Below are 57,671 nucleotides of genomic sequence, written 5' to 3'. Positions count from 1 at the left end.
AATCTTCTTGATTGGTTGTCTTTATTTCTAGCGTGTATGGTATGATAATGTTACGACTAGGATCTCTCTTAATTAAGGCGGTCTTATTATGAAACTTACAGAGCAATTCATTTATAAGATGGTTAGAATGATATATATTGCACTTGTTTTGGCTCTATTGATTGAAAAGGCTTTTTAATATTAGCATAACCCGTTTTTAACCTTTTACTTTTGATGAGATTCAAATGCTTGGGATAGTAAAAATAAATAAGAAGAGTACTAGTCGTGTATCCCTTGCTCCCTGAAGGGAACACGGCTAATATACAAATATAATGAAATGAGTTTCAGAAAAAACACCCTTTATTTACGGATATTGGGTGTTTTTTTTATTTACAAAATCCCCCAACACATATATACTGATTAGGTCTTAAGTAATGCTTTTGTATTGAAAATGGGAGGGGTGATAGAATGAAAATCTTGAAAAAACTAACGGTAACTGCATTGGCTGTGGTCATGTGTTTTGGATTTATCAGCGCTGCTTCTGCTCGTACATATGTACATGGCTATACTAAGAAGAACGGTACTCATGTTGCTCCACATTACCGCTCAGATCGAGATCATAGTTTCAGTAATAACTGGAGCACAAAGGGCAATCGAAACCCGATAACGGGGAAGTATGGGACAAAAACACATCGCTAAAAGATATTGAATGATCGCGTTAATACCCTACTAAATGCTAAGTGGGGTATTGTTTTTATATTTAGGGGGATGTAATTTGAAGAACATGAAAAGCTTAATAGTAACCATAATACTGGCCATTAGTATTGGATGGGCTGTTACACACGGGATGTTTATTCCGCAAGACCACAAGGCTCCTGTGGTGTCTAAGCAATCGAAAACAGTGACAACGGGCGAGACAGTGCAATTGGAATTCCCGTCAGCCAAGTATCCTGAAACAGCCCAGCACATCAAAGAGGCCATTGCAGCAGGAAAGTCACCTGTATGCACCATAAACCGTGAGGGAGCAGACCATAATCGCGAATTGTCATTAAAAGGTGTACCCACCAAAAAGGGCAAAGATCGTGATGAGTGGCCTATGGCGATGTGCTCCGAAGGTGGAGAGGGTGCAGACATTAAGTACATAAGTCCAAAGGATAATCGTGGAGCTGGATCGTGGGTAGGTCACAAATTGGATGAATATAAAGATGGAACGAAGGTTGAATTTATCGTTAAGTAGTAAAATCCCCGATAACCTTTATTGGTTGGCCGGGGATTTTTGTCATTAAACAACATTATTTTTACATGTTCTAGTTCGAAAGACTATGTCTAAGAACGAAGAATAGTTTGAAATTTATTTATGTCATTACTAAATATTAGAATTTTAAAGGAATTCATAATGGGACTTCCTTACTGTTTATTTAAATTTACGGTTTTCCTCTTACTTCGACATTCATTTTTATATATTATTTTGTTGTAAATACAAAATATTGGAGGTATGTATAAGTGAAATGGAAATTAGCTAAAACTATCTTGAGTTCAATGGCAACTGCTTTATTATTCTCTGTTATAACTCCTTTCGCGGCGTTTGCAGAAACATCTTCAGTAAATGCTACATACGGAACAGCACCAACAATATAAGCTAATACTGTAACTCCGCCTGTTCCTACTGTACAGCCTGATGGGGAAGTTAGTACCCAAGGTGTGAAAGTTAAGGCTCTAGAAATTGCTATTAAAGCATTAAGATATGTTATCGATAACCCTGTGTCGAGATGGACTCTGGAAAAATTCTTTGATACAGAGACAGTGGCAGCTGTTATTAAATATAACAGTAAGGTTTTTGGTGTTCTTGAAAGTTACTTAGGAGCAGTAGAATTGACTACTGCTGAAATAGCAGCAGGCGCAAGGTCTGCAATCGTCCAAGAATTGAGAGGAGTCGTTAGTAAAGGAATCGCTGAAGGAGTAGGGATGGTTGTTGAATGGTTGATTTATTATGGTAGCAAAGTAATACTTTAATGACTTGGAAAATGAGAGGTGCATCATGGATAACCCGGATATAACTCGGCTTGAGAAGCGTATAAACATTTTGCTTGAATGGAAATCTGTATTGTTGCGTTTAGCAGAAGATGAATTATCACCATATGATAGGTGGTGTGCTGAAAAAGAGCTTAGTCGGGAAGATCAGCATTTTATAACGAATCTTTGTATGTTATTTAACATCCGTTTGCATCCTGATCAAAGTAACCCTGACGTTCAAAAAGTCACTAAGAACTTTGAAGAACATTTCAAAGTTGGTGATTTTGAGTTGAGTTACGAAATGTTTGAAAAATTTATAAAAGATTATCAACTTAGAGAGAATCCAATTCATGAGTGGGATGCTCGAGAAGTGCTTGAAAAGCTGGCCGAGAGCAATAGGAGTGTTGAATTGAAGGAACAGCTATTGGGTTAGCTATGGATTCTAAACGGAATAGGTAAAGCGGCCCTGCCAATTTAGATTAGCGGGGCCTTGTTTATGCAGGAGAAATCACAATAATCACCGAATACCTTCCTGAGGTGATCAGCATGAACCATACATATAAAGTGTTAAAGTCGGATATCGAACTATTTGCTGCTGCATTAAGCCAGGTAAAGGTATACGTTGTTCAGTCGTTGGGCGAGGATTTTATATCGGTTGTAGACTATGGTGGCACTATAGAAAAGTTTTCGCCTGATTCGGTTAAGATTGCTGGAGCTTATTACATACGGAATCAATTTGAATTTAGAGTAGATGTGAAAGAGGACTCTAACGGTATATAGCCGATAGAGTCCTTCTCTGTTTTATGTGAGTCGGATGTATATGAATCCACTTAGTAATTGCTGCACATTAATTAGAATTGTCTCGCGCTTACCTGGAGATCCATACTAGAACCGTCCATGTTATAAATGTATAACTTATATGAATTTGTTTTTTTGGTGTAAACCTGAATGTTCTTTTGTTTCCCGGGTTTGAGTGAGGATTCTATAGGGTCTTTTCCGTCTTTACCAAACTCAATATATATTGTTGCACTTCCATTATTTTTGACGTACACATTGGCGTCCTTTCCATTTTCAGGGTCCATGGAGAAAGTATTCTCAAATGCTCCTTTTCCGGTATGATGTATAGGATTAATCAATTGAAAATCAAAAGGAGTGATAACATTGTCATTTTGAGGCGTTTTTGTTTCAATCATTTTTATGCTGTCAGTTTGATTAGCCGAAATCGAATCTTGTGAAAATGCAGCGGGACTTAGAAGTAGAAGTAACGATGCGACGACACCAAAAACCATCATTTTTTTTAAAAACAAATCCTTTCTTACTATTATTTAACTGCAAATATAATTATAATTAAATCATATATTATGTACATAGTCAGCAAGTACTATTAAATGTGGTTGTTATGTGAATTAAGGGGGGGGATTAAATCCCCGCTAACCTTAATTGGTCGGCGGGGAGTTTTTTTGTCATTGCTCATATGGGATTTACACCAAAAGATTTAGTGTGAAATATAAAAGCCCTCCATTAAAGGAAGGATCTTGTTAAACGATGAGTATGGAAATCATAAATCAATGTGATTTGCTTCGTCTTTTCAAAAAATTTATAAAAAGCATAACAAGCAGTATACAGAAAAATATTGCAAAAGCAATCACGATCCACCACTGAGGGTCAATTATATACAACACGACTCCGATAAGCAGGACTGTTGTTGTTATTGCAATTCTCACTTTCAACATTGTACTTTTACTTATCCGAGGCTCCAATTTTCGTATTGTAATTTGAATTATTATAGCAAGTACAACGAAAAATATTGAAGTGAATGAATTATAGATAACACCAGCTCCATTTAGTCATTATGCCTATCACATGCTCCAGCGGGGGCTGTTAAAGATGGGAATTAAGAGTTGCTTGTGATGGAGTATCCTGTCCATATCAAGTTTATCGTAATTCCCTTTCCCCTATCTTGGATTTTTAGGGATTGTGCAAGAAGTCCTGCTTCTGCCACTGCACCTATTACTGTGCCAACAACACCCGATCAAACAACTGTTATTACGGAATAGACTAATACGGATACAGTTTCAAAGTAAACACTAAATGCTCTACTGGCTTAGCTAGTAAGAGAGGAGCGTACAAAGGTACAATTGTGGGAGAGGTTCCGCAATAGATTTAGTGATTGGTATCAGATAAAGAAATCCGGAGAGAGAATCTTCTTTTCCGGCTCTTTGGCATTGCGACAATCAGAACAATTACTTGTTCAGCAGCATGAAGTTACCGATGAAACCCTCTTCTTGTTATAAAGATGGGGGGTTGAATTTTCGATGTGAAATCATAATAATATATGCCGCGTCCTTCTTCCTGATTTTTCTGAGAAGTGCTACCTAAATAATAAACTCCCTGACTCTCGAACATAGTCACTAGATGTTCCACGAACTTTAATTTTATTATCGTATTCTCCGTATGTATAAGTCCCAGTTGATTTCCTTTTGATCAGGCAAGATAATATCTTTGATAAAACCTTCGCCGTCATAAATTACTTTTAAACCAGGCTGAGGGTCAGGATTATCAATATGATATACCGGCAGTGATTTGGTTGCTTCTTCGATCTCTTTATCCTGCTGTTTTTCTTTTTCTAGCTCAGCTTGTTGTTCAGCAGTCAGTGGAGCAATAGCAGCTTTAGATTTTTGGTGTTCAGGTACCGGAGTTCCTTTTTCCAATACAACCATGTTATTGTTCTCATCGTATTGAATGATGGTACCCGCTAACATACGGTCAGGGATTTTATCTCCTTTTTCGGCATTTGAGGTAGTTGGATAGACGATCCCCAAAGAAATGAATAGCGTTGCAGCCAGAAAAGCTTGCGGTAGAAATTTTACTTTCAAACAAAACGCCTCCTTGAAATATTTGTAAATCCATAAATAGCATAAACGGGTCTATTGATATCGTCAACCTTTTTATGGAATATATGAATATATTTAATAGATTAGTAGGTGGGTATAGGCTTAAAAGGCCAAAAAGAAGGTTATTGACAACTGTTAAATTATGGACAACAATAGAATGCAATAATATAAAAGTTTTGGAATTTCTGTATGAAGGGTGGATATGACATGAAGCATACACCTACGATTCGAGCAGAATTAGATAGATACCTACAACAAGAAGGTTTAAGCATGACGGAGTTTGGACATATAGCAGGCATGAATAGGGGAGCGGTAAGCGCCATTGTGTCAGGGAATAAGTCTATGTCTATTAACCAGCTTGACCTAATTACTGGGGCTATGGGCTTACCAGAAGGTCACTTTTATGATCTGTTTATAGAAAACTTTATCATCGACCATCCCCCGAATATGAGGCGAATCGAGCCGTTTTTGTTTCGCTGTGCGGAGTTGGGCAAGTTGGATGCAATCCGTCGAGTAGTGGGAGCCATCATGGATAATCTACTGTATTCGCCTAAGCTATTTGAAATTGCAGAAGGATTGTTGGCGCAGGGAAAAAATGCGGCTGCATTCTTACTCTATGAGGGAGTAGCTGAAACGGAGAGATATCAACATTCTGAACGTTTGGCAGTCTGCCAATATCGCATATTCACGATTCAGATTGGAGACGATCAAAGCCGTAACATAGGGACAGCAGCGGTGTTTGAAGCTTTTGTGGAACGCCTTGATGAACTAGACCAGCTAGACGCATTGAAGGACTTGGCTAATGTGTATCGTTCATTGCGTAAGTGGGACAAGGTAGAAGAAATGGCAAGGAAAATGAGAGATAAAGCGGAAATCCAATATACTTTGAAATATCAACAGAACGGCCGAGAACATACTGAATCTACTAATGAGCTAAGCCGTCCCTTATTTGTGTACATCGCTTATGCACATTTGTTGTGTGCCAATGCATGTGAAGAGCTGGGTGATTATAAGCAGGCATTGCATTATACATATGCCTACTCCAATTTAGAATGGGTTAGAGAGACCGACGGGGATACCCAACACTGGATCGGTTTGTTTAAACACTGGTCACAAGCTAATATACTTGCATATAGGCTTTTATCTGGTGATATAAGTGTGCTTCATGAATATCTAAACTATATTGATGAATCGTCAGATGCAATTCAAGAAGATAGGGTCACTCAACTACTTAACATTATGATAGCGGCTAACCGTTATAAGCTGGATTTAAATGATATACTTGAACGATTTGAAACTGAGATTGCCTCTTTTTCTCAGCGACCATCATCAGATGATATGTATACCCAGCAAGTGATACCAGACTACTCGGCACTGTGTGGATATGAATTGGCTTATTATTATTTAAGTCATGGGATATACGATGATGGCTTTAATCATTTGTTTAGTGCAATGGTAAAAGCGCATATACTAAATAATGAGACATATTTTATAAATTGTATGGGGTTGTTTGTGCGTTTCAAAGCCCATGCGGTTCCTGAAACCAAAACAGAGTTTTACAATCTCATTGAAAAGGTGTGGTTAAACAATGTTGAAAAAAGTGGTAATGTTGATCGTTGCGAGTAGTTTTTTGTTTACCTTAACTGTACCTATTTATCTGTACAGCCATAATGAGGGATTTCAAATCTTTGCAACACATGGAGGCGCTTAAACGTAAGTAAAGCAAATCTCCGCTAACCTTAATTGGTTGGCGGAGATTTTTTTACTTGTAGGAATTACCACACCGTTCACCGAATGAATTATCGAGGTGATCAGCATGAACCAACATATTTTGTTTACAAAATCATCCGGATAATTATGCTGATAACAACACATACGGAAACACTGTTGTTTAATCCGAAAGCATTGGTAACACCCGACAGCTAAGCTAGTCGGTTGTTTTGTGCATTTCTACAATTAAATTCAATAAATAAAGTTCAAAAATATGTTAAAATTTCAAGTGTAAAAAAGAGCATAATTGTATAATAATTCAAGTTGTATTATTATTGTAAATATTGGTTGGCCAACCATACTTGTTAAAAATAAAACATAGAGGTGCTAACTTGAAGAGAATAGCTAAGTATTTTGCCGCAATTTTATCCGTTATTTTATTATTTAATATTTTTGGTTTGACTGCAACTTCAGCTGAAGAAATCACTCATCAGTCTGAAGAAGTTACTGAGGAATATGACAGACAATTGGATAAAGTGTATGAAGAATACAAGGAAAATCAGTCTGGCATTCAATCTGAATTTGATCAAAATCACATTACTCCGTTTGCAGCTCAACCAGCATCAATTGGTCATATAATTAAGTTTACAATACAACAACTTTTCAAAAGAGGTAGTTCTGTTGCTGTTCAAACCACTACAAGAAATGTTATAACAAACTTAACTAAACATGCCATTGAAGAAGCTATTAAAGATGGAATTACTACTCTTATGATTGACAATCTGCTTGAAGGCAAAGCATCCGGTATGCGAGCAGTTGAAAAATATGTTGATATTCAAACAGGAGCTCGTGTTGTCTATGATCCTAATAATAAAATAATAGCCATTTTGGATAATAGCGCGAATGATGTAATCACAATTTATAGCGATAACGGTAAGGACACTATTAATTATCGAGTAAATGTGAAAAAACGTTGGTTTAAGTCTATGTGGAATTTTAAATAAAGAGGAGAGAACAATGGCTATTCTTAAAGACAAAAATGAAGAAGGGACATGTGTTGAATTTACATTCAAATATCATATCCCGGGTGAACGTGAAGGGTGTCAGCTCAATTTTAAATACTTCAAATCGGATAAAAAGATATATGATTTGGATTTTGGGTGGACAAATATCACTGTTAAGAATTATATTGAAGCCACTTCGCAATTCCCCGTAAAAAGTTTAAATGGATCGTATTCATCATTCGAGAAAGATCTTTATGAGTTAAACTGGGAAGAGGTTGACTCGGGCACCCTATACAAGCTGAATTTTTACGGTTCTCAACAAGATTTCTGTCTTTTTGCTACTAAAGAAGCAATAAGACAGTTCGGTGTCGATTTGCAGGCGGATTGGGATCAGGCTCCATTACATTAAACTTAAAATTAAGGCTCGCTAGGTAACTGGCGAGTCTATTTTTGTCGTTGGAGGAATTACCACATTATTCATCGAATAAATGACCGAGGTGATCAGCATGAACCATACATATAAAGTGTTAAAGTTGGATATCGAACTATTTGCAGCTGCATTAAACCAGGTAAGAGTATATGTAGTCCAGCCGTTGGGTGAGGATTTGATAGATATTGTGGATTATGGTGGAGTAGTAGAGAAGATTACACCGGAAGCTATCAAGATTAATGGATCTTATTTCTTTCGTAAGTAGTTTGAATTTAGAGTAGATGTGAAAAAGGACTCCGCTGGTATGTAACCAGTATGGAGTCCTATGTTGTTTATTATTTAGTTGAATACTCGCTTACTTCAAATGTGAGTATCTTGTTGAAGATTACGTAGTCTTTACGGTTACTGTATGGACCTTTGTTGTTGTTGTGCTTATCAATGGCATAAGATGCTGTACCAGATCCAGATTGTTTACCTTCATACCAAGTGATGAAAGGGTTTACTTCTTTCATGCTCAGGTCGAATTCCTTCTCCAACCCTGTATCCAGTGTCACAACCAAAATTGCGCGGTCACCTGTTGGTTGTGTTGGTTCGGTTGGATCAGTAGGATTAGACGGATCAGGATTAGGGCTCGGTGTTGGATCTACAGGATCAGGAGTTTGAGTTGCAGGGTCGTAACCCCACATTTCCATTTCATGAACGGACAGATTGACATCCTTGCCAGTAGCTCCGTTATTTTTAGCAATATTTATTTTGTAGGTTTTAAATTGGTCTTTATTATTAAGTGAGAACTCATTAGCTCCAGAAGTAAAAATATAATTAGATTTATCATCGAGAACGGTCCATGTTACTCCGTCGTTGGATCCCTCAAAAGTCCAGGTATTAGGCATATCTTTACCAGCATCTGGTGGATTGCTAGTGGAGTAGCCTCCATAATAAAGAACATATTTAGTGACAATTTGCGGAGTTGAAAACTCATAAGCGAGCCACCCATTCTTAGGGGACGTTCCCCAGGCAGTATAATTTCCAGCCGTGCTATAGTTCGGCTTTCCATCAAATGCTTTATATCCTTCGAGACCGCTGTATGCGGCACTATAGGTGACTTTACCTGAAGGGCTAGTATTTGACGTCATTTTAGATATTAGACTGGTTGCTTCTGGGGTCGCGGCATGCGTTACTTGTGCAAACCAAGGAAGTAAGAATAGAGAAAGTAGAATCGGTAATAGTCTTTTCATGGATATTCCCCTTTTTGTTTTATTTGCTCAGTAATCATACAAACAATAAAAAGGAATATATAAACAATTATGTCTATATATTTAAAATAAAGTTTAATAGCGAATTTTAATTTTCACTCTCTCAAGTTCTCCATAACTAGAAGGTCTTTTTTGTTTTGCAACAAGTTATGCGATACTTCGACATGACTCTCCAATTAGTATAGAGAAGATTTAAATACTATGGAGGTGTCGTATGGTAAAAGGATTTGTAAGAGGATTAATTGTATTTTTACTAGCTGCTATTTTCTCGGTACAAGGCGTCTATGCTGAACCGACAGCAATCAGTCAACAAGCAGCAGCTGAGTATACGTTGGAGTTCCCAAGCTCACGCTATCCTGAAACCGGAGCACATATCAAAGATGCTATAGCAGTTGGACATTCAGCGGTATGTACAATTGATAGGGATGGAGCTGAGGAAAACAGGAAAGAGTCTCTAAAGGGTTATCCGACTAAAAAAGGATATGACCGCGATGAATGGCCAATGGCAATGTGTGCTGAAGGTGGCGCAGGCGCTGATATTCGATACATAACCCCTAGTGATAACCGGGGAGCAGGATCATGGGTAAGTCATCAGTTAGATAAGTATACTGATGGTACAAAGGTAAGATTCATAGTGAAATAAAGATATGGGACTCTACTAGCCAAGCGCCAGTAGAGTCTTTTTCATACCCAATAAAAAATAAATATGCAAATATTTAGATTATATTTATAGATCAGCAAGTTTATGTTTAGACAATGTAAGAGTGTTAATTTATCTTTATGGATATAGAAGATATTCATGGGGGGCTAATAATCATGTCAAAGAAATTCTTGGCTACGGTTTTATCTTTTTTTCTAATTAGTATCATGTTACTACCGTCAGCTACACATGCAGCAACATTGAACAAAACAGTTGAGGGAATGCTTGGGTTTTCACCACCATATGGAACCATTGCAAAAGCTAGTAGCAGTTACCTTGATTACATTGCTGAAAAATCAATTGATGGGAGCATTCAAACGTATTGGAACGCCGGGACATACAAAGGAAATATAGAATTAAAATTTCCTAGTGCTATAGAATTAAATTTCGTCCATATTACTACTGCTGCACAGCCAGTAAGAGAAGTTTCATACACTATCTACGGGCTAGAAGGTGAAAAGTGGGTTAAAATAAGCGATCAAGTGACTCATTCTCTAAAAGCTACATATACAACACCACCCCCTATTAAGGTGAAGCAGGGTGCATATGATGGTATAAGAATTGAGGCAGACGGTGGTTCATCTTGGTTAGCATTTAACGAGATCACTTTGGGAACGTTTGAAACCATAGATCTTACAGGTCAGCCACAGAATGGATCTGCTAAGTTGAACTGGAATACAATTAAAGAAGCTACGAACTACAAAATTAATTATGGAACCCAGCCCAATAAATATTCTGATTCAATCTCTGTAGAAAAAGATACAAAAGGTAACCTTGTCATTCCAAATTTGACGAACGGGACGACTTACTACTTTCAAGTAGTAGCTATTTTTAATGGAGTCGAGACTGTTATTTCTAATGAAGTAGCTGTTACACCAAATGAGCCTCAAACAACTGAGCCGACAACTCCGGGTAATCCTTCTACGGGAGAGCCAAGCAAACCAAGCGAGCCTGGTACAACAAAACCTGATGAACCATCGACTGGTGGGGCTACTAATCCTCAATCACCATCAGGTAACCGTGCAATTCTGGTAGTTACCATGACTACTGGCTTGGAGAAGGAATTTGACCTAAGCATGAAAGAGGTCAATGACTTTATCGCTTGGTATGAGGGCAAGCAGGCTGGTTCTGGATCGGCTTCATATGCAATCAACAAGCACGATAACAACAAAGGCCCATTCAGCAGCCGTAAGAATTACATGTTGTATGATCGTATCTTAACGTTTGAAGTAAGTGAATACTCTAAATAAGTAAAAAGCTCTGCTAACCTAATTGGTCGGCAGAGCTTTTATCGTTTCTAACAGGTCTGTGTTAGCTAGCATATATTTCGTTTTAGCTTCTTCATATAATTTGCTGAGGTTACGAAACTCTATTGTCGTCCTTTACCATGTTGAAAATATGTTTACTATTTAATATTTTTCCTATATATTAATATTTGGAAATTAGTTTTTCACATATATTTCCTACAAAACTAGATTGAATTAACAGAGGAGATTATTTCAATGAGCATTTCATTAAGAATAGAACGCAATTCCGGTGGTGAACCAATCGAGTTTGTAAAAGGCGAGATCATTGGCTTTACTTATAAGAATAATAGTTCTATAAATCTTTCAGCTAAGTCTCCAAACTTGACTCATTCGCTACATATTCGAAGTAAAATTCCGCTTCATTCGCTTCCTTCTGTTGTAGACAATGCGGATAGTTCCAACATGCTGTATACATGGGCAAACACAGAATATAAACCTGATAGTGAGGATTACTATCGCAAATGTAATATCCAAATCGTTAGAAATGAAAACACAATCCGAGATATTACGTTTACACACGCTTATGTAGTTAAGTATCAAGAACAGATTGATACCAGTAAAGAGATCCTTGAGTTTGAACTTGTTCTAAAACAAAAAGAAGATCAATTGGGAAAAATTCAATACACTCCTCAGGTAGAACCTAAGGAAACAAGAGAAAAGGATCAGTCTGATGTCTCGCAAAAAGTGCTGGAAGGCGCATATAGTAAGAATATGTTAGTGTATGCAGGAAATAATACTTTTCCGTTTGAAAATCCGATGGTAGAACTAGAAAAGACTTGGGTGCGAGGCGTAGAGAAGGTAAAAGATTCGACAGACACTGTAATACATTATCCTGATCGTAAAGCATTTATATTAGTAGCTGTTCCTATAGCTCGAAAGAAGTACGGGGACATCACAGCCAATTTACTTAAACATTCACTTGAGTACAAACCAGGAAATTTAAACTTTAACGAATGGTCATATGAGGCGCAGCAAGTTAAAAAATCTAAAGAGCACATCGCAATAGTTAATGATGAAGTCAAAAAAGCTAATGCTAAAAAAGTTAAAAGTTTTTCTTATAATGGATCTGAGCAATTAGAAAGTGATAGAGATTTATATAATGCTTTTCACAAAATGAAGTACAAAATAGATGGAACATATGTAAACGGGCAATGGAAAATTACTACAACGTATTCTGATGTCTATAATTTTGAGTATAATTTTAAGCAAATGTTTACTGGGAACAACAAACTTGGTTGGGCTGCAGCAAACCTAACAAATTTAATGGAATCATGGGGAACACTAAATGAGTATACGTCTTATGTAACAGTAACTGATACAAGAAAAGCTTGGAAGTGAGGTGTGAATTGCAGATGAAGCGTAGATATATCTTTATTTTGATCTTGATCTCTCTACTAGTTATAACTACTACTCTAATTTTCCTGGTGAATTCCGGGGATAATACGAAGTATAAATACCCATCAGGCAAAGATACCGTAGAATATTTTGGTGACGGGACTTTTCAAATTTTGAGAGGGGGGCCGCAAGACCCTTTAATACTTTATAATCATCTTGCTGATCCACTAGAAAAAGCTGTTGATAATATTGTGTCATATAAGATAAAAAAAAATATCGTCTATGTGGTTGGGGAAAATGGCTTCATTAAATTAGATTCAAGTACCAACAAGTACGAGCAAAAGAAACGGATTACCGACTTTACTTCCAAAGATAGAGAGATATTTAATAAATTAATGGAAAAATAGAAGGCAAGTCTCCGGACCTACCTAGGGCTTGTTTGTGGTATAATCTGGATTGTGCGACAAAACGGCTATAAAGGGCGGTCGGCTAATCTCCCGGAAGGGAGGTGATGCCATGGAAGTTAAAGACGCGCTAATGTTGATGATTCAATTCGCAACGTTGGTGATCCTGATACTTTCTTTCCATAAAAGGAAATAGACCGCTCTGGTGAGGAACCGGTCTATTTCTGGATCAAACCTCAATTGCTGACCGCTCTTATAGCGGTAAGTCGTACAGGGGAGCGGTGGTAGCCGTTCCCCTTTTCTATTCTTATGTTATCATATTCATTTTATACAGGCAATGGAATTACCTCTGTTGACAATAGTCATAATGGTTATAGAAATATTAAAACCCCGGATTGCTCCGGGGTTGTTTTTTATCTGATCGTATATTCGTAAACTTTATCCTGAATCTTTATCTCTGCTTTTAATGGTTTATCACTTTTAGCCACCTCATTGGGTATCTCTGAAAGATAGTACAGTGTTCCCATTTTAAGTGGGTCTACGCTGGTTATGTTGGTGTAAGTAAAGTCTTCACCACCACGTTCCTCAATAGTGCTGAATGTATCATAATCATATTTGTTATCGAATTTCAGGTTTACTTCCGCTATTTTATCCGCTTTAATCCCTTCTGCCCCAAGATTTTTGGCTTTAATGATTAGAGCAAAGAAGGTGGAGTCTGTTTCTTTGGATTCGTATAGTGTGTGGAAGTCTCCCGGTTTAGAGGGTTCGATTTTTTTCGAAATCTTATTTCCCATTACTGTTATATCAGCGAAATCTTGTATTGTAAGTGTCTCGCCCTTTTTAATGGGTGTAACCGTATCTTCTTGCTTTTGTTCCACCGGTGCTGCTGGTGCGGCAGTATTCGTTGGCGTAGTAGCTGGTTTGGTGTCATTTGTTGTGGCAGTTTGTTTAGGCGAGCAAGCTGCAAGCGTTAGAAACGCGGCAGCCACCAATATGCCTGTTACAATTTTCATATTATCCCCCTGATTTTGTATTTTCGTATAGTCTATCAGACCTAGGAATATTTTTCTAGGACAAAAGTTTTGGATTCGGCATACAAAAAGCCTTGTCTAGAACATATGTTCGGAATATAATTTCTACATTACACATCAGGAGGCTGTATACATGGGAAAGAAACTTGAGGGCAATGGATTATGGGAAAGCAGTCGGATAATCATCCCTGAACATAAGGAAGCATACCTAAAGCTTATGAAAGATCGCCAACGGCGTGGTAAGCCTGAACTTGATGATCAAGAAATGCAGCTAATTGAGCAGGTGCTCATAGTCTCTTACAACACACGTCAACCTATATCGATAGTGGTTTTTAGTCCGTTCGATGACGAAGAACTCACAGGTGTAATCACGTCTATAAATACTGCTCGCAGGGAAGTAAAACTGTTTCGTGGCGAGGATGATTTTAGTTGGATCAAGTTGGAGGATATCATTTTAGCAAGTATCTAGCAGATAACTCTAGAGAATAGTAAAATATCCGTGCGATTTTTGTAATAAAAGTATATATATTGGAAAATATTCATGGTATATTTATCCTAGAACTAAATACCTAGGGGGATATCATGAGAAGTAATGGAAAGGGAATAATCATAGGAATTATCTTTGCAGTAATTGTAGCTGTTGCGATTATTAAGTATTTAGGATTGCTTATTATAGCAGGAGGGCTTGGCTACTGGGGGTATAAAAAATATCAGAATGCTAAGAGAGCAAATCAAAAAAGTAAACTAGCCATAGTTTTATTTTCACTTGCCGGAATTTTCTTTCTAGCATTCATCGGCAATCTGTCTAATGTTAAGCAGCAGGATTTAGCGAATAAAGCACCAGCTGTCCCAGCTAAAGTAGAACAAACTTCTGTGGTACCTACTACAACTAAATCTGAGCAAACTTCAAACATTGTTTCTACCTCAGCATCTAACGAAAAGGCGGATTCTGAACAACCAAAACGTATTCCTATAACTTTAATAGCGGGAACGGATGGAGATACATTTAAAGCATCAGTTCAAGGGAAAGAGGAAAAGATTCGACTACTCCTAGTGGATACACCTGAAAGTGTAAAACAGGGTACACCGGTTCAACCGTTTGCAAAAGAAGCTTCTGCTTTTACTCTAAAGCAATTAAAGCAAGGTAACCTTTCCCTAGAGCTTGATGTTTCAGAACGAGATAAGTATGGTCGTCTACTTGGTTATGTATGGGTTGGAGATAAGATGTTGAATGAAATGTTAATCGAGAAAGGTTATGCTCGGGTGGCCTACATAAATCCTCCAAACGTTAAATATGTCGATCAATTCAAGGAGATTCAAGCTACTGCTCAAAAGAGTGGAACAGGCATCTGGAGTATTGAAAACTATGCGCAAGAAGATGGATTCAATCAGAAGGCAGTTCAAAAGGCAACTGCAAAGACTGAATCTAAAAGTAATGACTCAAGTGTAAAAGAATCTAAGCCTAAAGTAGTTACTCCTAAAAAGGAAGTCGTCCAAACTTATTCTGAACCAAGAGAATCATCAAGAAATGTATACTATAAAAACTGCTCTGCGGTTCGTGCTGCTGGTGCCGATCCAATTTATGAAGGTGAGCCAGGTTACAGTAGAAAGCTGGATCGTGATGGTGACGGTGTGGGATGTGAAAGATAAGAATTTTAGTTAATGGAGAGTGTTATATGTCAAGAATACAACAAGCTATAAACTTTGTTATCCGCGAAGTGGAGGCGCCTGCTCTAGATCATCCTGAACTTGAAAAAGAGTTTAAAAACAAAGTTATACGTTCTAGAACTGTCGTTCGAAATATGAAACGAGTGGGCGATCTTAAAAGATATCTTCAACGTTTTGAAATTGTACAACCTTCAAATTCACCAGGGACAGCGCTATACGAACGGTTTAAAAACCTTGGCTTAGAAACGTACGAAGATTTATATCCTCGTTTTTGTGAAGAGTTTAAGGATGAACTAGATGATGTTACCGTTCTTAACGATTTCGTGATCGGGGCTGACTATACTTCATGGGATATATCCATACTTGCTCGTACTTATGATCCACAGTCAGGTATTTATCTTATTGGTAATAATGATAGATTACAGGCTATCTTCATAAAATCAACTTTCTCAGATGGAAAGTATCCGAATGAATGGATTGTAGAGAATGAAAAGATAAAATATTATTTCTATAGCTTAAGAGGCAATTTCGATCCAAATTACAAATATAATGCTTCAATAATTAACTCCGCTCAAAACAAGACACCCATATACTTGTTTACCAAAGATGGAACTGTTCTTAATTTGAATGGCTTATATGAGTTTGAATCACACCATTACAACTCTGAAGATGGTTCAAGATGGTTTATCCTGAATAAGTTGAATTCCTTAAATATGCAGAGTTCGGTAACTACAAAAGAATATTTACATGAAGTTGATAAGCAAGTTAGGAAAGCCAAAAGATCCACTGATCAGGATCGTAAAGCTAGGTTAAATAATGCTCCTAAAAAACCCGAAAGTGTACCTGTTATCACAACAGCATATAAAAGAAATCCGGATGTAATTGTTGAAGTTTTAAAGCGAGCTAACGGTATTTGTGAAATATGCTACCAACCTGCGCCATTTCTTAGAGCGAGTGATTTATCTCCATATTTAGAAGTACATCATAAAGTCCCATTGGCAGACGGAGGAGACGATACAGTCGAGAATGCAGTTGCTGTATGCCCCAACTGTCATAGAGAAGAACACTTTGGTGTAAAAGCAAGAATTGTTACTGCTGCTCTTATAGTAGATAGAGGAAAGATACTCATCGCTAAGCGAGGAAAAGGTATGAAGCTTGAGGGGAAATGGGAGTTCCCTGGCGGAAAGCTTGAAGCTGGAGAAAGCTTTGAAGAGTGTTTAAAAAGAGAAATTTATGAAGAGCTAGGAATGCAAATTGATGTTCTTCATCATTATGATGACAGCATCTATAAATACTCTGATGGTGTGATTAGACTAATGGCGTACTGGGCCAAGTGGAATAGCGGCGAAATTAAGGTAAAGGAACATAGTGAGGTTAAATGGATCAATTTTGCCGATTTGAGTTTGTATGAATTTTCTCCAGCTGATGTTCCCTTTATAAACTCATTGCAAAAGATACATCTATTATTCTAAAGATACAATTTCATTCCAGGCTTATCCCCCAAGAGTCCACATCGACGGGGAGGTTTGGCACCTAGATGTCGGCTCATCGCATCCTGGGGCTGAAGTAGGTCCCTCTGCCAGGAACACCGCTGGGTAGCTATGTACGGAAGGGATAAGCGCTGAAAGCATCTAAGCGTGAAGCCCCCTCAAGATGAGATTTCCCAGTATGTAAGACCCCTTGAAGATGACGAGGTAGATAGGTTGGGGGTGGAAGTTCAGTAATGCATGGACTGACCAATACTAATCGGTCGAGGGCTTTTCCTAAGAAAAGGCGCACATGAAGTTTCGGATCCAGTTTTCAGGGTGTAATTCTCTTGAAGATAGAATTTCCAAAGCAGATTCATGTTTGGTGGCGATAGCGGTGGGGTTCCATAAGTACCCACCCCGAACACGATCGTTAAGCCCTCCAGCGCCGATGATACTTGGACCGTAGGGACCTGGGAGAGTAGGACGTTGCCAAGCGCAAGAAAAGAGCACAGCCTTCTGGTAGTGCTCTTTCTGTTGTGATTGATACATGCAAATTTTCGGAGAGAAAATCATTGGGACCGTTTTAACTTATAATTCATACATAATGAAGTACACATCAGAAGATTATGAGACAAGGTAAATTTGTGTTATTAATTGCGTGAATATCTATAAAAAAAAGTACGTGCTTTGTCTTAAAAAAGTATGGTAAGGGGAGTATTAATATTCTATGAATCCAGACAAATTGTATTATGACCTATACGATGAATAGTGAAAAAGAGGATTAGTTGTTTTCACAAGTAAACAAATATCTGAATGGATAGAATTGTACCGCGTGGGAAGTAGATATGTAACCATAGTTAATAGAGATTATTTTGGATTAAATCCTGAATTGGTGGCAGATTTTAAGATACATAATAATTTTTCTGAACAAAGGATTCACTTGGAAACTATACCTCCGGAAAATTCAAAAAAAGATCTTCAATTAGATTCCACGTACGGCAAGGCAGAAACCATAACGCAGATAGAATGCAAATGTGGTGAAAGCTACATTATAAGATCTGCATACAAGAAATTAAAATGGTCCTGTAAGAGATGCAATAGTATTGTTTTCTTAGATCAAAAAAAGGGATTGGTTGAAACTGAAGAGGGAAAGGCATGGTATATGACTAATCAGTACTTTGTTTACCGAAATGCCCCAGGAAGGTGACGACTTCTTTATACTGTTGTTTGTAGTATACCGTTCATACAAAAAACATTGCTAAGAATGGCAATGTCATTCTGTAAAATAACAGGTGTAATCTTCAAAAAACTGGTATAATAGATAAAGACAAAGTAACCGGTGGGAATGACATGGCGAAACCCGAAAGGGGGTGACGCTATGTCATCTCTTGAATTGGCTCTGAAACTTTTAGACGGTATGTTGAAGTTGGTCGGTGTTTTTACTGGCTTGAATACTTTGCATAACGCCTGGAAACAATCGCGTCAAGACAAGAAAAACCACCGGGAATAGGTTGGACGCCTAGCTATCCGGTGGTTTTTCGTCTTCTGATTGAAAACACGCCGTGGTCGCCCACCGGCCTTTGTTAAAGTCACGATGTCTCACCATCGTGGCTTTTTTAATATACGTTCTTTATGTATTCATTATACCACATAAGACCGTTCTGAAAACAGGTTAACAGTATTTTAATGACCCATTATACAATAATATTGTGAAAATTGGTTTGCAGTGGATTGAAATTGTCTACTCTTATAATAAAGGGGGAGTGCCGGAATGTGTGGAAGATTTACGCTTGCAGCTGATAAAAATGATGTAATGGACACTTTTTCGGTAGAGGACATGCACTATGAGCACACACCCAGATACAACATTGCACCATCCCAGACCATTGCTGTAATAAATAATAACAATGGGCGTAGAGTACTTGATGGTTATCGATGGGGACTCGTGCCGCGATGGGCAAAGGACATGAAAATTGGTTTTAGTATGATCAATGCACGAGCTGAAACATTGGATACCAAGCCCGCCTTCCGCAATTTATTGGCCAAGAATCGAGTAGTCATTCCAGCGGATGGATTCTATGAATGGTTGAAAGAGGATGATGGAAAGCAGCCTTATCGTTTTGTACTCAAAGAGCAGGGGGTTTTTGGCTTTGCTGGTCTATATGACGAATGGAAGGATTCGAAAGGAGACATACTTCGCAGCTGCACAATTATCACAACACAACCCAATGAATTGGTACAGTATGTTCATGATCGCATGCCAGTGATTTTGGATAAAGAGGCGGTAGATGAATGGCTGGACCCTGGAATATCAAAAACAGAACATGTATTAGAAATGCTTCGGCCATACCCTGCTGGATTAATGAACTCTTATCCGGTTTCTAAAGCTGTAGGTAATGTTCGATCTACAGATGCAGGTTTGATTGAAGAAGTCCCTATTAACTCTAAGTGAACAGGTTGATACATCATTAGTATGGTAAAATGACACTCCAATTATTGAATTGGAGTTTAATTATATTGTATAATTTTTTTATTACAAGGAAATTTGATTATCTTTTTCGCTCAATATAACGTTGCGATAAAGAGAAGGCCCTGCTTAGCTGTGGCATCTGAATTGAACGTTTTGGAGACTTTTATTTGTGTTCCCACTGAACACTCATAGAGTCTCCTTTTTTGCGTTCACATAAGCAGAGTTGGGCACTTAAAGCCCGTACAATTTGTAGGGTTCAATAGAAGGGGTGATTTGTACGAGGAAATGTCATAGAGTCCACGGGAGTAGAAGAATTAAAGCAATTGCTAACCAATTGTGGAAACAAGTCCGCATGTGAGGAGTGCAATAACATGATTGACAAAAGACAATATGTAATTCATCTAAACGAATCCATCCAGCAATCTATTATTAAGCAGATCCGAAGTAAACTTCATAAAGAGGGATTTTCATAAGCTGAAAATAATGAGGCTGTCGAGAATGATCTTTGTAGCAAATTGAAAGACATTGAATACGTGTTAGGAGGAGATTTTTAATGGAACAATATTATACTCTATTATCTAACCTGCTAAAGCCTATGGAGGACATTTCTAACGCAATTGATCTGGATGATACAAACGAGTTCAAATGACATTTTTGCAGATTTAGATCTATTTAAAATGTCGCTGGATGAACAAATAAATGATTTCAAAGGTAAGCTTGAAAAGTATCAAAGATGTACAATCCAACCCAAAAACGCAAAATCAACCTATTTTTCATTGTATAAAGTAGGGAACAAAACGTTTCAAGGATTTACGCTTGGTGAGCATTGGGACGGATGGAAAACCCCTACTTCACCAAACAGTAAGCTTTAAAAGTTATAACCAAGTATCTGATTTCTTCGAATCTCCTGGAGGTTATTGCTCTGAAAAAGACGCATTTATATTCTCAGAGGATATGGAAGAATACACTGCAACCTATATCTATATTAACGGAGAGCAGACAAAGGTATACCCCATTGGGGGAGGGACATGGGCCTGGCAGGAAGAACCCGAAAAATACTATATGAATATTAACCCTTGTTCAGACGAGTACGCTTATATTTACGCATCAAATGGAAGGGATATGTTAATGGATGAACTGGCGAATCATTGTCCATGGTTTCCCATTACGTATGATCATGCGGAGATCACAAAAGAAGATTATTATAATATTATGAAATTACATGAAAGTGGTTTGGGTAGTTTAGACGCTTATGTTGATACAGTATTAAATAGAGTTTCAAAAGAGGCGTAATTATTTGAATAATAGTTAAATCATAATTGTTAAGCACTGATTAGAAAGTAGAACTTTTTTGCTATATTTTTTATGAGTTACCAGCAGCATAATCCATAACAAAAAACACGGCATACAAATGTCGTGTTTTTTGCATTAAATATTTATAAAAAAGCGAGTCCCTCAACATATTATTTAATAGAGAACCTAAGAGCTCATTGGGCAAAATCTTCTTTAAAACAAAGAGAGTACGCTGAGATGCTTGACTTGTCCAACCAAGGATATCTTCGCTAAAAAGAAGTTGAAATAAATGAGTTATGAGTTTTTTTACATAACCTAATAATTTGTTTTTATGCAGATCAGATTCATAAATAAATGCCTAAATGCGTCTATATGACCGCCAAGATGCTTGAGTTATTAGATTTACGAGTACATGAGTCTGTGAGTCTGTTTATCCGTTTAGATCGTTCTATTGTTTCATTCTCGTCTTTAAGCCATAATCCGTCTTTGAAATAAACGACATCTCCTTCTTTTACCCCCTGTTACACTGCTAATTGGGAACATCTTGTGTCTTTCCTTTGATCTCCCAATGACCGCTATACCATTCCTTAAACCGATCGTTTATCCCTTTCATTTTTTAAAACCAAATTTATTAAGGCATAAATGAGGTTTTACATTGCTTGTGTATGCCGTCTTTGTCAACGACTAATCGATATCCACCATAAAACCTTTTGATGCACGAGATTGGTTGGCCGCTGCCGTCCGTCACGGAGGAAGTGTAAGTCACCTTGTCGTTAGAGACAGGCTTTGGGTTATCAATATCTGCTTCGGCTGTCATCTCTTGTACCCCCAGAAGAAATGGGAGAGGGGGGCGCTGCAGCGGGAGTAGCGGCTCCCGTGGGGATTTCTGGAATCACTTTTCCAGTTGACCAAGGATGCATTTTGAATTTTACAGTTTCAACGTTCGAAAGGCCGATGATGCTGACGTCAATATCAGTTCTGAATACATTAAACCCAAATGTCTTCAAACGATCCAGGACAGTTCTGACGGGTGTCAATGGTTATTATTCTTCCAGACCCTGTTGTATAAACGCGTTGGAGGGAGGTAAGGTCTTGAGGAACTCGGTCGGAATTGATTAACTGGAGTCATGGGACGCCAAATAAACCAAAAATAAGGATAATATATTCTCTTTTTTGCTGTGTAAATAAGTCAAGAAGGATTTTTAATTCAATGCTATTGCGATGAAAACAATAGAAAAATAATTAATAGGTTAATCATTTTAAATTAGCAGGTCGGGTTCATGTTCTGATCGTGAGGTACTAGACGCTTTTTTAATAAGTGTTGCATAAATGAATTTATTTTTTTATTTGACATTATATTGAATACATTTACACAAGATGGTATGTTTTTTTTACATTGATAATGATGAGGATAATAAGGAAGAAGTAGCAACTTAAGAAATGACAAAAATTAATAGTTTCCAATTTCCGGGATACCATATTTAACCTAATTATGGACATTACAAGATGTTAGAGAGGATGTAATAAGGCTATCACACGAACGATTTGGACTAAACACGGAATGAATCTTTAAAAATGTCACAATTGAAGTTGAAATCCTCCCATAAAGTGAGCGATTTTTAAATTGTGAAAAGACGAACTATCCTCCGTCTCCTGACGCATTCGAGCTGGGCAGATAGGTTAGAACGCAGCTAGAGGTCGAAGAAGTTGAACTTCTCCTGAACGGCCAAATCATCGAAAAAATATCGAATGCTGTAGTTGGCGCGAACTCGTTATCCTTGCGGTTACTCACTAGTACATACAGAGGAGTAGTAATTGTAGGACATTAGAACTTCGGTCTAATCCGCAATTTACTTTTGCCATGTACAAAATAATTGAAAGGGGAAGCAGGATGATCGAAAATGTGAAGAATCAACGTCGTTTAGCACAAAAGGAGGAGAGGATTTGGTATATCGAGCGCACGTACCCGAACGGGTTAAAGTTGTCCCTTGTGGCGGTATCTCACCTGTCCGGCACTGTGAACTTGGAGTCGTTCGAACAAGCACTAAACTAGGTGTAGGTCCAACATGAAGCACTCCGTACACGCGTTACTTGGGACAGCGATTCTGATTATCGGCCCCGTATCTCTATGTCGTCAATAAACTGCGCCGTGCGCTTGTTTTTATCGATATATCTGCGGGTAAAGACCCATACAAGCGGTATGATCACTAGTTTGGAAGCGTTTGCTTTGGAGTTCATGCCTTAGCGTGAAGCTGATTTGTGGAACTGCATGCTGCTGAGACTTGAAGACGAGGTTCACTGGGTAATTTTACGTATGCACCATATCATTTCCGATAGGCAGTCAATGCTGCTGTTTCTAAATGACTTGGCGATAATTACGCCCGCATCTTGCTTGATGTTCTGAGTGGGCGGATGCGGAACAGAACCATCAGAAGTCCAAACGGTTTGCCAAAGATCGACAATATTGGCTTGATCAATTCCGTGACTAGCAGCCTGCGGACATCCTGAAGCTAGGTATCCCGCAGGGTGCCTACAGCCCACGGGCATCGCTGCCGATGGATGAAGATCTGCGCCATCTATGCTAATCGTTCCACCCGCAGGGACAAAGAAATGATCGGCATGTTCGTCAGCGCTGTACCCGCCCGTATTCGGATTGATCCCGAGACGGGGCTTCTTGCCTTCCTGAAACGGGTAGCTTTCGAGCAGTTTCGGCATCAACGGTATCCTTACAATCAGCTTGTTCAAGATCTCCGCGCCGTAAGCTCCACCAAAGACACGTATCGACTGTTCGACATCTCGATCCAATACCGAACGTTGGCAGCGATCCCGCTCGGCGAACATGCGCGGCTGGATAACCTGCAGTCGTTGTGCGCGGCGCCGCTGCAAAAGTGCCTTTGTACTGCGTGATCGGGGGCGATGACTGGTTCACGGCGGAATACTTGTCGCAACACGGCAACTGGAAGCTGTCCGCCGATCAGGTCGAACTGTGCGTCATTCCAGGCGCAGGGCATTATTTTAATGAAACGCATGCCGAAGCGCTGGCGCCGTTTTTAAGCCACGGTCGTTCCGAATGTCAAGCTGAGGTCACCTAACAGAGCGCTTAAACGAGGGGAGAGGGGACGCTCGCGCCTCTGTATGCCCAATCTGCTCGCACCTGAGTAATGCTGCCTGAACTGCACAACAGTGAAATTTTTATTCGACATTTTGTGGTTTACTTCTTAAATAAATAGACCTAGATTCTATAATCTTCAATTTGTTTGTATGTCTAACCTCTTTCAAGGCGCTGATTTAGTTCTGGTAGAAAAAGTAATGCTAGACGGTTTTCTTCTTATAGTTCATTTCGATTTTTTACGCTCTTGAGTGATATTAAGAAAATTCACGTTTATCCATATCTAAGAGTGGGACTCTCTCAGCTATTCCTACCGGCGTTGGGATTACGTTGTCTTTATCTTAGGATATTCTTTATCTTTAGTGTCAAATAAATTTTTCAGAAATCCGATGAATTCTATCGCAAATTGTTCAGTTACAATCCTGCGCTGGGGTATTCAATGTCGTCGGTTACTTCGATCCCATTGCTAACCATAATTTTTATAAAACATGTTCTTTCCAAGCTGGATAACGCAACCCTTCAATTGCAAAACAGTTTTAGATATGTGATCAAATCAGATAGTAAAAAAAGAATGCACCAAGAAGCAAGCAACTACGCATAGAATTTTTAAGCCGTCTGAGTAAGAAGAAATGGCTCATGTCCATTTTTGAAATCCTGAATGATTCGAAAGAAGAAGAGTCATGAAGCTAATTGCTCGGCTTTTATCCACGAGTGAGCTGAAAGAACAGTGCACGCATATCCAACTCCTTACCAAAGGCAGTCATTATTGGGACTACTTTTTACCAATATCAATTTTTCTGAGGAGAGAGACGTATGACTCAAAACAATATTCAATTGTTTGCATTAAGCCAGCCACAGCAACGAATTTGGTACACAGAGCTTGTGTATCCTAGTCGCAACACGTCCACAATTATTGCCACTGTTAAAATCAAGGGAACGGTTCGCATAGATGCATTGCAGCAGGCAATGAACCGGGTGATTGCACAAAATGATTCTTTTCGTATTAAAATCACGGTTCGGGACGGCATTCCCTATCAATATGTGGAGCCGTTTGCTGCTCAAAGCATAGAAGCCCTTCAGTTTACCCAGGAGGAGGCTGAGCTATGGGTGAGCCATCATAACGCACAGCCGTTCCCCTTACTGGATTCGCAGCTATATCGATTTGTTATTTTGCAGCTGGGCGAAGAAGATACCTGGTTTAGCTTTAAGATGCATCATATTATTTCTGACGGCTTTACCATGGAAAAGGCAATTAATGAAATTACGGGAAATTATATGAATATTGTTCATGGTACAGGTTCAGATACGCCGCCCCCGGCGAACTCATATCTCGATTTTATTCAGACGGAACAAAGCTATGAGCAATCAGAACGCTATCATAAGGATAAGAAGTACTGGACGGAGAAATTTACCGATTTGCCGGAGGTTACAGGTTTAAAATCATACAACCCGCTCACGGTGAGCACGGCTGCACGACGGGAGATTTATACACTGGAGCACGAATTATATCGGGGTGTCACGGCTTTTTGCGAGGCGCATAACATCAGTATTTTTACATTTTTCCTGGCTGCTCTGTATATTTATTTACATAAAACGACAGGTGAACAAGATTTAACTGTAGGTACATTATATGCCAACCGTACGTTAAAGAAGGAAAAAAATACGATGGGGATGTTCGTCAGCACCGTGGCTACGCGCCTGCGGGTTGAGCCGGAATCCGAGCTGCTCACCTTCTTGCAAGGTGTGGGCAGGGAGCAGGCGTCCATTTTGAGGCATCAGCGTTATCCATACAACAAAGTTATTCAGGATTTGCGTGAACATCAAAGCAGTACGGACATTCGGCGCTTGTTTGGCGTTACCATTCAGTACCGTACGCTGAGCTTCTCCTGTTTTGATGAAGCCGTTCAGCAGGTGGATGCCGATTTCTGCGGAGATACGGTGAACGACTTTGATATTGCCATGATAGACATGCTGGATGACGATAAGCTTATACTACAACTGGATTATCGGATCGAGCTGTTCAGCGAGCAGGAGATTGCCCGGATTATTCAGCAATTCCTGAATGTGGCAGATCATATGGTGAAAGGACCACAGAAGCGGATTCAGGAGTTGTCACTGATGAGTGACGAAGAGCGAGCGCAAATTGTGGATGTATTTAATGCGACAGCAGTGCCCTATCCCCAAGATGTGGGGATTCATGAGTTATTCGAGGAACAGGTAGAACGTATACCGGATCAGACAGCAGTTATGTTTGGAAATCAGAGACTGACTTATCGGGAGCTGAATGAACGGGCCAACTCATTGGCACGAATGCTTCAATTACATGGAGTAGGACCTGACAAGCTGGTCGGCTTGATGGTGCAGCGCTCAGTTGAAATGGTCGTCGGTCTCTTGGCCGTTCTAAAAGCAGGCGGTGCTTATGTACCGATCGATCCCGAATTTCCGTCAACTCGTATTAAATACATGCTGGAAGACAGCGATGTCACAGTGCTTCTGACCAGTCGTGATTTGGCAGAAGAGCACCAATGCAACGCCAATACCCTGTTTTTAGAGGATGCAGAATTGTATCTGGGAGAAAGTGGAAACCTGGGGGCGATTGCCCGCCCAGAGCATTTGGCTTATGTCATCTATACATCAGGAACGACTGGAAAACCGAAAGGCGTTATGGTTGAGCATCATTCAGTCCTGAATCGGATTTTGTGGATGCATAACCGCTACGGCTTGAGCGCGGAGGATACGATCCTGCAAAAGACCACCTTCACCTTCGACGTGTCTGTGTGGGAGCTGTTCTGGTGGTCGATGGTCGGTTCGAAGGTAAGCTTGCTGTCGGTCGGCGGGGAAAAGAATCCAGAGGAGATCGTCGATACGATTGCCCTCGACGGAGTCACCACGATGCACTTCGTGCCAGCCATGCTGCATGCGTTCCTGGAGTATGTGGAGCAGCAGCCACGGGAAGTGATGCAGGCGAAGCTGGGCACGTTGCGCCACGTATTTGCCAGCGGAGAAGCGTTGCCGCCGCAACATGTGGCGCGGTTCCAACGGCTCGTGTCGAGCTTGGGTGGAGCGAAGCTGATCAACCTGTATGGTCCGACGGAAGCGACGGTGGACGTAACGTACTTTGATTGCGAGCCAGGAGAGGACTATGCGGTTATCCCGATCGGGAAACCGATTCAGAACATCCGTCTGTACATCGTGAAGGAAGGCACGGAGCAATTGCAGCCGATCGGGGTTATAGGCGAGCTGTGCATCGGCGGTGTAGGCGTAGCCCGTGGATATCTGAACCGTCCGGAATTAACGGCGGAGAAATTCGTCGCCGATCCATTTGCCGGTGGCGAATCAGGCTATGAGCGGATGTACCGTACAGGAGATTTGGCGAGATGGATGCCGGACGGGAAAATCGAATATTTGGGCCGGATTGACCATCAAGTGAAAATCCGGGGCTACCGGATCGAACTGGACGAGGTCGAATCGCATCTACTAAAAGTGGAGTCTGTACGAGAAGCCGTAGTCATGGCACATGCGGGTGAAACGGGGCAAAAACAAATGGTGGCGTATTATGTCGCCGGGCAAGAGCTCGGAGCTAGCGAACTGAGAAGTGAGCTAGGCCGGGAGCTGCCAAGCTATATGGTGCCGTCGTATTTTATACAGCTGGAGCAGATGCCGCTGAGTCCAAACGGCAAAATCGACCGCAAGGCATTGCCGGCACCGGAAGGCAGCTTGCAAAGCGGGGCCGACTATGCCGAGCCGCGCACCGCGCCGGAACGGGCTATGGTAGCGGTCTGGCAGGCCGTACTTGGCGTACAGACGGTCGGTATTCTGGACAATTTCTTTGACCTAGGGGGCGATTCGATTAAAGCGATTCAAATCGCATCCCGTGTTTTCCAGACTGGCTACAAGCTGGACATGAAGGATTTGTTCCGGTATCCAACAATCGCTGGGCTGGCACCGCATATGCACGAAGTCAGCCGCGTAGCAGATCAAGGAGAAGTGAGCGGGGAAACGGCGCTGCTTCCGATCCAGCACTGGTTCTTTGCTCAGGAGCGCGAGCGTCCGCAGCACTTTAACCAGGCGGTTATGCTCTATCGCGCCACAGGCTTTGATGAAACGGTGGTTCGCCAGGCAATGGGTCACATCGTGAAGCATCACGATGCGCTGCGTACAGTTTTCCATCCGGGTGCCTCCGGTTACTCGGCTTGGACACGCCGTGTAGAGGAAGGCGCGTTGTATACGCTGGAAACTGTGGACTACCGTGAACGGGCGACCTATGCGGAGGCGCTGGAAGCGAAAGCAACGGAGATCCAAAGCAGCATCGACCTGTCCGCAGGACCATTGGTCAAGCTCGGATTGTTCCGCACAACCGTGGGCGATCATCTGCTGATAGCCATTCACCATTTGGTAATGGACGGGGTGTCGTGGCGGATTCTGTTTGAGGATTTCGCTACAGGCTACGAGCAAGCGATGAAGGGTGAGCCCGTACGTTTGCCTTATAAAACGGATTCCTTCCAAACGTGGGCGCGCGAGTTGACGGCTTACACTCATCGTTCTGCGGCTGCATCGGATGCGTCCTATTGGGAGCAGGTAGAGCAGGCCAAAGCCACGATTGCTCCGCTGCCTAAGGATTTTGTCTATGAAGGCTCCTTGAATGCCGACAGTGAAGTGCTGATGGTGGAGTGGAGCGAGGATGAAACCCGGCAGTTATTGAAGCAGGCCCATCGCGCCTACAACACCGAGGTCAATGATTTGCTGCTGACTGCGCTGGGGCTGGCGCTGCATAACTGGACAGGTGCAGGACAGGTTCTGGTGAACCTGGAGGGCCATGGACGGGAAGCCATTCTGCCAGAGGTGGATATCACGCGTACGATCGGCTGGTTTACGAGCTTGTATCCGGTACAGCTAGAGACAGGCAAGGGCATGACCCTGGCACAGCGGATTAAAGAAACGAAGGAAGGTCTGCGCCGGATTCCGCACAAAGGGTTGACGTATGGAACGTGGCGCTACTTGTCCCATGCGTCTGCATCGGATGAAGCGCGCATGATTGCAGCAGAACCGGAAGTCAGCTTTAACTATTTAGGTCAGATCGATCAAGATCTGCAATACAGCGGAATCACGTTGTCACCCTACGGTGTAGGGGAGACAGATGATGCACATTCACCGCTACAGTACACGCTGGATTTGAACGCGATAATCTCGAAAGGCACGCTGCGCTTGACCATTGCTTACAGCCGTAAGCAGTATCGTAAAGAAACGCTGGAACGCGTGGCGGGACTGCTTCAATCCGCTTTGCAAGAGGTGATTGCGCATTGTGTCGCTCAGGAACAGCCGGAGCTGACCCCGAGTGATGTGTCCTTCAAAGGCCTGACAATTGGGGAGCTGGAGCAAATAGCGGAGCTGGCTGCCCTTACCGGTGAGATGGAAAATGTATACGCACTGACCCCGATGCAGAAGGGCATGCTCTTTTACAATCTGATGGATTCACAATCAGGAGCGTATTTTGAGCAGGCATCGTTTGCTCTGCAAGGACACTTTAACATCGCTGCATTTGCGGAAAGTTTGGATATATTAGTGCAGCGGCATACGGCACTGCGCACGAATTTCTACAGTGGCTGGAAAGATGAACCGCTTCAGGTCGTGTACCGGAATAAGCGCAGCGAGCTGTATGTAGAGGATTTACGGGATATGAAGGAAGTGAAGCAATACGATTACATCCTCGAATTTACGCGCAAAGACAAGCAGAGAGGCTTTGATCTGGCGCAGGATGGTTTGATGCGTGTCGCTGTTTTTTGCACAGGTGAGGATTCGTACCGTTTTGTATGGAGCTTCCATCATATCGTGATGGATGGCTGGTGCTTGTCGCTGATGACAGGCGAAGTGTTTGCGAGCTATTTTGCGATACTGGCTCATAAGCAGCCGCAGCTGGCACCTGTAACGCCGTACAGTCAATATATCGAATGGCTGGAGCAGCAGGATCGTCAGGCTGCAGCAGGTTACTGGAGCAAGGTTCTGGAAGGATATGAGGAGCAGTCCCGCTTGCCACAGGCAAAAATTCAATGCAAGACGGGATATCAAGCAGAGCGTCTGGACTTTGGCCTGGGTGCGGAGTTAACGGCTGACATCCAGCGAGTAGCCAAGCGTTATCAGGTGACCATCAATACGTTGATGCAGACCGTCTGGGGCATTTTGCTGCAAAAATATAATGGCACGGATGATGTGGTATTTGGCTGCGTCGTATCTGGGCGTCCGGCAGAAATTCCGAATGTAGAGCACATCATCGGCCTGTTTATCAATACGATCCCAGTACGCATCAGCACTCAAGAAGGCAGCTTATTCTCGGACGTGATGAAGCAAACTCAGGAGCAATCCATTGCTTCCCATGCTTACGATACGTACCCGTTGTATGAGATTCAGGGGCTGTCGGAGCTTAAGCAGGATTTGATCAATCATATTCTTGTTTTCGAGAATTATCCGGTGGATGAACAAATTGAGCAATTAGGCAACGGCAAACCATCCGGTTTCAGCATTACAGAAGTCGAGTCTGTCGAGCAGACCAACTATGACTTTAACCTGATGGTGCTGCCGGAAAACACCATTCGCATGAGCTTTGGTTACAATGCACTGGTCTTTGAACGTGAAAGTGTAGAGCAAATTCGAGACCATCTGGTTCAACTACTGAAACAAGTGGCAGCGAATCCGGATATTCGGGTGCATGAGCTGGATATGGTAACCGCGCAGGAGCGTGAGCAAATCGTCGAGGTTTGGGGCAATACGGCGGCCGCGTATCCAAGCGGGCAAACGATTCATGGCCTGTTCGAGGCGCAAGCAGCACAGACACCGGAGCAGGCAGCGTTGTTCTTTGAAGGAGAGCGGCTGAGCTATCAGGAGCTGAATGAACGTGCGAATCGCCTGGCACGTACCTTGCGCAGTCAGGGTGTAACAAAGGATCATCTGGTAGGTCTGATGGCCGAGCGTTCGGTGGATATGATCGTGGGTATCTTAGGCATTTTGAAAGCCGGAGGTGCATATGTCCCAATCGATCCAACGTATCCAGAGGAGCGTATCCGCTACATGCTGAACGACTCAGGTGCGGAACTGCTGTTGACGCAAAGCTATCTGGTGGAAAAAGCCGTTTTCGACGGTCATGTGCTGGTGCTGGATGGAGCACAGACGGTGTATCACGAGGATGGTTCCAACCTGGAGCCGTTGTCCGGTCCGAACGACTTGGCGTATGTGATTTATACGTCCGGTACGACGGGGCAGCCGAAGGGCGTTATGGTAGAACACCGTAATGTCGTGCGTTTGGTGAAAAATACTAATTATGCGCAATTGGATGCCGACACGCGCATTTTACAGACAGGGGCTGTTGTCTTTGACGCGTCCACCTTTGAAATATGGGGTGCGCTATTGAACGGCGGCCAGCTGGTGCTGGTGAGTCAGGATGTCATTTTGGACGCACCCAAGCTTAAGGAAGCTGTTCAAAGCCATGGCATTACGACGATGTGGCTGACCGCTCCGCTCTTTAATCAGCTATCCCAGCAGGATCTGGAGCTGTTCGAGGGGATACGGGAGCTGCTGGTCGGCGGTGATGTACTGTCCGTACCGCATATTAACAGAGTAATGAAGGCCCATCCGCACCTGCAGATTATTAACGGCTATGGCCCGACCGAAAATACGACCTTTTCCACAACACATGCGATTACTGGCATGCAATCCGAATCGGTGTCGATTGGCTGTCCAATCCATAACTCGACGGTGTATGTCGTGGACCGTTTTATGCAGCTGCAGCCTGTTGGGGCGTGGGGAGAGCTGATCGTCGGCGGTGACGGGGTGGCACGCGGATACCGCAACCGTCCTGACCTGACGGCCGAAAAGTTCATCGACAGTCCGTTCCGCAGCGGAGAACGCTGCTATCGCACAGGGGACCTGGTGCGCTGGAATGCGGACGGGACGCTGGAATACAAGGGACGGATCGACGCCCAGGTGAAAATCCGGGGCTACCGGGTCGAGCTAGGCGAGGTGGAAGCGCAGCTGTTGAAGCTGGAGGCTGTGCGAGAAGCCGTCGTAATTGCACGTGAGGATGAGCAGGGGCAAAAGCAGCTCTGCGCCTATGTGGTAACTCATACGGAAGTAGCGGCAAGTGAGCTGCGCAGCGCATTGAGTCAGGAACTGCCGGGCTATATGGTGCCGTCGTATTTTGTGCAGCTGGAGCAATTGCCTCTGACGCCCAATGGCAAGGTGGATCGTCGGGCGTTACCGCAGCCAGAGGGAAGTGTGGACTCCTGCGAGGATTATGTAGCAGCGCGAACCGAAGTGGAGCGGACGCTGGTATCGGTATGGAAATCTGTGCTGGGCATCGAGCAAATTGGTGTATTCGATAACTTTTTATATCTGGGCGGCGACTCGATCAAGGCCATTCAGGTGTCTTCAAGACTGCTGCAAAACGGCTATAAACTGGAAATGAGGGAACTGTTCCAATATCCGACTATTGCGGAGCTAAATGGGCGGGTACAGCAGGTGAGCCGCGTCTCGGATCAAGGGGAAGTCACGGGTACGGTAGCGTTGACGCCGATTCAGCATTGGTATATTGAGCAGCAGCCATCCAAGCCAGGACACTATAATCAGGCATTGATGCTGCACCGTGAGGATCGTATGGACGAAACGGCGCTTCGTCAGGCATTGCAACGCATTGTTGAGCATCATGACGCATTGCGTATCGTATTCCGCCAAAATGCAGACGGCGGATTTGAAGCCTGGAACCGTGGCGTGCAAGAAGGGGAACTCTACAGTCTCGAAGTCGTGGACTTTACGAACGAGCCTAATTTTGCTCATGGGCTGGAAGCAAGAGCCAGCGAAATTCAAGGCAGCATCTGCCTGGATGAAGGCCCTTTGGCGAAGCTGGGGCTGTTCCGTTGCCCTGATGGGGATCATTTGCTGGTTGCGATCCACCATTTGGTGGTCGACGGTGTATCTTGGCGCATTTTGCTGGAGGATTTGGCAACCGGCTATGAGCAGGCTTTACGGGGCGAGTCTGTCCGTTTGCCGAATAAGACGGATTCCTTCCGCCTGTGGGCTGGTCAGCTGTCAGCTTATGCGAGCAGCACCGCATTGGAGAAGGAGCGTGCGTACTGGCAACAACTTGAGCAAGCTGGAGCCGCTCAAGCGGCATTGCCGAAGGATTACACTCGCAAATCCGAGACCAAGCATCAGCTACGCGATGACCGTACGCTTACGGTGGCGTGGACGGCCGAAGAGACAGAGCGATTTTTGAAGCAGGCACACCGTGCCTACAATACGGAAGCAAACGATCTGCTGCTGACAGCTCTGGGCACCGCTATTCATGAGTGGGCAGGCACCAGTCAGGTGCTTGTCAATCTGGAGGGCCACGGACGGGAAGCCATTTTGCCGGGTATGGATATTACGCGTACAGTTGGTTGGTTTACCAGCCAGTTCCCGGTTGTGCTGGATATGGGAGAGGATCGGAATGTGGGACGGCGTATCAAGAACGTCAAAGAAGGGCTGCGCCGTTTGCCGCTTAAGGGAATTGGATACGGGATATTGAGATATCTTGCTTCTGCTAGGGAAGGGGAACCCTCTTTTGTTGCCGAGCCGGAAATCAGTTTTAACTATCTCGGACAATTCGATCAGGATTTGAAAAATAATGCATTCCGCATGTCTCCGTATTCCATCGGAGCTTCCGTTAGTGATACGTTGACCAAGCGATACGCGCTTGATATCCACGGCATGATCACGGAAAGTGTGCTGGAACTGACGATCAGCTACAGCAGCAAGACATTCATGAAAAAATCAATCAAAAAACTGGCCAATCTGCTTCAGGAAAGTTTGCGCCAGGTCTTGGCCCATTGTGTGGAAAAAGAGCTGCCGGAGCTGACACCAAGCGATCTGTCCTTCCAGGGACTGACGGCCGGAGAGCTGGAGCACATTGTAGAGCAAACCGCTGCTACAGGAGAGCTGGAAAATATTTATTCACTAACGCCGATGCAAAAGGGAATCCTGTTTCACGGCTTGATGGAACCGCAATCCGGAGCCTATTATGAGCAGGCGACATTTGATCTGCAAGGCAGCTTCCAGGTGGATGTTTTTGGCAAAAGCTTGAATCAGCTGGTGGACCGCCATCAAATTTTCAGAACGAACTTTTATAGCGGATGGAATGAGCAACCTTTACAGGTGGTGTACCGCCACAAACTTGCCGGATTCCGTTTTGAAGATGTGCGTTCAATGGAGCCAGAGGAGCTGAACGCGTACATTGCCGATTTTGCAGAGCGCGACAAAGCAGAGGGCTTTGATTTTAGCTCAGGTGAGCTGATGAGAGTATCTATATTACGTAAGGGCGAGGAGTCTTACCGCTTTGTGTGGAGCTTCCATCATATTTTGATGGACGGATGGTGCTTGTTTCTGGTCGTCGGGGAAGCTTTCAATACGTATTTTGCATTGCTCGAAGACCGCAAGCCTGAGCTTGCCCCGGTAACGCCATACAGCGAATATATTGAATGGCTCGAACGGCAGGACAATGCAGAGGCTGAACGGTTCTGGAGTGACTATTTTACTGGCTTTGAACAACAGACGGTGCTACCGCAAGCCAAGCAGTTGGACGGTCACGCCAAGGGATATGAGGCGGACAAGCTTTCGTTTACGCTGAGCCGTGAAGTGACCGAACGGATGAACAAGCTGGTCAATCAGCAGCAGGTGACGGTAAATACACTGCTGCAAGCGGCGTGGGGCGTTGTGCTGCAACGGTATAACCATAGTCCGGACGTTGTATTTGGCAGTGTCGTATCCGGTAGATCAGCGGATATTCCAGGCATCGATAAGATGATTGGTTTGTTTATTAATACCGTTCCAGTACGGATTCATAGCGAAAAAAATGTTACGTTCGCCGGGCTGATGAAGCAGACACAGGAACAGGCGCTTGCTTCCCGTGCCTATGAAACCTATCCGTTATATGAAATTCAGGCCCTGACGAAGCAGAAGCAGGATCTGGTGAACCATATTATGGTGTTTGAGAACTATCCGGTGGAACAGCGTATGGAGCAAATGGGCAGCCATGCCACGAACGGCTTTACCATCGCCAATGCTTCCATGTCGGAGCAAACAAACTATGATTTCAACATTACCATTGTGCCTGGCGATGAAATCGATGTTCATTTGGAATACAATGCGCTGGTGTTTGAACGCGGAACAGTGGAGCAGATCCGTGAGCATTTGCTGCATGTCATAGAGGAAGCGATTTACAGACCGGATGCGCTGGTCGATGAACTTGAGCTGGTGACTGCTGAGGAAAAAGCAAAAATCATCGGCGGTTTTGGTTCAGTCGGCGTGTCTGCGTGGAGTGATGTGAAGGAAGCAGAATTATTGTTCCATGTCTATGTGCAGGAACAGGCACAGCTTGTACCGGACCATGTGGCAGTAGTATACGAGGAGCAACAGCTAACGTACCGCGAGCTGAACGAGCGTGCGAACCAATTGGCTCGCCGATTGCGGAATGAAGGGATTGGACGCGAGTCGGTTGTTGGCATTTTGAGCGAACGTTCGGTGGACATGCTGGTCGGCGTACTGGCGGTATGGAAGGCCGGCGGCGCGTATGTGCCTTTGGATGCTGATTATCCGTCGGAGCGAATCCGCTTTATGCTGGGGGACAGCGGTGCAACGGTGCTGCTGACCCAAACAGGCTTGCAGGAGCGTGCGCAGGTATGGCAGGAGGAAAGCCATTGGGCTTTAGCGGGAGCAAAATCCGAAGGCCAACTGGAAACGGCGGTTAGCGCTGAAACGTTGGAACAGGATACGTATGCGCTCAGTGGAGACCTGAGCCCTTTAAAATTAGCTTCGCCAACTGACAACGAAGCAGTATCCGAACCTTCGGCTGTACTGCGTCTGCTTACGGTGCTGGCACTGGACGATGAGTCGCTGTATACCGGGGATGCTACGGATATCGAACACATCAATAAGCCGCAGGATTTGGCGTATGTGATCTACACCTCGGGCACAACGGGACGTCCGAAGGGGGTCATGATCGAGCATCTCAGCCTGGTGAATACGGCTGCGGCGTATCGCCGGGATTACCGTCTGAGCCAGTTCCCGATACGGCTGCTGCAACTGGCAAGCTTCTCATTTGACGTGTTTGTCGGCGATATCGCACGGGCGCTCTATAACGGCGGTACGATGGTTATCTGCCCGAAAGACGACCGGATTGACCCGAGCCGTCTGTATGGCTGGATTCGCGATTATCAGATTACGGTGTTCGAATCGACCCCGGCCCTGATCGTACCGTTCATGCAGCATGTGCATGAGCACGGACTGGACATGAGCAGTCTGGAACTACTGATCACCAGCTCGGATAGCTGCAGCGTAACGGATTACCAGGTGCTGCAAGAAAGATTTGGCGCTGATATCCGCATTATTAACAGCTACGGTGTCACGGAAGCAGCGATTGACTCCAGCTTCTATGATGAAGAGTTGTCGAAGCTGCCAAGCAGCGGCCATGTGCCGATTGGTCAGGCATGGCTGAACGCCCGCTTCTACATTGTGGACAGCCAGCTAAATCCAGTGCCGATCGGTGTACTTGGCGAGCTGTGCATTGGCGGTGCTGGCGTGGCACGGGGATACCTGAACCGTGCGGACCTGACCGCTGAGAAATTCGTAGCGAACCCGTACGTAACGGGTGAACGACTGTACCGCACAGGCGATTTGGCGCGGTGGATGCCAGACGGCAATGTAGACTTTATTGGCCGGATGGACTACCAAGTCAAAATCCGGGGCTACCGGATCGAGCTGGGTGAGATTGAAACCGCGATCCAGCGGATACCGGGTGTGCGTCAAGCCGTAGTCATCGACCGGACGGATGAACGTGGGCACAAGTATTTGTGTGGATACATCACGGGAGAAACCGAGCTGCAGATTGAGGAAGTACAGGCGGCCCTGGAAGCAGGACTGCCAGCGCACATGGTGCCTGCACGTCTGATGCGACTGGAGACGATCCCGCTGACCAGCAACGGCAAAATCGACCGCAAGGCCTTGCCGGAGCCGGAAGGCAGCATCCATACCGGCGCAGCTTATGTAGCACCGCGTACCACGATCGAGCAGGAATTGGCTACGGTATGGGCCGGGGTGCTCGGCGTGGAAGCGGTAGGCACGCAGGATAACTTCTTCGAACTGGGCGGCGATTCGATCAAGGCGCTGCAGGTATCATCTCGCCTGCTACAAGTGGGCTATCGACTGGACATGAAGGATCTGTTCAGCAATCCGACGGTAGCATCGCTTAGTCCTTTGCTTCGTACAGATGGCAAAATCGCCAGTCAGGAAGATGTAACAGGCAAGGTGAAACTGACACCCATTCAACGGTGGTTCTTTGAGCAGCAATCGGTTGATCTGCATCACAGCAACCAGGCGATGATGCTGTATCGAGCTGGACGATTTGATGTAAACGTGCTGCGCCGCACGATGGAACGCATAATCCAGCATCATGATGCATTGCGTACCGTATTCCGTGAGACAGAGCATGGCTTTGAAGCCTGGAACCGCAGTGTGGAGGAAGGCGAGCTGTATGCACTGGACATTGTGAATTTCAGCGGGGTTGAAGATGAATCTGCCGCTGTGGAAGCCAAAGCGGGTGAAATTCAAGCCAGCATTCGGTTGAGCGAAGGACCTTTGGTGAAGCTCGGTTTATTCCAATGCGCCCAAGGTGATCATTTGTTGATCGTTATTCACCATCTGGTTGTGGACGGTGTATCATGGCGTATTTTGCTGGAGGATTTGGCGTCCGGTTATGAACAGGCTGTCGCAGGGAAAACGGGCAAAGCCATTCGATTGCCGCACAAAACAGATTCGTTCCAGACCTGGGCTGAGCATCTGTCAACCTATGCGAACAGCGCGATGATGGAGCGGGAACTTGCTTACTGGCAGCATATCGAACAAGCGGAAGCAAGCCTTGCGAAGCCGGTGCCGAAGGATTACGCAAATGATAAAACCCTGCTTGGAGACAGTGAGGTAGTAACTGTCCGCTGGACGAAGCAGGAAACGGATCTGCTGCTCAAGCAGGCTCACCGCTCGTATAACACGGAAATGAATGACCTGCTGCTGGCTGCACTCGGCAAAGCCGTATATGAATGGTCAGGATCCGAACGGGTGCTGATCAACCTTGAGGGCCATGGACGGGAGGCCATTTTGCCGGATGTGGATATTACACGGACGATAGGCTGGTTTACGAGCCAGTTCCCGGTTGTACTGAATGGAAGTCTGGGACAAGGCGGAAATACTGCTCGTTTGATCAAACAGGTCAAGGAAGGGCTACGTCATATCCCGCAAAAAGGCATTGGCTACGGTATTTTGCGGTACTTGTCAAATACGGATGCTTTTGTGCAAGCAGGTGTGAAGCTTCAGACAGAGCCAGAGATTAGCTTTAACTATCTGGGACAATTCGATCAGGATTATAAAGGCAATGATCTGCATCCTTCCTCCTACTCTATCGGTGTGCCTGTCAGCACAAATGCGGCTATGGATTTTGCACTGGATATCAATGGCGTGATCGAGGATGGTGAGCTGATCTTCACTATTCGTTACGGCACAACGCAATTCCGTCATGAAACGATTGCACGGCTAGGAGAGCTGCTGGCAGCCGGCTTACGTGAGGTGATTAGCCATTGTGTTGCCCAGGAAAGAACGGTATTGACGCCAAGTGATGTACTGCTAAATAACGTCACACTGGACGAGCTGGAGCAATTGGTGGAAGATACGCGAGATATGGGTGAACTGGAAAATGTGTATGCCTTAACGCCGATGCAAAAGGGTATGCTTTTCTACAGCCTGATGGACGCGGATTCGGCGGCTTATTTTGAGCAGGCAACCTTTGAGTTGAACGGACATTTTGATGTAGTAGCTTTCGGTAAAAGCTTTGATCTGCTTGTAGAACGTCATGAGGCACTACGGACGAACTTTATCAGTTCCTGGAAGGATGATCCTGTGCAAGTCGTCTTTCACAACCGCAGAGGAGCATTGTATTACGAAGATTTGCGCGGACTGGAAAAAGAGGCATGTAAAGCTCATGTTGAAGCTTTTATCCTTGCAGATAAAGCCAAAGGATTCCGCCTGGCAGAGGATGTGCTCATTCGTGTTTCCATTTTACAAACGGGAGATGAAACGTACCACTTTATTTGGAGCTTCCATCACATTTTAATGGATGGCTGGTGCTTGTCCTTTATGACGCAGGAGGTATTTGGCAGCTATTTGGCACTGCGTGCGGGTAAAGAGCCCGTACTGGAGCCTGTTACGCCGTTCAGCTGTTTTATTGAATGGCTGGAGCGCCAGGACCGTGAAGCGTCGCTGCAATACTGGAGTGGATATTTGGCAGACTACGAGCAGCAAATTACACTTCCGCAGCAAAAAACAAAGCCTAAATCCATACAATCCGGGGAATATGTCGGCGGAGAGCTGGAATACGACTTCCAGCCGGAGCTGGTCGCTCAGATTGATCGGGTGGCAAAGCAAAATCAGGTGACGATCAACACATTGATTCAGACGGTATGGGGTGTGCTGTTACAAAAATATAACAACAGTACGGATGTCGTATTTGGCAGCGTTGTGTCCGGTCGTCCAGGCGATATTCCGGGTGTGGAGCGCATGATCGGGCTGTTCATTAATACGATCCCAGTACGCGTTCAGTCAGAAAAGGGCGAAGCCTTTGTTGAGCTGATGAAGCGAACACAGCGACAGGCGCTGGTCTCCAATGCCTATGACGCGTTCCCGCTGTATGAAATTCAGGCGCTTACAGAGCAAAAGCAGGATTTAATCAATCATATTATGATATTTGAAAATTATCCGGTGGAGCAGCAGGTAGAGCAGCTCGGAAGCGAAGGACAGGAGCCATTTACAATTTCGAACGTGGTGGCTACAGAGCAAACAAACTACGATCTGAACGTAGTCGTTATGCCGGGAGAAGGCATAAAGATTCGTTTTATGTATAACGAACTCAGTTTTGATCAAACAGGCATTGAGCGTCTGTATGGACATTTTGCGCGTCTGCTGGAGCAAATTTCGCTTAACCCACATGCTCGAATTGAAGAGCTGGAATTGGTCACGGTGGCAGAAAAACAACAGATTACAGTGGCTTTTAATGACAACGTTTGTGCATATCCGTGGAATCAGACGATCCATCAGATGTTTGAGGATCAGGTGGAGTATACGCCGGATCAGGTAGCATTGGTGTTTGGAAATCAGAGTCTGACTTATCGCGAGCTGAATGAGCGCGTGAACCGTTTGGCCCGGACGCTGCGTGCGGAAGGAGTTAAGCCGGATCAGTCGGTAGGCATTCTGGTGCAGCGCTCGCTGGAAATGATCGTAGGCATCTATGCGATCCTCAAGGCAGGCGGAGCCTACGTGCCGATCGATCCGGAATACCCTGTGGACCGCATCCGCTTTATGTTGGAGGACTCGGGAGTGAAGCTGGTATTGACGCAAGCTAGTTGGGTGGAGCAAGCGTTGCAGAGCTTTGAGGGCAAGGTGCTGGTGCTGGATCGCGAAGACATTTACCATGAAGATGGCTCAAATTTGGAACCATTGGCAGGCCCACATCATGTAGCCTATGTGATCTATACCTCCGGTTCTACTGGAAAACCGAAGGGTGTAATGGTCGAACACCATTCAGTGATCAATCGGATTCTATGGATGCATGACCGTTATGGCTTGGGTGCTGAGGATACGATTTTGCAAAAGACCACCTTTACATTTGACGTGTCAGTATGGGAGCTGTTCTGGTGGTCCATGGTCGGCTCGAAGGTCAGCCTACTGCCGGTTGGGGGGGAAAAGGATCCAGAGGAGATTGCCGACACGATTGCCCGTGACGGAGTCAGTACGATGCACTTTGTACCTGCGATGTTGCATGCGTTCCTGGATTATGTGGATCGACAGCCACGGGAAGTGATGCAAGCGAAGCTGGGCACACTGCGGCATGTATTTGCAAGTGGTGAAGCATTGCCGCCACAACATGTGGTTCGTTTCCAACGCCTCATATCGAATATCGCCGAAGCGAAGCTAACCAATTTGTATGGACCGACGGAAGCTACCGTGGACGTATCGTACTTCGATTGCGATCCCACCGAAGAATATTCAGTTATTCCGATCGGGAAACCTATTAAAAATATCCGACTGTACATCGTAAAAGAAGGCACGGAGCAGTTGCAGCCTGTGGGTATAGCAGGGGAACTGTGTATTGCCGGCGTGGGCCTGGCGAGGGGATACTTGAATCGGCCAGAGTTGACAGCGGAGAAGTTTGTTCCAAATCCATGGTCGGCCGGAGAAAGGATGTACCGAACGGGCGACCTAGCCAGATGGTTGCCAGACGGTAATATTGAATACTTGGGCCGACTTGACCATCAGGTGAAAATTAGAGGTTACCGGGTTGAATTGGGTGAAATTGAAGATCAACTACTTAAGCTGTCTGTAGTACGGGAAGCAACAGTTATTGCGCGGGAAAATGGCATGGGTTCACAGGAACTATGTGCCTATGTGGTTACAGACATGGATGAGCCCCAGTTCACAGCGATCAACTTCAGAGAAGCCTTATCAAAGAAGCTTCCATTGTATATGCTTCCATCCAGTTATGTGCAGTTGGAACGCATGCCGTTGTCAGCAAACGGAAAAATCGATCGCAAGGCACTACCGGAGCCAGACATAGGAGATCTGGCTCGCGCAGAGTATGTCGCTCCTCGCACAGTTACGGAAGAGAAGTTAGTAGAAATATGGCAGCAAGTATTGGGCATTCCGCAAGTTGGTATCACTGACAACTTCTTTGAAATAGGGGGACATTCACTACGGGCAATGATCATGCTGGGCAATATTCAAAAAAAGCTGAAGGTGAAACTCTCGATCAGAGAAACATTTAAGTTCCCTACAATTGAACAGTTATCTCAACTGATATCTGGTATGGAGCCTAAAGAATATATGTCCATTCCGTTTGTTGAGCCCCAGGATTTCTATATCCTTTCTTCAGCCCAAATGAGATTGTATATATTAAATCAGCTGGACGGAGGAGAAGTTGCCTACAATATGCCTATCATCATGTGGATAGAAGGCCCGATAGACGTCTCCCGTTTTGAGGACGCCTTCTCTAAACTGATACAACGTCACGAATCTCTACGGACTAGCTTTATAAAAGTCAATGGCACACCTGTCCAAAAGCTACATGATGAGGTTACGTTCGAAATCGACTATTGCCAAGCGGAAGAATCGGAAATACCCATTTATTTGAATGAATTTTTTCAACCCTTCGATTTAACAAAGGCGCCGTTGCTTCGTGTAAAACTTGTTCAAGTTTCTTTTGAACGCTATTTGTTGCTGTATGATATGCATCATATCATCTCGGATGGTGTATCAACGGAGATTCTGCTTCGGGAGCTGACATTGCTATACAATGGGAAAGAATTAAAACCGCTGCGTATTCAGTACAAAGACTATGCGGTATGGCAGCAGTCAGAGCTTCAAAATGAAGCTCTGAACAAACAGCAACGATATTGGTTGGAATTGCTTCACGAAGAAACTCCGAAGCTTCAACTTCCGACGAATTTTGCCAGACCCAAAATACGAACCTTTAAAGGAAATGTGATGAATTTCATCATTGACAAAACAGTAAGCAAACAGCTTGAAGATATGGTCTCTAAAGGTGACTATACCTTGTATATGTTATTACTATCTGCCTATATAGTTTTGTTACACAAGTACTCAGGACAGGAAGATATTATTGTGGGCACACCAGTTGCAGGAAGAACTCATCCTGACTTAGATTCACTGATTGGAATGTTTGTTAATACAATTGTTATAAGGAACCAGCCGGAGAAGGATAAAAAATTTAGCCAGTTACTGAAAGAAGTAAAAGAATCCACGCTGCAAGCATACGAGAATCAAGATTATCCGCTGGATGCAATGATTGAGAAACTAGGAATTCGCAGTGATTTAAGTCGTAATTTGTTGTTTGATACGACATTTGCACTACAGCATAACAGTGACCAGCAATATAATATGCAGTCTCTAACTTTTACTCCGTATGATTATGATCTTAAATACGCAAAATTTGACATTTCTTTGTTAATGAATATTAAAAATGATCAACTGTACGGATCCTTTGAATATTCTACTGAGCTGTTTAAGGAAAGTATGATAAACAAATTTGTCCATGATTTTAAAAATATATTATTTCAACTTTGCGAGAACACAGATATAGTTCTACGCGATATTTCGCTAGATCAGCATGCCTCAGATAACCATGAATTTTTGGAAGAATTATTTGATTTTAACCTTTAAAATTTTTACTGTGAATCTCCTCCTGGATAGATCATAAACCATAAACTGTCCAGGAGGTATTCCCTTAATTTTAATAAATATATGGGGTGATCGTTTGGATACTTTATTTGAGAAAGAAAAATTATTTTGGAGAAATATGATAAGTTCAGAAGATCGAATAAGTTCATTTCCCTACAATAAGAGCTCTAACAAAGATGGTATTATAAATTCCCAGTTGAACAAACACAGACATCGATTTTCTCAAAACGTTCAAAGAAAATTAGGGGCGTTATCCAAAGGATCCAAAGGAGTCGAGTTTCTTATACTTCTAACTGGAGTACAATTCTTGCTGTACAAATACACGGAAGACAGTCAAACTATCGTTGGTATACCTGTAATCTCCAATAGCCAGGAGGATTTAAGTCCTATTAATGAAATCCTCTTCTTAAAAGCTGATGTAGAGGAATATAATACGTTTAAAACGCTTGTCAAGCAAAATCAACGTGCGGTAAAGGAAGTATTGAAACACGCAAATATTCCTTTTCAGGATATGACAGGTCAACTTGAGATTGAATACCACACCAACGGCAAACCGATTGTGGATACAATGATCTATTACTCGGCATTACATAACTTGAATTTTATTAAAGATGCTGTTGTGAATCTTTTAATTGGATTTGAAATGGAACAAGAATCAATTTATGTGAATGTCAGTTACAACCCGGATGTGTACAGTCAAGATTACATACTACGGCTAACAGCACATTTGGAGTATATTATTTTCCAAATGATAAATGATCCAAATCTTGGAATTCACAAAGTGGGCATCATGACAGAAGAGGAAAAAGAGCAACAGTGTATTGAGTTTAATCGAACGGATGAAAATGAGCTTGCGAGCGCAACTGTTCAAAAGTTGTTTGAGCAACAAGCTAAGTCGGTACCAGATAAAGTAGCTGTTACTTACGAAAATGTTGCCTTCACATACAGGGAGCTTAACGAGCGTGCGAATGGATTAGCCCGTACATTACGGAATAACGGAGTTCAAAGTGGTCATTTAGTAGGGTTAATGGTCGAGCGCTCTGCGGAAATGATCATCGGAATCCTTGCTATCTTAAAATCAGGTGGAGCTTATGTTCCTCTTGATCCTGATTATCCAGAAAATCGCATACAGTATATATTAAAAGATTCTGGTATATCCGTAATCTTAATTCAGGAGCATTTAAAAGAGAAGATTGCTTTCGAAGGAAAGGTATTAGCTTTAGAAGACAAAGATTCTTATTCGGAGGATCAATCTAATTTGAAATTGGTGAACTCCCCCGAAGATATAGCTTATGTCATTTATACATCCGGTACAACAGGTACCCCCAAGGGCATATTGACCACGCATGAGAATATTATTCGGGTAGTTAGTCGTACGAATTACATCGATTTTCAAGAGGGAGATCATATACTTCAGCTCTCCAACTATGCATTTGATGGCTCAACCTTTGATATTTTTGGTTCGCTACTAAATGGAAGCAAACTAACTCTGATTGGAAAAGACACCTTGCTAGACATAAAAAAACTTGCCTACCAAATTAGAGATAAACAAATTACAGTTGTTTTTATTACGACCGCTTTGTTCAACATGCTAATAGACCAAGATGTGGATTGTTTTGTCCATGTTCGAAAAGTTCTTTTTGGCGGGGAAAGAGCCTCGGTGGAGCATACTAAAAAGGCGCTAAAAGAGTTAGGACCTCATAAATTAATACAAGTATACGGACCTACAGAAAGTACTGTCTTCGCGACATATTATGAAGTTAATGAAATTGATGATACCGATGTTCATATTCCAATTGGCAAGCCGATCAGCCAAACACAGGTATACGTCTTAAGCAAAAAAGGAGAACTTCAACCGCTAGGTGTTCCTGGAGAATTATGGATTGGTGGAAAGGGACTGGCTCACGGTTATTTAAATCGTCCTGAACTGAATAACGAGAAGTTTGTTACCGGCCTATTAAACTCGAATGAGCGCCTATATCGGACAGGTGACTTGGTTCGGTGGCTCCCTAACGGGAATCTTGAGTTTTTGGGTCGCATTGACCAGCAGGTTAAAATACGTGGTCACCGGATAGAACTTGGAGAAATTGAGGCGCAGCTTCTTAAAATAAGTGGCATTCAAAAAGCTTTGGTGACTACCGTTGAAAACGAGCATGAAGAAAAAGAGGTTTGCGCATACCTGGAGACAGAGCAGCCTTTCACGATCGGCGAACTACGAGCGACCCTTGGGGTTCAATTGCCCGCCTTTATGATTCCAGCTTATTTTATTCGTTTGGAAAGTTTCCCTCTCACATTGAATGGAAAAATCGATTTGAAATCGTTGCCGCATCCCAAAAATAATATCTGGACAGGAGCAGAATATCAGGCCCCTGAAACAGTAATCGAAGAGCGACTAGTTCAGATATGGAAAGAATTATTAGGAATTGAGAATATCGGAGTAAAAGATAATTTTTTTGAGCTTGGAGGGCAATCATTAAAAGCTTCAAGTATGGTCACAAAGATATACCAACATTTTGGGGTTGATCTATCTCTTAAACAAATATTCCAATACCCGACCATTAAAGAAATCGCAAATTGGATTGCAGACAAGCAAGGGAATTTTGAACCTATCCCTCTTGCAGAGGAAAGAAGCAGCTATCCCTTGTCTTCGGCACAGAAACGTTTGTACGCTTTAAGTTTATTGTCCAATCATGATCTAAGTTATAACATGCCCGCCGTATTTTCCGTTGAAGGACCTTTAAATCGAAATGATCTTCAACAGGCATTGAATAAGCTAATCCAGCGTCATGAGTCATTACGAACAAGTTTTGTAAATACAAATGAAGGGCCCGTTCAGAGAGTAAACCCGGTGGTTCAGTTTTTAATCGAATATTTCGAATCGACGGAAGAAGATTGCCAGAAGGTGATCCAGAACTTTATACGTGCATTTGATCTGAAAATGGCCCCACTACTGAGAGTGGGCTTAATTGAGATAACTTCTGAGCATCATCTTCTTATGTTTGATATGCATCATATCATCTCAGATGGGGTTTCAATGGAAAACATTCTAAAGGAAATAACCCTTCTTTTTGAAGGGAAAAATCTACCTGCCCTTCATATTCAATACAAGGACTACGCTGTATGGCAGCAAGATAAGGTGCAGCAAGAACGCATGAAAAAACAGGAAACATATTGGATAAATACATTTAGTAATGAGATGCAAACATATGAGTTACCAACAGATTATAATAGGCCAAACGTCAGGGACTTTTCAGGAAATCTCCTGGAATTCACATTAGATCCCTTTACTAGCGAAAAATTAAGACAAATAACAGCTGAAAGCGGAACAACTTTGTATATGATTCTTTTAACTTCATATTTCATTTTTTTATACAAGTACACAGACCAAGAAGATATTACAATAGGAACACCTATTGCAGGAAGAACTCACACTGACCTAGATCATTTAATCGGCATGTTTGTCAATACGTTAGCCCTCCGAAGCTATCCATCAGGTCACAAAACATTCATGCAATTTTTGCAAGAAGTGAGGGAGACTGTATTACTTGCATTTGAAAATCAAGAGTATCCTTTAGAGACACTTGTAGAAAAAATGGAACTCTCACGGGATTTAAGCAGAAATCCTTTATTTGATACAATGTTTACTTTACAAACGGCGTCTTCGCAAGAAGCCCAGATTCCTGGTTGGAACCTAAGCGCATATCCCATAGAGCATAAGGTAGCAAAATTTGATTTGTCATTTCATGCTAATGTCGAGACTTCAACGATCCGATTCAGCATAGAATACGCTACTTCTCTTTTTAAACCGGAAACTATACAGCGCATGGGACTTCATTTTCAAAATATTATTCGTTCCATCACGCAGGATGTTCAAATTATATTATCAGATATTAATATATTGACTGCTGATGAAGAGGAAAAAATATGGAAGACTTTTAATACACCGAAAATCGAATTTATGGATAATAAAACAATTCACGGATTATTTGCGGAACAAGTATCCCTTGTGCCTAACAAAGTTGCAGTCGTTTGCGAAAAAACACATTTGACTTATCGAGAACTTGATGAACGATCCAGCAGACTTGCAAATTATTTACATCAAGAAGGAGTAAAAAAGGAAGATATTATAGGGCTAATGACCGAACGATCCGTAGAAATGATTATAGGCATGCTCGCAATTCTTAAGGTAGGGGGAGGCTATTTGCCTATCGACCCGGAGCTACCCAAGGATCGTATTCACTATATGTTGAATGACTCCGGCGCTTCCCTATTGCTAACTACACATAAATTAACGGAAAAAGCCACATTTGACGGCAAGTTTATATACCTTGATGAAGAGAAAATTTACATGGAACAGGACTTGCATACCGAATTTGAAGTTTTCCCCTCAAATCTTGCCTATGTGATTTATACTTCAGGAACAACTGGTAAACCCAAAGGGGTTATGCTTGAACATCGAGGGATATGCAATTTAAAGTCTCTCTATACGAACACACTTCAAATAACAGAACATGACCGAATTGTACAATTCTCTAATTTTTCTTTTGACGCATGTACCTGGGAAATTTCTCAGGCGCTGTTTAGCGGTGCGACCCTTTATATCCCGCGGAAAAATACGATTTTGGATGCGGAACGTTTCACAGATTATTTAATAGAAAATAATATAACAGTGGTGACATTACCTCCGTCTTATGCAGTACATCTGAATCCAGAGAGGATCGTCAGCTTAACCAAACTCATTACAGCAGGATCGTCCACTTCACTTGAATTCATCAAAAAGTGGGCTAACAAGGTGCAGTATTTTAATGCCTACGGTCCGACCGAGGACTCCGTGTGTTCAACTATGTGGCCGGTTCCCTCATTTCAGAATTTTGATTCGATACAAGCAGCAGTCAGTATCGGTGAGCCAATACAGAATCATCAGGCATTCATTTTAAATCGTGATAACCAGTTGCAGCCTGTTGGTATTCCTGGCGAATTGTGTATAGCTGGAGTTGGTTTGGCAAGAGGGTATTTGAACTTGGAAGACCTAACTGCGCAAAAGTTTGTCGTTCATCCACTAAACGCTCAAATGCGGTTATACAAAACGGGTGATCTGGCAAAATGGATGCCTAATGGTAAAATTGAGTACTTGGGGAGAATAGATCATCAAGTAAAAATACGAGGATTCCGTATTGAACTTGGTGAAGTGGAAAACCGGCTTGCGAACATCGAAGGCATACAGGATGTTATCGTTATTACTCGGCAAGACGTGCGCGGCGATAATCAACTATATGCGTACTACGTTGCAAATAAGCAGTTTGAAATTGCAGTATTGAAGTCAGAATTAGCGAAAGTTTTGCCTGAATATATGATTCCGTCTTATTTTGTCAAACTGGAGAAAATGCCTTTAACGACTAACGGTAAAATTGATCGTAAGGCGCTTCCTATTCCTGACCTAGGGCTAGCCTCTGCTAGAACATATATAGCTCCCCGTAACACGATGGAGCACTTGCTTGCTTCTATATGGCAGCATGTTCTGGGTGTTGAACGCATTGGTATCGAAGATCATTTTTTTGATCTTGGAGGAGATTCGATTAAAGCGATTCAGGTATCTTCCCGGTTGTTTGAAGCTGGATATCGGTTTGAAATAAGGGACTTATTCAAAAATCCAACGATAAAACAATTAGCCGTTCACATTCAATCTATTCTCGTAAAAACAAATTTGTGTGAAATCAACGGAGATGTAAAGTTAACGCCAATTCAGAGATGGTTCTTTGAACTCAATAAAGAACCCGATCATTTTAATCAGTCTTTTATGCTTTATCGCAAAAAAGGATTCGACGAAGAACTTCTTCACCAAGTGTTGCAGAAATTGACTGAACAGCATGATGCGCTTCGGATCCTATTTCGTTATACATCCGATGGTTATGAGGCCTGGAATCGTCCTATAGGGGATGAGTCAGCCTACATATTGGAAACGGAGGATTATCGACATTATGATAAAAATGACGCACTTGTAGAAATGAAGGCCAATGCAGTACAACGTAGCATCAATTTAAGCCAAGGTCCTTTAATGAAATTAGTCTTATTTCATTGCCAAGATGGGGACCATTTGCTTATCGTTATTCACCATTTAGTTGTTGATGGGATTTCTTGGCGAATCCTGCTGGAAGATTTCACATCCGCGTATAGTCAATTAGAAAAGAAGCGAACTATCAAGCTTCCTCCCAAAACAGATTCTTTCCAGAGCTGGGCGTTAAAGATATCAGAGTATGCTCAAAGCCCAGATCTAGAAAGTGAATTTGAATATTGGCAGGGGATCCATCATACGGCAACGGAATTGCTACCAAAAGACGCGGAAATCATTTCCAAGCAGAATCAAAATACGGAATATACAGTGAAGATGACTGCGCATGAGACCGAACTCTTGCTTAAGAGTGTACATCGTGCATATAATACGCAAATGGATGATTTGCTACTAGCTGCACTGGGGATGTCTCTTCGTGATTGGAAGGGGATGAAGCGAGTTGCTGTTAGCCTGGAGGGTCACGGTCGTGAATCTATTTTTCCTGAAGTAAACATTTCAAGAACGGTAGGCTGGTTCACCAGCATGTATCCTGTTATTTTGGATATGACTGCGGAACATGAGATATCTACTGATATTAAACGGATCAAAGAGAATATCCGACAAATACCGCACAAAGGAATCAATTATGGTATTATTCGCTATTTAACCAATAGTGAAGTGTTGCAGAATGAACTACATGCAGAAATTAGCTTTAATTATTTTGGGCAATTCGATCGGAATTTTCAGAGTAATGAATTTGAGCTATCACCATACCCGCGAGGCGAAGAAGTAAGTAATAAGTTCGTCTCCGGCTTCGCTTTGATGGTGAATGGTTACATTATGGATGGAGAGCTCTCTCTTTCCTTCCTTTATAACTGCAATTACTTCCGAGATGAATCGATAGAAAGTTTGGCCGGATATTTTAAGGCGAATCTGCAAAAAATCATATCTCATTGCTTGCATAAAGAGCCTGAAATCACACCGAGTGATTTACAAATCAAAGGGCTTACCTTTGAAGAGTTAGAACACATTCTAAATGAAACTCGCGAAATCGGGAGGGTTGAGAACACTTATACCCTTACCCCTATACAGAATGGCATGCTGTACCATAATCAAGTCTCGCCTGAATCCACCGCTTATTTTGAACAAACTGCTTTTACCATGGAAGGTCCACTAAATATTTCGATATTTAAGGAGTGCTGGGATGATCTTCTGAAGAGACATGCTGTACTGCGTACCAATTTTTATACTAATCTCTTGGCAGTGCCAATACAGATTGTTTACCGGGAAAAGCAGCTTCAATTTTACTATGAAGACCTCAGGGATTTAAATTTGGAAGATCAAAGGTCTCATTTGAAAAACTATAGAGAGCAAGACCGTTTAAAAGGTTTTGATTTAGCCTCAGACACGCTTATGCGAGTGGCTACTTTCCGAGTGCAAGATCATGCTTATGAAATTTTATGGAGCTTCCATCATATTTTGATAGATGGATGGAGCTTGCCTTTAATTATGAAAGAGATTTTGGGAACATATCGTGCCTTTCAAGATCACCAAAAGCCGGATTACCCCCCAGCCTCACCTTACAGTGAGTATATCCGGTGGCTGGAGGAGCAAGATCGCAAAACGTCTTTACAGTACTGGAGCAATTATTTAGAAAGATATGACCAGCAAACGGTTTTACCCAAGAAAAACATAAAAATTGAGGGCTATCGTTCGGACAAGGTAATATGCGAACTAGGAGCATCACTATCTCAGCGAATCCATGAAGTCGCCAGACAATACGGAGCAACTGTAAATGTTTTGCTTCAAACTTTATGGGGGATTCTACTGCATAAATATAATAACAATCACGATGCGGTTTTTGGGAGTGTCGTTTCAGGGAGGCAGGCCAATATTCCCGGGATAGAACATATGGTCGGATTATTTATTAATACGATTCCAGTCCGCATTCAATGTAGTTCCGATGAAACTTTCAGTGATCTTTTATGTAGAATGCAGGAGCAAGCCTTGATATCTCATCAGCATGACTATTACTCATTATACGAAATTCAGGCACACACAAGTCAGAAACAGGACTTAATTAACCATATTATGATTTTTGAGAATTATCCGGTTGAGAAGCAGATGCAGGTAACCAGCAGTTCTCCTGATGAAATCTCGATTACAGCAATGAGCGCGGTGGAACAAACCAATTATGATTTAAACGTGGTTATCGTACCCGCGGAACAATTGACGATTCATTTTGAGTACAATGCTCTGGTGTATGCCTCTGAGAATATGGAACGGCTCAAAGCTCATTTTTTACGTATGATAGAGCAAGTAGCTGAGCGACCGAGCCTAAATATAGAAGAAATTGAACTTACCACGGAATCGGAAAAAGAACTGATTTTGAACACGTTCAACCATACACAAGTTTCTTATCCTGAAGCTGATTTGATTTTCCGGCTGTTTGAACAACAAGTGGAGCGTACACCTAATCAAATTGCATTAGTATTAGGAAATAAGAAATTAACTTACAGAGAGTTAAACCAAAGGGCGAATCAACTTGGTCATACATTAAGAGCCAAAGGGGCGCAGGCCAATCAAATTGTGGGCATTATGACAGAGCGCTCACTTGAAATGGTGGTAGGAATCCTGGCCGTATTAAAATCCGGTGCGGCTTATGTTCCTATTGATCCTGAATATCCGGAAGAACGGACTCGTCACATACTGTCTGATTCAGTCTCTCAAATTTTGCTACTTCAACGTAAATTAGAAAATAAAATTTCCTATAAAGGTTCGAAAGTATTTTTAGATGATGAACAACATTATAATGATCAAGCGGATAATTTGGAACTTAATAACGAACCTAACTCATTGGCGTATGTTATTTATACATCAGGGACAACAGGTCAACCCAAAGGAGTCATGATTGAGCATAGAAGCATTACCAACACCATTCTTTGGAAGAAAAAATCGTACAATTTTAGTAGCAATGACCATGTTCTAATGACAAGCACATTTGTTTTTGATTCTTTTATAACACACCTCTTGGGGCCGCTTGTTTCAGGAGCAACTGTGTATATGCTGAATGATAACGAATGCGTTGATACGCATGCTATTAGAGAGGCAATCGTTAAATGGGGGATTTCTCACATTCAAAGTACCCCTGGCTTTTTGTTTCAAGTTCTGGAAGTTGTAAACAAGCAGGATCTTGCAACGCTTAAAAATGTGGTCGTCGGCGGAGAGCAGTTAAATCCTGTACTTGTCCATAAGTTGAAATCCATGAATTCATCGGTAGAAATATGCAACGAGTATGGTCCTACCGAAAATAGCGTCGTTTCAACGATGTTTTCGATTTCTCAGGCTGGGCAGCCTATTTCTATAGGAAAGCCGATCGATAATGTGCAAGTTTATATTTTAGGGCCGCGCGATCAGGTACAGCCGATACAAGTTGCCGGAGAACTTTGTATTAGTGGAGCTGGTTTATCAAGAGGGTATCTTCATTTGCCTGACCTTACTGCGGAAAAGTTCATAGATCATCCTTTTTTGGATGGACACCGCATCTATCGAACAGGAGATCTGGCGCGCTGGCTGCCAGACGGTAATATTGAGTATCTTGGAAGAATCGATCAACAAGTCAAAATACGTGGTTTTCGTGTTGAGCTTGGCGAAATAGAAGCACACCTTTCAGCAATCGACACTATACAAAATGTAGTTGTGACTGTGCATGAGGGTCAAAATGGAAAACAATTGTGTGCCTATTTCGTAGCAGGCCGAGAGCTAACATCGACTGATTTAAGGGAAAGATTAATTCTAAAGCTTCCTGAGTATATGATTCCAACTTATTTTGTTCAGCTGGAAAAGATGCCTCTGTCACTCAACGGTAAGGTAGACCGGAAAGCACTGCCCGCTCCTGACGAAAATAACATATCTACAGTGGCTGAATACATCGCTCCAGAACATCCGCTAGAGTCCATACTATCTCAGGTTTATCAAGAGATTTTGGGGGTTCACAGGGTTGGTATTCAAGATCATTTCTTTGATCTTGGGGGCGATTCCATTAAAGCGATTCAGGTTTCTTCTAGACTTCATCAGGTCGGATACAAGCTTGAAATGAAAGATATCTTTAGATTTCCGACTATAAGCCAGTTAAAAGACCATGTGCTTCCGCTTACATCGGTAGCTGATCAAAATGAAGTCGAAGGAAAGGTGGAAATTACGCCTATACAAAAGTGGTTTTTTAAACAAGAGTTTGCAGATCAGCATCACTTTAACCAATCTGTCATGTTATATAGTCAAGAAAGGTTGAATGCAAAAAGTTTACGAAGTGCGCTTGACAGCATCGTAACTCACCATGATGCATTACGTTTGAGATTCCATGCAAAAAATAATAATTTCGAGGCGTGGAACTATAGAGTCGAACAGGGGCCCCACTATTTCTTAGAGGTAGTTGACCTCCGTGCAAAAAACAACTGTGAAGAAATTATCGTAGCAAAAGCAAATGATATTCAGGGCAGCTTCAGGCTAAGTGACGGTCCCTTGATCAAGCTGGCTTTATTTCAATGTGATGATGGGGATCATCTGCTCATAGTCGTTCACCACCTTGTGGTTGATGGTGTATCATGGCGAATTTTATTTGAAGATATCACCGGTGCTTATGAACAAATTCAGCAGGGTCATCCCGTTAGCTTACCAGACAAGACCGATTCCTTTCAGAAGTGGGCAAAAGCATTATTGACTTATGCAGATTCGCCGGAAGCGGGGAGAGAGCTAGTATATTGGAAACAAATTGCTGAAACACCGATTGTCCCTATTCCCACAGATAGTTGCTATGATAATTCCACAATGGGGGATAGCCGTTCGGTCACCGTGGACTTAAGCAAAGAAGAGACGGAGCTGTTACTAAAACACTCAAATCGTCCCTACAATACGGAGTTAAATGATATCTTACTGGCCGCGCTGGCGTTGGCTCTATATTCATGGACCGGAATTTGTCAGACTCTTGTTAGCGTCGAAGGGCATGGTAGGGAAAAGATTCTAGAGGACATCGATATGAACCGCACTATTGGCTGGTTCACCAGCGAATACCCTGTACTGCTGAACATGGTACCAGATAAAGATCTTTCTCATCAAATTAAAATGGTGAAAGAAAGTCTTCGAAGCGTGCCTAAAAAGGGAATTGGCTATGGTATCCTTAGATATTTATCTACAAATCCTCAAAGACAAGCATTGGAATGTGAGCCAGAAATTAATTTTAATTATTTAGGTCAATTTGACCAAGATTTTGAGAACAATAAGATAAAGCTGTCACACTATTCTTGCGGTTCGGATGTTAGCCGATCACTAGTAAGAACGCATAAGATCAGTCTAAATGGTCTGGTATCGGGGGGGAAACTGAGTATTAATATCGGCTACAGCATGAAACAATATAAATCATCAAGCATAGAACGGCTGGCGGCACAACTGCATTTTCATCTACAAGAGATCATTTCCCATACGATCAACCGAGACCGCATAGAATTAACCCCATCAGATCTTTCATTGCAGGGGGTTACCTTGAATGAGTTAGATCAAATGACAAAGTACACTCAAGATCAAGGTGATATAGAAGATATGTATCTTCTTACACCATTACAGCAAGGAATGTTATTTCACAATCTTTTGGAACCCTATGCCGGAATGTATTTTCAGCAATTGTCTTTTTCACTTCATACACAACTGGATGAAGAAGCTTTTGAATACAGCTGGAATCATTTATTGGCGCGACATGCTATTTTGCGTACTAATTTTTACGGCAAATGGGGCAAAGACCCCATACAGATTGTTTTCCGCAACAAAAGAATGGATTACAAATATACAGATATTCGGGGCTTGGAAGTAAATGAGCATGATAAACTACTGAAAAAATATCAGGAAAGAGATCGTCAAAGAGGCTTTAATCTTGAAAAAGATATGTTGATGCGCGTTGCTGTATGGAGGACGGGAGAGGAAACTTACGAAGTTCTTTGGAGTTTTCATCATATTTTAATGGATGGTTGGTGCATCTCACATGTCGCTAAAGAACTATTTGATGTGTACAATGCTTACAAAAATAAAAGCGAGTCTAATCTGCAATCAGTAATCCCTTTTAAAACATATATCCGTTGGTTGGGGCAGCAGGATAAAACAATTGCCGCTGCATACTGGAAAGACCTTCTGAAGGATTACGCACAGCCAAGTCAGCTTCCACAAAATAAAAATATAACAAATAAGTATGTCAGGGAGTCAGTAATTTACTCATTAGGAGAGCACTTGACGGGTCTCATTAATAAAACATCTAAGAAATTGAATATTACAGTTAATTCTATCTTTCAGACGGTGTGGGGAATGATCCTGCAAAGTTATAGCGGAAGCAGGGATGTTGTGTTTGGAAGTGTCGTATCCGGCAGGCAGGCTCAGATTAAAGGAATAGAACGTATTATAGGCTTATTTGCAAATACCATCCCAGTACGCATCCGTTGTGACCAACATGAGAAAATGGTCGATGTGCTAATAAGAACACAGCAACAGGCACTAATGTCACATTCCCATGACTATTATCCCTTGTATGAGATTCAAGCTTCAGCTTTGCCAAGAAGGGAACTGTTAGACCATGTTATGTTTTTTGAGAACTATCCACTTAACCAAGAGGATCAAAATTTGGAGAGAGAAGAAAATAGTCTAAGAATATCTAATATTGATATTTTTGAACAAACCAATTACGATCTTAATCTCTATATAATTCCTGGAGACAATTTAACGATTCATTTTGTTTTCAATTCACTAGCATATGATAAAAGCTTCGTAGAACAAGTGGGTAAGCAATGGCTGGACATTCTTGAAAGAGTTGCAAATCACCCCAAAATGCAAGTAGTGGAATTACAAAATTCAATTGTCAAGGAGAAATGGGAATCCCAACAACCAGCCGACTCACTACATGTACAGCACAAGATGGACGAACATATAAAGAAGGAGCCATTGATTGTTGCACCAGAGAGCCCCATCGAAGAAACCTTGATAAATATATGGAAGAACATTCTTGACATCAAAACGTTGGGGGTAACGGATAATTTCTTTTTGTTAGGTGGTCATTCGCTGCAAGCGGTCCAATTGTTACAGCAATTGCAGACCATGATGAATATCGATATATCTTTGAATGTGATTATAGAGCAACCAACAATTCGTGGTTTGGCTCAAGAAATTATGAATCGAAATACGCTAAAAATTTAATATTGGTGAAGTTCTGAGTTCTGACGTCTTGAGGTACGGTGATGAATCCATTGGTTTGATATGTTTTTCATCTCGACCTCAAGGGTCATTCTTTTTTATATGCAATCATAATATAAATACAATATTAGTCATTGAAGTCATTAAAATATAGATAGCTTAGTTGGATTACTATAAGTACACTGAACAAGCAAATTAGATAAGGAAAAAATGGGGCTATCCCGGATCTGGATTTACTCACCAGTGAAGGAACAAACTGGAGCTGGTTCACTACCTGGACAGAAGAGTTCCTGACCGATGGCGTAAACAACAGCCGGGTGCCTTGAATAACGAACGCCTGTGCATATAATAGTCACAGAGAGGTGATCAACATGTTACCAGACATCGAACGTAACCGTAGAATGCCCACCATGAAGGAACTGGAGGGGAGGCGTATAGAGGACATAAAGGCGGGGCTGCTGGCTCTTGAAAAGGATAATTATATCTTGTGGGAGAACAAGTCGGATACTTGGCATATCGTCATTATCGAAGGATGGGACAGGGACCAGAAGATCGTTACGCCTCCTGGCTCTGCCAATAGGTACTATACGGAATATTAAAGCCTCAGATTGCTCCCGGGCTTTTATGCATTACTTCTTCTTTTCAGTAATAGATCTGTCAGAGAGTCGTGGTACTTATAATGAAAAAAAACAAATTCGAAATATGAGGAGTATAATAATAGAAGGGATTTTAATAACTTGGTTATTAAATGGTGTGATTTACATGTAGTCATCAGCAAACTTAAATGATATATTATTTATCCAGCCGTAAAAAGAGGTTGCGATGTAAGGGTTGATTAAAATAACCACCAAATGAGGTATTATTTACAAGTTGTATGAAGCGCCAAAGCATGATATATTATTTATCCGGCCCAAGAAAAGCCGAATGAAAAATTGATCTTTGAAAACTGAACAACGAGTGAGTAAAACGATTTTGTTCGCAAAATCAAACAAGAGATATTTTATCTCGT

General features: G+C 42.5%; 33 protein-coding genes, 1 rRNA gene, 1 pseudogene and 1 other annotated feature. Of the genes and pseudogenes, 30 read left to right on the top strand and 5 right to left on the bottom strand.

What is annotated here, in order from left to right:
* Positions 1-447: 447 nt before the first annotated feature.
* From NLX82_RS19480 to NLX82_RS19460, 6 genes are all read left to right on the top strand, one after another.
* Positions 448-678: a hypothetical protein gene (locus NLX82_RS19480; RefSeq protein ID WP_081376908.1), complete on the top strand. Its 231-nt coding sequence runs from the start codon at positions 448-450 to the stop codon at positions 676-678.
* 148 nt (positions 679-826) lie between these two features.
* Entirely contained in the window at positions 827-1,216 is a 390-nt protein-coding gene (locus NLX82_RS19475) for a NucA/NucB deoxyribonuclease domain-containing protein (protein ID WP_483312063.1), read from the top strand.
* 266 nt (positions 1,217-1,482) lie between these two features.
* Positions 1,483-1,617 carry a hypothetical protein gene (locus tag NLX82_RS27620; RefSeq protein WP_302055902.1) on the top strand — a complete coding sequence of 45 codons (135 nt, stop codon included), beginning with the start codon at positions 1,483-1,485 and terminating at the stop codon, positions 1,615-1,617.
* 63 nt (positions 1,618-1,680) lie between these two features.
* Complete coding sequence (locus NLX82_RS19470; RefSeq protein ID WP_254348809.1) at positions 1,681-1,992, top strand: hypothetical protein; 312 nt, start codon at positions 1,681-1,683, stop codon at positions 1,990-1,992.
* Between the two features lie 25 nt (positions 1,993-2,017).
* Complete coding sequence (locus NLX82_RS19465) at positions 2,018-2,425, top strand: hypothetical protein (protein ID WP_254348808.1); 408 nt, start codon at positions 2,018-2,020, stop codon at positions 2,423-2,425.
* Positions 2,426-2,538: 113 nt separating this feature from the next.
* Positions 2,539-2,772, top strand: a complete 234-nt coding sequence (locus NLX82_RS19460) for a hypothetical protein (protein ID WP_254348807.1) — start codon at positions 2,539-2,541, stop codon at positions 2,770-2,772.
* A gap of 71 nt (positions 2,773-2,843) precedes the next feature.
* On the opposite strand, the gene NLX82_RS19455 is transcribed toward NLX82_RS19460, so the two are convergent.
* Both NLX82_RS19455 and NLX82_RS19450 read right to left on the bottom strand, forming a co-directional pair.
* On the bottom strand, positions 2,844-3,299 hold the full coding sequence (locus tag NLX82_RS19455; RefSeq protein WP_254348806.1) for a hypothetical protein: 456 nt from the start codon (positions 3,297-3,299) through the stop codon (positions 2,844-2,846).
* Positions 3,300-4,430: 1,131 nt separating this feature from the next.
* The gene (locus tag NLX82_RS19450) at positions 4,431-4,868 is read right to left on the bottom strand and encodes a hypothetical protein (protein WP_254348805.1); all 438 of its coding nucleotides are present in this window, start codon (positions 4,866-4,868) and stop codon (positions 4,431-4,433) included.
* Between the two features lie 225 nt (positions 4,869-5,093).
* Here NLX82_RS19450 and NLX82_RS19445 point away from each other — a divergent pair, with 225 nt between their 5' ends.
* The 4 genes from NLX82_RS19445 (at position 5,094) to NLX82_RS19430 (ending at position 8,295) form a co-directional block, all read left to right on the top strand.
* A complete protein-coding gene (locus NLX82_RS19445; protein WP_254348804.1) occupies positions 5,094-6,512 on the top strand; it encodes a transcriptional regulator in 1,419 nt (472 codons plus the stop codon).
* A 476-nt stretch (positions 6,513-6,988) separates the two neighbouring features.
* Positions 6,989-7,600 (top strand): DUF4258 domain-containing protein, encoded by a 612-nt coding sequence (locus NLX82_RS19440; protein WP_254348803.1) that lies wholly within the window; start codon positions 6,989-6,991, stop codon positions 7,598-7,600.
* Between the two features lie 13 nt (positions 7,601-7,613).
* On the top strand, positions 7,614-8,009 hold the full coding sequence (locus tag NLX82_RS19435; RefSeq protein WP_076158291.1) for a hypothetical protein: 396 nt from the start codon (positions 7,614-7,616) through the stop codon (positions 8,007-8,009).
* Between the two features lie 97 nt (positions 8,010-8,106).
* Positions 8,107-8,295, top strand: a complete 189-nt coding sequence (locus tag NLX82_RS19430) for a hypothetical protein (protein WP_254348802.1) — start codon at positions 8,107-8,109, stop codon at positions 8,293-8,295.
* A gap of 70 nt (positions 8,296-8,365) precedes the next feature.
* On the opposite strand, the gene NLX82_RS19425 is transcribed toward NLX82_RS19430, so the two are convergent.
* On the bottom strand, positions 8,366-9,265 hold the full coding sequence (locus NLX82_RS19425; RefSeq protein WP_254348801.1) for a discoidin domain-containing protein: 900 nt from the start codon (positions 9,263-9,265) through the stop codon (positions 8,366-8,368).
* A gap of 232 nt (positions 9,266-9,497) precedes the next feature.
* Between NLX82_RS19425 and NLX82_RS19420 the strand changes: the two genes are divergently transcribed.
* The 5 genes from NLX82_RS19420 (at position 9,498) to NLX82_RS27795 (ending at position 13,225) form a co-directional block, all read left to right on the top strand.
* Positions 9,498-9,926, top strand: a complete 429-nt coding sequence (locus tag NLX82_RS19420) for a NucA/NucB deoxyribonuclease domain-containing protein (RefSeq protein ID WP_254348800.1) — start codon at positions 9,498-9,500, stop codon at positions 9,924-9,926.
* 173 nt (positions 9,927-10,099) lie between these two features.
* Complete coding sequence (locus tag NLX82_RS19415; protein ID WP_254348799.1) at positions 10,100-11,233, top strand: fibronectin type III domain-containing protein; 1,134 nt, start codon at positions 10,100-10,102, stop codon at positions 11,231-11,233.
* A gap of 252 nt (positions 11,234-11,485) precedes the next feature.
* The gene (locus tag NLX82_RS19410) at positions 11,486-12,628 is read left to right on the top strand and encodes a hypothetical protein (RefSeq protein WP_254348798.1); all 1,143 of its coding nucleotides are present in this window, start codon (positions 11,486-11,488) and stop codon (positions 12,626-12,628) included.
* A gap of 14 nt (positions 12,629-12,642) precedes the next feature.
* Positions 12,643-13,032 carry a hypothetical protein gene (locus NLX82_RS19405; protein ID WP_254348797.1) on the top strand — a complete coding sequence of 130 codons (390 nt, stop codon included), beginning with the start codon at positions 12,643-12,645 and terminating at the stop codon, positions 13,030-13,032.
* Positions 13,033-13,141: 109 nt separating this feature from the next.
* Entirely contained in the window at positions 13,142-13,225 is an 84-nt protein-coding gene (locus tag NLX82_RS27795) for a putative holin-like toxin (protein WP_277813538.1), read from the top strand.
* Between the two features lie 217 nt (positions 13,226-13,442).
* Here the strand turns inward: NLX82_RS27795 and NLX82_RS19400 are convergent, their stop codons facing one another.
* Positions 13,443-14,042 (bottom strand): YgdI/YgdR family lipoprotein, encoded by a 600-nt coding sequence (locus NLX82_RS19400; RefSeq protein ID WP_254348796.1) that lies wholly within the window; start codon positions 14,040-14,042, stop codon positions 13,443-13,445.
* A gap of 151 nt (positions 14,043-14,193) precedes the next feature.
* Between NLX82_RS19400 and NLX82_RS19395 the strand changes: the two genes are divergently transcribed.
* The 8 genes and pseudogenes from NLX82_RS19395 (at position 14,194) to NLX82_RS19365 (ending at position 20,960) form a co-directional block, all read left to right on the top strand.
* Positions 14,194-14,529, top strand: coding sequence for a YolD-like family protein (locus NLX82_RS19395; RefSeq protein ID WP_254328682.1), 336 nt, complete (start codon positions 14,194-14,196; stop codon positions 14,527-14,529).
* A 113-nt stretch (positions 14,530-14,642) separates the two neighbouring features.
* A complete protein-coding gene (locus NLX82_RS19390) occupies positions 14,643-15,710 on the top strand; it encodes a thermonuclease family protein (protein WP_254348795.1) in 1,068 nt (355 codons plus the stop codon).
* A 26-nt stretch (positions 15,711-15,736) separates the two neighbouring features.
* Positions 15,737-17,200: an NUDIX domain-containing protein gene (locus NLX82_RS19385; protein ID WP_254348794.1), complete on the top strand. Its 1,464-nt coding sequence runs from the start codon at positions 15,737-15,739 to the stop codon at positions 17,198-17,200.
* 42 nt (positions 17,201-17,242) lie between these two features.
* Positions 17,243-17,482: a sequence feature (23S ribosomal RNA rRNA prediction is too short), on the top strand.
* Positions 17,483-17,575: 93 nt separating this feature from the next.
* Positions 17,576-17,692, top strand: a 5S ribosomal RNA gene (gene rrf / locus NLX82_RS19380).
* Between the two features lie 254 nt (positions 17,693-17,946).
* A pseudogene (locus NLX82_RS19375) lies at positions 17,947-18,404 on the top strand (hypothetical protein).
* Positions 18,405-18,575: 171 nt separating this feature from the next.
* Positions 18,576-18,707 carry a hypothetical protein gene (locus tag NLX82_RS27615; RefSeq protein ID WP_302055899.1) on the top strand — a complete coding sequence of 44 codons (132 nt, stop codon included), beginning with the start codon at positions 18,576-18,578 and terminating at the stop codon, positions 18,705-18,707.
* Positions 18,708-18,968: 261 nt separating this feature from the next.
* The gene (locus NLX82_RS19370; RefSeq protein WP_254348793.1) at positions 18,969-19,649 is read left to right on the top strand and encodes an SOS response-associated peptidase; all 681 of its coding nucleotides are present in this window, start codon (positions 18,969-18,971) and stop codon (positions 19,647-19,649) included.
* A gap of 837 nt (positions 19,650-20,486) precedes the next feature.
* Complete coding sequence (locus tag NLX82_RS19365) at positions 20,487-20,960, top strand: hypothetical protein (RefSeq protein ID WP_254348792.1); 474 nt, start codon at positions 20,487-20,489, stop codon at positions 20,958-20,960.
* A gap of 631 nt (positions 20,961-21,591) precedes the next feature.
* On the opposite strand, the gene NLX82_RS19360 is transcribed toward NLX82_RS19365, so the two are convergent.
* Positions 21,592-21,777: a hypothetical protein gene (locus NLX82_RS19360; protein WP_254348791.1), complete on the bottom strand. Its 186-nt coding sequence runs from the start codon at positions 21,775-21,777 to the stop codon at positions 21,592-21,594.
* A gap of 1,086 nt (positions 21,778-22,863) precedes the next feature.
* Here NLX82_RS19360 and NLX82_RS19355 point away from each other — a divergent pair.
* The 7 genes from NLX82_RS19355 to NLX82_RS19330 all read left to right on the top strand — a co-directional run bounded on the left by NLX82_RS19355 (position 22,864) and on the right by NLX82_RS19330 (position 57,261).
* Entirely contained in the window at positions 22,864-23,013 is a 150-nt protein-coding gene (locus NLX82_RS19355; RefSeq protein ID WP_254348790.1) for a hypothetical protein, read from the top strand.
* A gap of 216 nt (positions 23,014-23,229) precedes the next feature.
* Positions 23,230-23,364 (top strand): hypothetical protein, encoded by a 135-nt coding sequence (locus NLX82_RS27790; RefSeq protein WP_367995889.1) that lies wholly within the window; start codon positions 23,230-23,232, stop codon positions 23,362-23,364.
* 155 nt (positions 23,365-23,519) lie between these two features.
* Positions 23,520-23,867 carry a condensation domain-containing protein gene (locus tag NLX82_RS27785; RefSeq protein ID WP_367995888.1) on the top strand — a complete coding sequence of 116 codons (348 nt, stop codon included), beginning with the start codon at positions 23,520-23,522 and terminating at the stop codon, positions 23,865-23,867.
* A complete protein-coding gene (locus tag NLX82_RS19345; protein ID WP_254348788.1) occupies positions 23,864-24,052 on the top strand; it encodes a hypothetical protein in 189 nt (62 codons plus the stop codon). Before NLX82_RS27785 ends, NLX82_RS19345 begins: the two co-directional genes overlap by 4 nt.
* 830 nt (positions 24,053-24,882) lie before the next feature.
* A complete protein-coding gene (locus NLX82_RS19340; RefSeq protein WP_254348787.1) occupies positions 24,883-43,368 on the top strand; it encodes a non-ribosomal peptide synthase/polyketide synthase in 18,486 nt (6,161 codons plus the stop codon).
* 94 nt (positions 43,369-43,462) lie between these two features.
* Positions 43,463-56,665, top strand: a complete 13,203-nt coding sequence (locus NLX82_RS19335) for a non-ribosomal peptide synthetase (protein WP_254348786.1) — start codon at positions 43,463-43,465, stop codon at positions 56,663-56,665.
* 368 nt (positions 56,666-57,033) lie between these two features.
* Positions 57,034-57,261: a hypothetical protein gene (locus tag NLX82_RS19330; protein ID WP_254348785.1), complete on the top strand. Its 228-nt coding sequence runs from the start codon at positions 57,034-57,036 to the stop codon at positions 57,259-57,261.
* Positions 57,262-57,671: the final 410 nt, after the last annotated feature.

The organism is Paenibacillus sp. A3M_27_13, assembly GCF_024213315.1.
GTDB classification, from domain to species: domain Bacteria; phylum Bacillota; class Bacilli; order Paenibacillales; family Paenibacillaceae; genus Paenibacillus; species Paenibacillus polymyxa_B.
Note: the sequence above shows the minus strand (reverse complement) of the source record. Positions and strands in the feature narration are given on the sequence as shown.

What these genes read in the sequence shown, in the direction of transcription:
- NLX82_RS19480 (WP_081376908.1), top strand. Translation starts at nt 448, where the DNA reads ATGAAAATCTTGAAAAAACTAACGGTAACTGCATTGGCTGTGGTCATG.
- NLX82_RS19475 (WP_483312063.1), top strand. Translation starts at nt 827, where the DNA reads ATGTTTATTCCGCAAGACCACAAGGCTCCTGTGGTGTCTAAGCAATCG.
- NLX82_RS19465 (WP_254348808.1), top strand. Translation starts at nt 2,018, where the DNA reads ATGGATAACCCGGATATAACTCGGCTTGAGAAGCGTATAAACATTTTG.
- NLX82_RS19460 (WP_254348807.1), top strand. Translation starts at nt 2,539, where the DNA reads ATGAACCATACATATAAAGTGTTAAAGTCGGATATCGAACTATTTGCT.
- NLX82_RS19445 (WP_254348804.1), top strand. Translation starts at nt 5,094, where the DNA reads ATGAAGCATACACCTACGATTCGAGCAGAATTAGATAGATACCTACAA.
- NLX82_RS19435 (WP_076158291.1), top strand. Translation starts at nt 7,614, where the DNA reads ATGGCTATTCTTAAAGACAAAAATGAAGAAGGGACATGTGTTGAATTT.
- NLX82_RS19430 (WP_254348802.1), top strand. Translation starts at nt 8,107, where the DNA reads ATGAACCATACATATAAAGTGTTAAAGTTGGATATCGAACTATTTGCA.
- NLX82_RS19425 (WP_254348801.1), bottom strand. Translation starts at nt 9,265, where the DNA reads ATGAAAAGACTATTACCGATTCTACTTTCTCTATTCTTACTTCCTTGG.
- NLX82_RS19420 (WP_254348800.1), top strand. Translation starts at nt 9,498, where the DNA reads ATGGTAAAAGGATTTGTAAGAGGATTAATTGTATTTTTACTAGCTGCT.
- NLX82_RS19415 (WP_254348799.1), top strand. Translation starts at nt 10,100, where the DNA reads ATGTCAAAGAAATTCTTGGCTACGGTTTTATCTTTTTTTCTAATTAGT.
- NLX82_RS19410 (WP_254348798.1), top strand. Translation starts at nt 11,486, where the DNA reads ATGAGCATTTCATTAAGAATAGAACGCAATTCCGGTGGTGAACCAATC.
- NLX82_RS19405 (WP_254348797.1), top strand. Translation starts at nt 12,643, where the DNA reads ATGAAGCGTAGATATATCTTTATTTTGATCTTGATCTCTCTACTAGTT.
- NLX82_RS27795 (WP_277813538.1), top strand. Translation starts at nt 13,142, where the DNA reads ATGGAAGTTAAAGACGCGCTAATGTTGATGATTCAATTCGCAACGTTG.
- NLX82_RS19400 (WP_254348796.1), bottom strand. Translation starts at nt 14,042, where the DNA reads ATGAAAATTGTAACAGGCATATTGGTGGCTGCCGCGTTTCTAACGCTT.
- NLX82_RS19395 (WP_254328682.1), top strand. Translation starts at nt 14,194, where the DNA reads ATGGGAAAGAAACTTGAGGGCAATGGATTATGGGAAAGCAGTCGGATA.
- NLX82_RS19390 (WP_254348795.1), top strand. Translation starts at nt 14,643, where the DNA reads ATGAGAAGTAATGGAAAGGGAATAATCATAGGAATTATCTTTGCAGTA.
- NLX82_RS19385 (WP_254348794.1), top strand. Translation starts at nt 15,737, where the DNA reads ATGTCAAGAATACAACAAGCTATAAACTTTGTTATCCGCGAAGTGGAG.
- NLX82_RS27615 (WP_302055899.1), top strand. Translation starts at nt 18,576, where the DNA reads ATGTCATCTCTTGAATTGGCTCTGAAACTTTTAGACGGTATGTTGAAG.
- NLX82_RS19370 (WP_254348793.1), top strand. Translation starts at nt 18,969, where the DNA reads ATGTGTGGAAGATTTACGCTTGCAGCTGATAAAAATGATGTAATGGAC.
- NLX82_RS19360 (WP_254348791.1), bottom strand. Translation starts at nt 21,777, where the DNA reads ATGACAGCCGAAGCAGATATTGATAACCCAAAGCCTGTCTCTAACGAC.
- NLX82_RS27790 (WP_367995889.1), top strand. Translation starts at nt 23,230, where the DNA reads ATGCTGCTGAGACTTGAAGACGAGGTTCACTGGGTAATTTTACGTATG.
- NLX82_RS27785 (WP_367995888.1), top strand. Translation starts at nt 23,520, where the DNA reads ATGAAGATCTGCGCCATCTATGCTAATCGTTCCACCCGCAGGGACAAA.
- NLX82_RS19340 (WP_254348787.1), top strand. Translation starts at nt 24,883, where the DNA reads ATGACTCAAAACAATATTCAATTGTTTGCATTAAGCCAGCCACAGCAA.
- NLX82_RS19330 (WP_254348785.1), top strand. Translation starts at nt 57,034, where the DNA reads ATGTTACCAGACATCGAACGTAACCGTAGAATGCCCACCATGAAGGAA.